Genomic DNA, 56,689 nt, shown 5'->3' with positions numbered 1-56,689 from the left:
GGCGGCCCGCAGGCAGCGCTCCTCGGCCTCGGTGGGCGCCTCGCCCCAGGTGCCGATCTCCCCGATCACACCGGGCAGCGAGTTGGTGCCGTCCATCCCGAAGCCGACCTCGGCCAGGATGCGCTCGGCGAGCTTGTCGACGTCGGCCTCGGCGACGAAGGCGGGGTGGAACGGCTCGGCGAAGAAGCCGGTGCCCGCCACCACCGCGACCCGCGAGCCCGCGCTGATCCGGGACAGGGCGGCCGCGCTGCGGCCCATCCCGCCGCAGGTGAGGTCGACGACCAGGCTCAGCTCGTGCTCGCCGCGCAGGGCCGACAGCTCGCCGCTGACCGCCTTCTCCTCGTCGAGCCAGCGGCGGGGGTCGGAGTCCACCTGCGCCGGATGCGCGGGCCACCGCAGGTCGAGCTGGAGGTGCTCGTGCGGCAACACCGCTCCGGTGATCGCGGACGCGGGAATCGTGCCGGTCACGGTACGGAGCCGCCGGTCCGGTGCGGCTGTGTCGTCACGGGGGGTCATGTCAGGCGAGGCTACGACATGTTTGACCTTTTCAGGGCCGGTTACTGCACAGTTTTTACCCGTGACCGTTATTCGGCGGCACGTTCCTCATTCGACCTGGCGGCCTTGGCCTCCGCTGCCTCCGCCGCTGACGCCGCCGACTCCGCCGACGCCGCCGCCGACTCGGCTGAGTCCGCCGCCGCGGCGCGCATGGCCCGCGCCCGCGCGGTGTCCGCGCTGGGCCACAGCCGGTCGATCTCGGCGTTCAGCGCGGCTCCGATGAGGACGGCCAGCGCAGCCACGTACAACCAGGCCAGGATGGCGATCGACGCGGCCAGCGAGCCGTACACCGACACCCCGGCCAGCGAGCCCGCCAGGTAGAGCCGGAGCGTGACGCTACCGATGATCCAGATGATCAGCGCCACCACCGCGCCGGGCACCTCGCGCCACCAGGCCGTCCGCACCGGGACGCTCATGTGGTAGAGCATCGCCAGGAACAGGATCGACAACGTCACCACGACCGGCCAGTAGAGGATCTGGACGAACCAGGCACTCTCCGGCAGCGCGTCCCGGACCAGTGTGGGCCCCGCCACCAGCAGCGGGATGAGGATCAGCATGACCAGCAGCCCGACCAGGTAGAGCACGAACGCGCGCACCCGGGTGCGGATCACCCCGCGGATGCCCGACAGCCCGTACGCGATGGTGATCGTGTCGACGTAGACGTTGGTGGCCCGCGATCCCGCCCAGAGCGAGATCAGGAAGCTGACCGACACGATGTCCGGGCTGCCTCCCCTGATCACATCGTCGATCAGCGGCACCACGACCGAGTCGACGGCCGGCCCCGTCAGCACGGTCTGAGCCTGCGTGATCAGCCAGGCGCGCACCTCCGCCACGGTGCCCGAGCCCATCATGCCGCGGAAGTGGCCCATCGTGCCGATGAGCCCGATGACCAGGGGCGGCAGGGACAGCAGGGCGAAGAAGGCCGCCTCGGCGGCCAGCCCCGTCACCCGGTAGCGGAACGCCGCGACCGCCGTGTCCCGGACGAGACCCCAGACCACGGTGCCCACACGCCGGTGCAGGGCGGGGCCCGGCCCGGCGTCGGAATCGTCCGCGGGGCTCCCCGAAGCGCCGGCGGCGTCCGAAACGGTGGTCACACCGACCCACCGTAAAGCGTTGCCCGCCCGGAACATGCCTGATCGCCCATTTCAGTGATCCGTTCCGCGCGTCGCACGGCCGGTTGTCGGCCTCATACCCACTCTGACGCCCGCGAGCCACCACCGGCCCAAGATCGCTCCGAGGGCCCACGCAGGTCAGGCGGCGAGGTGACACAGGACACGCGGCTTCGATGCCCATTTTCCGACCGGCCGCATGCATTCGCGTGGATCGGTGACAATGGGAGGAGTCAAGCGAAGCTTGTCCGTCGACAGGATGGTTGGGTGGGGGTGTAGCGGGAGGGTGATCTGCCAGCCGTGCCGTGACCACCACCACGATGACTGTCGTGGCGGTTCGTGGTGCGCCTGCCAGCACCGGCAAGGTCCCGCCACGCCGGAGCAGCGAGACCGGACGAAGACCGCGAAGAGCGGTCAGCCCGGCCAGGCCAGTGAGCCCGGGGTCAACTGGAAGCGTCAGGGATGATGACGGATCTCACCCGTCCGCATGCCGGACACAACTGGACAGCCCGCGAGACGGCGGGTCAGAATGCATGCATGACTGCTGCGGACCCCCTGCTGGTAATGCGCCGGCACGTGGACTTTCTGCGCGTCCGCAGCGCGATCTGTCTGTGACGCCCCGACCACGCACCGTTGATCATTACGGAAGCGTGGCGCATCGGCGTCACCTTTAACCGTTCCCGCTCACCGTCGAGCCGGCCGTTTGGGCTGTCCCGTTGCGCTGCGCGTCCCTCCGTACGACATGGAATGGACGCACGCCGTGCCACCAGCGACCAAGCGCAAGAGAGGCGAGGGCCAGTGGGCCCTCGGCTACCGCGAACCGCTCAACAAGAACGAAGAGAACAAGAAGAACGACGACGGGCTCAACGTCCGGCGCCGGATCGTCGACGTCTACTCCAAGGCGGGGTTCGACTCGATCGACCCGGCCGACCTCCGTGGCCGGTTCCGCTGGTTCGGGCTCTACACCCAGCGCAAGCCCGGCATCGACGGCGGCAAGACCGGCAGCCTGCCCGACGAGGAGCTCGACGACCGCTACTTCATGTTGCGGGTGCGCATCGACGGCGGCCAGCTGAGCGCCGAGCAGCTGCAGGTGATCGCCGACATCTCCACGAAGTACGCGCGCGGCACCGCCGACATCACCGACCGGCAGAACGTGCAGTACCACTGGATCGCGATCGAGGACGTCCCGGCGATCTGGGACGCGCTGGAGTCGGTCGGGCTGTCCACCATGGAGGCCTGCGGTGACACCCCGCGTGTGATCATCGGCTGTCCGCTGGCCGGGATCGCGGCCGACGAGGTCATCGACGCGACGCCGCAGATCCGGGAGGTGCACGAGCGCTACATCGGATCGCCGGAGTTCTCCAACCTGCCGCGCAAGTTCAAGTCGGCGATGTCGGGCTGCACGGCGCACTGCACCGTCCACGAGATCAACGACGTGGCGTTCGTGGGCGTGGTGAACGACGAGGGCGAGGTCGGCTACCAGGCGTTCGTCGGCGGCGGGCTGTCCACCAACCCGATGTTCGCCAAGAGCCTGGGCGTCTTCGTCAAGCCCGAGCAGGCGCACGAGGTGTGGAAGGGCATCATCTCGATCTTCCGGGACTACGGGTACCGGCGGCTGCGGCACCGTGCCCGGATCAAGTTCCTGATGAACGACTGGGGTGCGGAGAAGTTCCGCGAGGTGCTGGAGAAGGAGTACCTCGGCTACGCGCTCCCGGACGGCCCCGAGCCGGCCGCGCCGCTCCCTCGCCGTGACCACGTCGGGGTCCACCCGCAGAAGGACGGCAACTTCTACGTGGGCTTCGCGCCCCGCGTGGGCCGCGTCAACGGCGAGCTGCTGCGCGTCATCGGCGACCTCGCCCAGCGCTACGGCTCCGGCCGGGTGCGGACGACGGCCGAGCAGAAGATGGTCATCCTGGACGTGCCCGAGGCGAACACCGGGGAACTGGCCGCCGAGCTCGCCAAGCACGACCTGCAGGTGCACCCGTCCACGTTCCGGCGCCAGACCATGGCCTGCACCGGCATCGAGTACTGCAAGCTCGCGATCGTCGAGACCAAGCAGCGCGCGATGGATCTGATCGACGAGCTGGAGAAGCGGCTGCCCGACTTCGAGCAGCCGCTGACCATCAACGTCAACGGCTGCCCCAACGCGTGCGCCCGCATCCAGGTCGCCGACATCGGGCTCAAGGGCCAGCTGGTCGTCGACGAGAACGGCGACCAGGTGGAGGGCTTCCAGATCCACCTCGGCGGCCAGGTGGGCGCCTCGTTCGGCAAGAAGGTCCGCGGGCTGAAGACCACCTCGGCCGGGCTGACCGACTACGTCGAACGCCTCGTCCGCAACTTCGACGCGCAGCGCACGGAGGGTGAGACCTTCGCCGCCTGGGTGCAGCGCGCCGACGACGCCGATCTCAAATAACGGACGGCCGGAAATGAGTGAACGTGCCGCACCGTTCTACTGCCCGTACTGCGGAGAAGAGCACTTGGAGCCCTACGCGGAGGACGGCACCTGGTTCTGCCGGGACTGCGTCCGCGCCTTCAGGTTGAAATTCCTCGGTGTTGGAGCCCCCCAGACACACGGCGCCCCCCAGACACACAAGGAGATCCCCCAGTGACTCTGCTGGAGACCGACAGACCGACACTCGACCTGGAAGACATCGTCGAGTCCGCCGCCACCGCGTTGGAGGGTGCCCCGACCCTCGAGGTGATCCGGTGGGCCGCGGCGACCTTCGGAGACCGCATCTGTCTGACCTCCTCCATGTCCGACGCCGCGCTGATCCACCTGGTGTCGAAGGTGAAGCCCGGGATCGACGTGCTGTTCGTCGACACCGGCTACCACTTCGCCGAGACCATCGGCACCCGCGACGCGGTCGAGGCCGTCTATCCCGTCAACGTCATCAACGTGACGCCCTCCCGCACGGTCGCCGAGCAGGAGGCCGCGCTCGGCCCCCGGCTCAACGGCCGCAACCCGGACCTGTGCTGCCACCTGCGCAAGGTGGAGCCGCTGGGCAAGGCGCTGGAGGGCTACATGGCCTGGTTCAGCGGGATCCGCCGCGAGGAGACCGCCAGCCGCCGCGACCGCCGCGTGGTCGAGTGGGACCGCAAGCGCGGGATGGTCAAGGTCAATCCGATCCTCGACTGGACGCAGCAGCAGATGGACGACTACATCGAGGACAACGGGGTGCTGGTCAACCCGCTGCACTACGACGGCTACCCGTCGATCGGCTGCGAGCCCTGCACCCAGCCCGTCGCGCCCGGGGAGGACCCGCGCAGCGGCCGCTGGGCCGGGATGGGGAAGAGCGAATGCGGTATTCACCTGTGATGGTCGCGGTCGCGCACGGAAGCAAGGATCCGCGCGCAGCCGCGACGGTGGCGGAGCTCCTCGCCGCCGTCCGGGCCCGCCGCCCCGAGGTCCCGGTGCTGGCGTCCTTCCTGGACCACGCGCCGCCGAACCCGGTGCGCGTCCTGGACGGCCTCGCGCAGCGCGGCGTGGACGAGGCGATCGTGCTGCCGCTGCTGCTGACCGCCGCGTACCACAGCAAGTCCGACATCCCCGGGGTGCTGAACGAGGTCCGCACGCTGCGCCCGCGGCTGTCGTTGCGCACCGCCGGCACCCTCGGGCCGCACCCCCTGTTGATGGCGGCGCTGGAGCGGCGGCTCACCGAGGCGGGCGTGGAGATCGGCGACCCCGACACGGCCGTCGTGCTGGTGTCGGCGGGATCGAGCGACCCGGCGGCCAACGCGACGATCTGGGGCATGGCGCGCGAGTGGCGGAACCGGGGCTGGCGCGGCGTGGTCCCCGCGTTCGCCTCCGCGGCGCGGCCCACCCCCGCCGACGCGGTGTCCGGGCTGCTCGACGCGGGCGCGCCGCGTGTCGTGGTGGCGTCCTATTTTCTCGCGCCCGGCTACTTCGCCGACAAGGTCCGGCGCGAGTCACTGGCCGCCGGGGCCGCGGCCGTCTCGCCCGTGCTGGGCGCGGCGCCCGAGCTGGCCGAACTCGTCCTGCACCGCTATGACGAGGTCCGTGCCGAGGTGCGGACGGCCGCCGCGGTCTGACACCGCGCGGGGGTGTATCGGGTGAGGTGCATCGGGTGAGACGCACCGGGTGAGGTGCATCGGGCGTGGATTCCGCGTCAGCAGTCGCCCTCGCATTCGCCGCTGTAGATGGCGACGGTCCACGGGCTCGTGCCCGGTTTGTGGGTGGCGAGGTACTCCGACAGGGTGATCTGCTCGCCGTTGCCGTCCGTGCCGGTCACGCTGTCCGGGGCGCCTCCCGACTCGTCGTCGGTCATGTACTCGATCACGTTCTCCTTGACCGTCCCCTTGGGCAGCACGACCACGTCCAGAACGTGCCGCTCGCCCGCTGTGAGGGCGCCGGGTTCCAGCGCGGACGCGCTTACGGACTGGGGCGGTCCCACGTCGCTGGCGCAGTCGCCGAACGAGCCGTAACCGCCGTTCCCATCGGTCTGCTCGATCACCTCGTAGCCGGGCCGGCACCGGATGATGTACGCGGTGTCGGGTCCGACCGGGGTGAACTCCATGCGCATCATCTTGCCCGTGGCCGTGAAGCGCTTGAGCGCGATGCGCCTCATGCCCTGGTAGACGAGCGGCGGCGTCAGTGCCTCCTGCCCCTGCGGCAGGTATGTTCCGGGCGTGTCCAGCGCCTGCGCCGGGTCTTGCTCGGAACCCGGCAGGGCGTAGACACCGGTGACCGTCAGGGCCGCCGCCGTCACGCCGAGCGCGGCGCCCGCCGTCACCCGGCGCTTGCGCCGGCGGCGGATCCTCGTCTCCACCTGGGTGATCCGGTCGGCGTTGCGCGGCGCTCCGTCGCTCTCGACGTCGAGTATCTCGCGGAGGTCGTTGATGGAACGCGTCATGACAGTCCCTCCACGGGGATCGGCGAGACCGGCGCGACGATCTCGGGATCGACGCGCAACTTGGCCAGCGCCTTGCTGGTCTGGCTCTTCACGGTGCCGATCGAGCAGTTCATGATGTCGGCGACCGCGGCCTCCGAGAGGTCCTCGAAGAAGCGCAGGACCACGACGGAGCGCTGCCGCGGCGGCAACCGTCCCAGCGCCGCCCAGATGGCGGCGCGTTCGTCGGCGGCGCCCATCGGGTCCGTGGGATCGGCCGCGTCCGGCGGGTCCGCAGAGGGGATCTCGCCCCGCCAGCGGCGCTTCCACCAGGAGGCGTGCGTGTTGACCAGGACACGGTAGACGTACGGGTCGGGGTCGCCTCCGATCCGCCCCCAGGCACTCCACACCTTCGACAACGAGGTTTGCAACAGGTCCTCCGCGAGCGCCCAGTCACGGCAGAGCAGGTACGCAGTTCTCAGCAACCTCGGTGACCGCTCCGCGACGTACGCGGTGAAGTCCTCCCGATCTCGCATGGACCTCGCCTTCCCAGACTCCCCTGTCCCTCCTACCGCCTGGAGCCCCAGAACGGTTGCCCGCTTTCCGGTCCGATCGCGGTGACCGGACTCCGGCGGCGGAGAGAGATGATCAGGAGATTAGCGGTCGCGGCGCGGTCTGGCGGGCGGTCTGACGGGCGGCCGGCGATCGCCCTGGTCGCCGCGGTCGCCGCGCGGGGCGAGATCGAGGAGGAGCCGGATCATGTCGGTCAGCGCGTGCGGGGAGAGCGCGGGATCGACGGCGCGGCGGAGGCCCAGGCCGACGCCCAGGCTGAGCAGGGCGTCCGCGAGCTCCTCGGCCGGCAAGGGCAGGGTGAGATCGCGGCGGCGGGCCTCCTCCTCCAGCAGGAACCGCAGGGCGCCGACCCAGCCGCGGCCTCCTGTGGCCACCTTGCCGCGAAGTTCCGGATCCCGGCGCGCGGCGTGGATGGCGAACTCGGCCTCCAGCAGGGTCCAGCCGGGGTCGCCGATCGTGCGTTCCGCCCAGGACTCGAAGACGGCGAGGCGGTCCTCGTCGGAGCCGTCGCCGAGGAAGGCGTCCATGATCGCCTGGACCTGTTCGGCGCGGACGGCCTCGATGACCGTCTGGCAGAGCTCGTCCTTGGTGCCGAAATTGGAGTAGACGGCGCCTTTGGAGAAGCCCGCCGCCTCCGCGACCTTCTCGAGCGAGGTGGCGTGATAACCGTCACGCAGGAAGAGCTGCCGGGCTGTGGCGATCAGCAGCTCGCGCGTGCGCGCCTGGCTCTCCACCCTGGTAAGTCGTGCCATCCACCGCTCCAGACGACATCAGAATCTGGATACCAACAGTATCCGGCGCGCACGACCAGCGATGACAGGCTGTATTGACACTATGTCCAAAGCCCAAATACCTTCGGTATCTCGATCACCCTCGGGAGGAGAGCACATGAGACACCCCGCCGTGCCCCCGCCGGTGAAGCCGGATCACGAGGTGGCCGTCGTCGGCGCGGGGTTCTCCGGACTGTGCGTCGGCATCCGGCTGCGGCAGAAGGGTGTCCGTGACTTCGTGATCGTGGACGCGGCGCCGAGCGTCGGCGGGGTGTGGCGGCACAACACCTATCCCGGCGTGGCCGTGGACATCCCGTCCGCCACGTACTGCTACTCGTTCGAGCCGAACCCCTCCTGGTCGCGTTCCTTCGCGCCCGGCGCGGAGGTGCGCGCGTACGCCGAGCACTGCGCCGACAAGTACAGGCTGCGGCAGCACCTGCGGCTCGGCACCAAGGTCGAACGGGCCGTCTTCGACGAGGACACCGACCTGTGGCACGTGCACACCGACCAGGGCTCGTTCACCACGAGGTTCCTGGTCGCCGCCGTGGGACCGCTGGATCAGCCCAAGAACCCGGACATCCCCGGCATCGCCGCGTTCACCGGGAAGATCATCCACACCGCCCGCTGGGACCACGGCCACGACCTGCGCGGCGAGCGCGTCGCCGTCATCGGCACCGGCGCGTCCGGGCTCCAGGTGATCCCGGAGATCGCGGCGGTGGCCGACCGGCTCGACGTCTACCAGCGCACGCCGATCTGGGTGCTGCCCAAGGTCGACTTCGCCATCCCGCGGGCGGTGCGGGCGGTGTTCCGCGCGGCGCCGCCGGTGCAGCGGCTCGTCCGGCTGCTCACCACGGTCGCCTCCGAGATCATCATGGTGCTGGGCATCGTGCACTACAGCAAGGTGCCGTTCCTCGTCCGGGCGACCGAGGCCGTCTGCCGCGCCCACCTGCGCCGCCAGGTGCCGGACCGGCGGCTGCGGCGCAGGCTGACGCCGGACTACGGGTTCGGGTGCAAGCGGCCGTCGTTCTCCAACCGCTACTTCCCGACGTTCCTGCGCGGGAACGTCGAGCTGGTCACCGACGGGATCGAGCGCATCACCGAGAAGGGGATCGTCGCGGGCGGCACCGAACGGGAGATCGACACTCTCGTGCTGGCGACGGGCTTCAAGATCCTGGAGCTGGGGGCGATGCCGGCGTTCCCGGTGGTCGGATTGGGCGGCGTCGAACTGGGCGCGTACTGGGACGAGAACCGGTACCAGACCTACGAGGGCGTCGCCGCGCCGCAGGCGCCCAATTTCTGGCTGATGAACGGGCCGTACACGGTCACCGGGGCGTCGTGGTTCTCCATCATCGAGGCCGGCAGCACGCACATCGTCCGCTGCATCACCGAGGCGCGGCGGCGCAGGGCGGTGCGGATGGTCGTCAGGCACCGCCCGCACGACGCGTTCACCGCCGACATGCGCCGCCGGATGAAGGGCACGATTCTGGCGCAGCCGAGCTGTGCGCGCTCAAACTCCTACTACTTCGACCGGCACGGGGACTCCCCGTACGTCCGGCCGCAGTCCGGGTTGTACGTTTGGCGCCGGAGCCGGAGCTTCGACCTGGACGACTACGAATTCTCCATGGCTGACAACCGAAAGGAATGACCTCATGGCTCTTGTTCGTGCCGCCGGGATCGCCCTGGCCGTCACCGGTGCCGCCCACTTCGCCGCCCCGAAGGCGTTCGAGCCCGTTTCCAAGCTGGCGTTCCCGAACGACACCGACGCGTGGATCAAGCGCAACGGCGCCACGGAACTCGCGCTCGGCCTCGCCCTGACCACCCGGAAGACCCGCAAGGCCGGGCTGGTCGGCGCCGCCGTCTACACCGCCTGGCTCGGCGCGCGCACCGCGTACAACCGGAAGTCCCCCTCCTGAGCGGCGGGACACGCCTTACTTGTGCGGGCCCTTGCGATCTTCCCACCAGTTCGTGAGGGCCCGCCGCACGGGCGCGTGGTGCTCGTCGTCCACGATCTTCACATCGCCCATGATCGCCTGTGCCCGCACCCGGACCACCGGGACCCGTGGCCCCGGCGCCGCCTCGCGCACCTGCACCTTGCGGTCGCCCATGAACGCGTAGCCGCTCAGATCGACCGTCACCCCGTCCGGCACGATGACCTTCACATCGCCCATCACCGCGGTGGCGACGACGGTGACCTCACCCGTCGGCACCTGGGCGCCGCGCAGGTCGAGCACGACGTCGCCCATCACCGCGAGCGCGGTGAGCTCGGCGTCGATGCGCCCGGAGAGACGTTCCTTGCAGTCACCCATGATCGCGCTGAACCGGCGCTGAACCTGCAGCGGCGCGGGCGCGGCGCCCGGCGCCCCCATGCCCGGCAGGTCCGCAGTGATCGTCTCCAGATCGCCCCTGGTCACGGCCGAATAGGCCGCCCCCGTCCGCGTCGTCAGCTCCTCGAACGTCAGCCGTCCCTCCACCGAGGCCACCCGCAACCGCTCGACCACCGCCTCCCGTTCGGCGTCGGAGGCACGGACTGACTCGGGCGTGGCGCGCGGGCGCTCCATCGCCGGATCCGGCTCCTGCGGCGTGAGCCGGGACGACGGCTTACCCGGCTGCGGGCTGGGCTGACTCATGACTTCGAAGGTATGCCCCCAGCGTGGCCGGGCAATCCGACCCGCGGACGAGATCACCCCGGGTCTTCAGGAGGATGCTCCGTATACAGGTCGCACTACACTTTTCCTTCAGTTGATGAGATTCTGTAAGGTATGGCCATGACGCACGAGGTGTTCAACCAGGTCCCCCCGCTCGTCGACTACGACACCGCGGACGAACCGGCCCTCCTGGACGGGCTCCAGCGCGAGGGCGCGGGGTGGGCGGCCGCCGAGATCCACGAGCTGGGCCGCCTCTCCGGCACCCACGAGGCCCAGGAATGGGGCCGCCTGGCCAACGAGCACAAACCCGTCCTGCGGACCCACGACCGCTACGGACACCGCATCGACGAGGTCGAGTTCCACCCGGCCTGGCACGAGCTCATGAACGTTGCCGTCACCCACGGCCTGCACGGCGCCCCCTGGGCCTCATCCCGCCCCGGCGCCCACGTCGCCCGCACCGCCAAGTTCTACACCTGGCGGGCCGACGCCGGTCACGGCTGCCCGATCTCCATGACGTACGCCTCCGTCCCGGCACTCCGCCAGAACCCCGACCTGGCCGCCCAGTACGAGCCCCTCCTCACCGAGAGCACCTACGACTACGGTCTCCGCGCACCCCTCACCAAGACCGCCCTCCTCGCGGGCATGTCGATGACCGAGAAGCAGGGCGGCAGCGACGTCCGCGCCAACACCACCCGGGCGACGCCCACTTCCGACGGCACCTACCGCCTCGTCGGGCACAAGTGGTTCACGAGCGCCCCGATGTGCGACGTCTTCCTGACCCTCGCCCAGACCGACGCCGGCGTGACCTGCTTCCTGGTTCCCCGCGTCCTCCCCGACGGCTCGCTCAACTCCCTCCGGCTGATGCGCCTGAAGGACAAGCTCGGCAACCACTCCAACGCCTCGTCCGAGATCGAGTACGAGAACGCCGTCGCCCACCGCGTGGGCGACGAGGGCCGCGGCGTCCGCACCATCATCGAGATGGTCAACATGACCCGTCTGGACTGCGTGATCGGCGCCGCCTCCGGCATGCGCCATGGCCTGGTCACCGCGACGCATCATGCCGTCCACCGCCAGGCGTTCGGCAAGTACCTCGTCGACCAGCCCCTGATGCGCAACGTCCTGGCCGACCTCGCCGTCGAGTCCGAGGCCGCCACCACGGTCATGATGCGCCTGGCGGGCGCCACCGACCGTTCCGTACGCGGCGACGAGTCCGAGACCGCCTTCAAGCGCCTGGCCCTCGCGGTCACGAAGTACTGGGTCTGCAAGCGCGCACCGGCCCACGCCGCCGAGGCCCTCGAATGCCTCGGCGGCAACGGCTACGTAGAAGAGTCCGGCATGCCCCGCCTCTTCCGCGAATCCCCCCTGAACGGAATCTGGGAAGGCTCTGGGAACGTCGCCGCGCTGGACGTCCTGCGCGCCATGCTCAAAGAACCCCACGTCATCGACGTCTTCTTCGACGAGATCGCCTCAGCCTCCGGCGCCGACCACTGCCTGGACAGGGCCGTCCAGCAAGCCAAGGACTCCCTCACCGACCTGGAAACGATCGAGATCCGAGCCCGCCGAGTAGTCGAACACCTGGCCCTGACCCTCCAGGCATCCCTCCTGGTCAAACACGGCCACCCCGCAGTCGCCGACGCCTTCTGCGCCACCCGCCTGGCCGGCGACTGGGGCCACGCCTACGGCACCCTCCCACCCGGCCTCGACCTCTCCCCCATCATCGAACGAGCCACCCCCAAGGTCTAGCGGGAAGTTCCTGCGTACGCTTCTGGGCAAGCTCGAAGCAAGCGAAACGATCGCCCAGGCACAAAGCGTCGGCCAAACCATCACCCTCACCTCCCCACCAGCCGCAGACAGCTACCGCAACTGGCTTAGCCGGCCCCAAGCCTGAGCGGAATCGCTCGATGTGGGCGAGGCAACGGTAGTCGCGCTGCTGAGTCGATGCTGCTGGATCCTCGCCAATCTCGTTCGTGCGGTCTCGGCCAGCGCGACCCAGGCGGCTCCGGCATGAGCATCATCGATGTCGCCTATGCCGATGACGAGTCGTCACCGCGGCGATCATCTGGGGAACCTCAAGGAGCGTTCGGACAACCTCGATCGTCAGATCGTCGTCTGGCAGCTTGATCTTGACGCGTTCTTGACGCCGTCTTCCGCTGGTGGAGCCGCTGCTCTGAGCGCCAGAACCGTTGTTGATCATGGTGCCCGGGATGCTGCGCGTATGGACGGCGTGAAAAGCACGGGCGTGGCCGTATGGAAAGCGTCAAGACGCGTCAAATGCCGGAAACGAGGGTGTTTTCTTTCCTTCGGCGCCGCACGGGCGGCGGCTGAGGAAAGGGCTGTCATGTCGATCGAAGCACCGTGGTGGGGGGGATTGTCTGCTAGGCATCGTCCTGGCCATTGGTTTCGCGGCATCGGCCGGCGGCTGCGTGCTGGCCTCGGCCGTCACCCCGCCTCCCGGCGGCCAGCTGGCTGCCCTCGCAACCGTCCTCGGCGTGTTCGCCGCCGTTGTCCGCAACCTGCCCGCCGCCGTCCTGACGGCCGTGGTCGCCTGGTCCTTCTACCTGGGATTCCTCGGGGAAGAGGCCGGTGAGCCGTCCTGGCACGGAGCGATCGATCTGCTCCGGCTGGGAATGCTGATCTTGGCGGTGCCGGCGGGGTCGGCGCATTGGCTGATCAGGAACGTACTCACCCGCCCGGAATCCGGGCTGATCAAGGAAATCGAGTCATGGCTGACCTCGTTCTCATAGCGCTGACCATCGCGGTGTTCGCGGTGCTCGGCCTCGTCGTGAAGGCGGTCGGACGCCTGTGAGCCCCGACAACATCATCGGCCTGGTTCTGGCTGTCGGCCTGATCGTGTTCCTGGTGGTCGCCCTCCTGCTCCCGGAGAAGTTCTGATGAGCTCCACGACCGCGGGGATCGTGTTCATCGTCTCCCTGCTTGTTGCGCTCGCCCTGGTGCACGTGCCACTGGGCGACTACATGTACCGCGTCTTTTCCGCCAGGAAGCACAACAGGCTGGAACGCGGCATCTACAAGGTGATCGGGGTGGATCCCGAGGCCGAGCAGAAGTGGAGCGTGTACGCCAAGAGTGTGCTGGCGTTCTCGCTGATCTCGGTGCTGGTCCTGTACGGGTTCCAGCGGCTGCAGGACAAGCTGTTCTTGTCCCTGGGCTTCGCCCCGGTGCCCGACCATGTGGCCTGGAACACCGCCGTCAGCTTCGTGACGAACACGAACTGGCAGGCGTATTCGGGTGAGTCCACGATGGGCTACCTGGTGCAGATGAGCGGCCTGGCCGTGCAGAACTTCGTGTCTGCGGCCGTCGGCATGGCGGTCGCGATCGCGTTCGTGCGCGGCTTCGCCCGCAGGAAGACCGAGGACCTCGGCAACTTCTGGGTGGATCTGACCCGGGCCACGCTGCGGATCCTGCTGCCGATCGCCGTCCTCGGCGCAATCGTGCTGATCGCCGGCGGGGTCGTGCAGAACTTCACCGACCCGCACGCGGTCACCACGCTGACCGGCGGCCAGCAGACCATCACCGGCGGCGCCGTCGCCTCCCAAGAGGCGATCAAGGACCTGGGCACCAACGGCGGCGGCTACTACAACGCCAACTCCGCCCACCCGTTCGAGAACCCGACCGCCTGGACGAACTGGGTCGAGATCTTCCTGCTGCTGGTGATCTCCTTCTCGCTGCCGCGCACCTTCGGCCGGCTCGTCGGCCAGAAGCGGCAGGGGTATGCGATCGTCGCCGTGATGGCCGTCCTGGCCATCGTGTCGATCACCGCGACCACCGCGGCTCAGGTCGCCCACCACGGCACCGTGCCCGAGGCGGTCGCCGCGGCGAGCGAGGGCACCGAGCAGCGGTTCGGGATCGTGGACTCAGCGATGTTCGCCGCCTCCACCACGCTGACGTCGACCGGTTCGGTGAACTCCTTCCACGACTCCTACACCTCGCTGGGCGGGGCGGTACTGCTGCTGAACATGATGCTCGGCGAAGTCGCGCCCGGCGGAGTCGGCTCCGGCCTGTACGGCATGCTCATCCTCGCGGTCATCACGGTGTTCGTCGCCGGGCTGATGGTCGGCCGGACCCCGGAGTTTCTGGGGAAGAAGATCGGCCCGCGGGAGATCAAGCTGGCGTCGCTGTACTTCCTGGTCACCCCCGCTTTGGTGCTGATCGGTTCGGCGATCGCGATGGCGTTCGCCAAGACCCGCGCCTCGATGCTGAACAGCGGCCCGCACGGGTTCTCCGAAGTCCTGTACGCCTTCACCAGCGCGTCGAACAACAACGGGTCGGCGTTCGCCGGGATCACCGTGAACACGCCGTTCTACGACACCGCGCTCGGCTTGTGCATGGCGTTCGGCCGGTTCCTGCCGATCATTCTCGTCCTTGCCCTTGCGGGCTCGCTCGCGAAGCAGGCTCCGGTCCCGGAATCGGTGGGGACGCTGCCGACGCACCGGCCGCAGTTCATCGGCATGGTCGTCGGCCTCACCCTCGTCTTGGTGGCCCTGACGTTCTTCCCGGCGCTCGCCCTCGGCCCGCTGGCAGAAGGGATCCACTAATGTCCACCCCGACCCTTCAGCACGCCCCGGCCGCACCGCAGCCGCCGAAGCCGCGCCGCGCCACGGGCGGCCTGCTCGACCCCGGGATGCTGGCCGGCTCACTGCCGGCGGCGGTCCGCAAGCTCGACCCCAGGGTCATGTGGCGCAACCCCGTCATGCTGATCGTCGAGATCGGCGCCGTCTGGACCACCATCCTCGCCGCCCGTGACCTGTCCGCGTTCTCGGTCCTCATCGCCGTGTGGTTGTGGCTCACGGTCGTATTCGCCAACCTCGCCGAAGCGGTCGCGGAGGGGCGCGGCAAGGCTCAAGCCGACACGCTCCGCAACGCCAAGAAGGACACCACTGCCCGCCGCCTGCTCGGCTGGAAGCCCGGCGCCGACCTGAGCGAGGAAGACGTCCCGGCCGCCCAGCTGCAGCAGGGCGACATCGTGGTCGTCGAGGCCGGACAGATCATCCCCGGCGACGGCGACGTCATCGAGGGCATCGCCAGCGTGGACGAGTCGGCGATCACTGGCGAGTCCGCGCCCGTGATCCGCGAGTCCGGCGGCGACCGGTCCGCGGTCACCGGCGGCACCAAGGTGCTGTCTGACCGGATCGTCGTGCGCATCACCCAGAAGCCGGGCGAGTCGTTCATCGACGCAATGATCGCCCTGGTCGAGGGCGCGGCCCGGCAGAAGACCCCGAATGAGATCGCGCTCAACATCCTGCTGTCCGCGTTGACGATCATCTTCCTGGTCGCGACCGTCACCATGCAGCCATTCGCAATCTTCGCGAAGGCGAACAACCCCGGCGTGCTCGACACCACCGCCCTGGACGGCAACGGCGTGACCGGCATCGTCATGGTGTCGCTGCTCGTCTGCCTGATCCCGACCACGATCGGGGCGCTGCTGTCGGCGATCGGCATCGCGGGCATGGACCGCCTGGTCCAGCGCAACGTCCTGGCCATGTCGGGACGCGCGGTCGAGGCCGCCGGCGATGTCAACACCCTGCTGCTCGACAAGACCGGAACCATCACCCTGGGCAACCGGCAGGCCTCGGCGTTCCTCCCGGTCGGCACCACCACCCAAGACCAGCTCGCCGACGCGGCACAGTTGTCGTCGCTGGCCGACGAGACCCCCGAGGGCCGCTCCATCGTCGTCTACGCCAAGCAGGCCTACGGGCTGCGGGAACGGCACCCCGGCGAGCTCGCCCACGCGCAGTGGATCCCGTTCGCCGCGCAGACCCGCATGTCCGGGGTCGACCTCGACGGCCGTCAGCTCCGCAAGGGCGCCGCGTCCGCGGTCGCCGGCTGGGTCCGCGACCACGGCGGCGTCGTCTCCCCAGCGCTCGGAGACGCCGTCGACGGCATCTCGGCCTCCGGCGGCACCCCGCTGGTCGTCGGCGAGGTCAGCAACGGCCAAGCGCGTGTGCTGGGCGTCATCCATCTCAAGGACGTCGTCAAGGCCGGCATGCGTGAGCGGTTCGACCACATGCGCGCCATGGGCATCCGCACGATCATGGTGACCGGCGACAACCCGATGACCGCCAAGGCCATCGCCGCAGAAGCAGGCGTCGACGACTTCCTCGCCGAGGCCAAACCCGAAGACAAGATGGCCTTCATCAAGAAGGAGCAGGAAGGCGGGCGGCTCGTCGCCATGACCGGCGACGGCACCAACGACGCACCCGCGCTTGCCCAGGCCGACGTCGGCGTGGCCATGAACACCGGAACTTCCGCGGCCAAGGAGGCTGGGAACATGGTCGACCTCGACTCGGATCCGACCAAGCTGATCGAGATCGTTGAGATCGGCAAGCAGCTCCTGATCACACGCGGTGCGCTGACCACGTTCTCGATCGCCAACGACATCGCCAAGTACTTCGCGATCATCCCGGCGCTGTTCGTGACCCTCTATCCGGGGCTCGACGCGTTGAACATCATGCGGCTGTCCAGCCCGCAGTCGGCGATCCTGTCCGCCGTCATCTTCAACGCCCTGGTCATCATCGCGTTGATCCCGCTGGCGCTGCGCGGCGTCCAGTACAAACCCAGCTCGGCCTCAAAGCTGCTGAGCCGCAACCTCTACCTGTACGGGCTGGGCGGCGTGATCGCCCCCTTCATCGGGATCAAACTCATCGACCTCCTCATCCAGTTCACACCGGGACTCTGACCATGGGCACACTTCCTGGCTGGCTCCGCCAGCACGTCGCCGCGCTGCGGGCGCTGCTCGTCTTCACCGTGATCTGCGGCGCCCTCTACCCGCTGGTGATCACCGCGGTCGCCCAGCTGCCAGGCCTCAAGGACAAGGCCAACGGTTCCCTTGTCAGTGCGAACGGCAAGGGTGTCGGCAGCTCGCTGATCGGCCAGAACTTCACTGACAAGGACGGGAACCCGCTCAAGCAGTACTTCCAGTCGCGCCCCTCCAGCGCTGGCGACGGCTATGACCCGACCTCCACCTCGGCCAGCAACCTGGGCCCGGAGGACACCGTGGACACCCTGCCCGACCCGGCGCTGGTCAAGGCCGGGAAAGAGGATGAGAACGCCAAGACCAGCCTGCTGTCCACGGTGTGCACCCGCAGCAAGGCGATCGGGGAGCTGGAGGGCGTGAGCGGGGCCCGCCCCTACTGCACGCCGTCCGGCGTCGGCGCGGTCCTGTCGGTGCTCGGCCCGCGCGATGCGGCCGGTGTCGTATCCAAGCCGACCCGGGTGATCAGCCTCAACGAGGCCTGCCCGGCGACCCCGTTCCTGGCCACCTACAAGGGGGTCAAGGTCGAGTGCAACACCTACGGTGAGGACTACAGCACCGGTCAGGTCGTGCCGGTCCGCGGCCAGGCCCCCGCCAGGCCGGTCGTCCCGGCCGACGCGGTGACCGCCAGCGGCTCGGGTCTTGACCCGCACATCTCCGTCGAATACGCGAAACTGCAGGTCAACCGGATCGCGCAGACCCGGAGCATCCCGGTCGGCCAAGTCACCGCCCTGATCGACAAGCACACCACCGGCCGGGCTGCCGGGTTCATGGGCGAGCCGTCGGTGATCGTGCTGGAACTGAACATCGACCTGGACAAGACCGCCCCGTACAAGGGCTGAAAGGGAACTGATCATGCGTAGGGGGCAGCTTCGCATTTACCTGGGGGCTGCCCCCGGCGTGGGCAAGACCTACGCCATGCTCGGCGAAGGCCGCCGCCGTCTCGAACGCGGCACCGACGTGGTCGTCGGCTATGTGGAGACTCATGGCAGGCCGCGCACAGCGGAACTCCTGGACGGCATGGAGATCATCCCGCGCCGTCAGATGACCTATCGGGGCGCGCGGTTCACCGAACTCGACGCCGACGCGGTCCTGGCCCGCTCCCCGCAGGTCGCGTTGGTCGACGAGCTCGCGCACACCAACGTTCCTGGGAGCCTCAACGCCAAACGCTGGCAGGACGTCGAGCGGCTGCTGGACGCGGGCATCGACGTGATCTCCACGGTGAACATCCAGCACTTGGAGTCCCTCAACGACGTCGTCGAACGCATCACCGGGATCACCCAGCGCGAGACCATCCCCGACGAGGTCGTACGCCGCGCCGACCAGGTCGAACTGGTCGACATGGCACCCGAGGCGCTCCGCAGAAGGATGGCGCACGGCAACATCTACGCCCCCGAGAAGGTCGACGCCGCCCTGTCGAACTACTTCCGGGTCGGCAATCTGACCGCGCTGCGCGAGCTCGCGCTGCTGTGGCTGGCCGGGAAGGTCGACGAGCAGCTCGACCGGTACCGGACCGACCACGGCATCGGCGGCACCTGGGAAGCCCGCGAACGCATCGTCGTCGCCCTCACCGGCGGCCAAGAAGGCGAGACCCTGATCCGCCGCGCCACCCGGATCGCGGCCCGCACCAAAGGCGCCGACCTCCTCGCCGTCCACGTCGCCCGAGGGGACGGGCTGACCGGAGCCCGCCCCGCCGACCTGGCCAAGCAGCGGGAGATCATCGAGGGGCTCGGCGGCACCTACCACCAGGTCGTCGGCGACGACGTCCCCAAAGCCCTGCTCGAGTTCGCCCGTGCCGTCAACGCCACCCAGCTCGTCCTGGGCGTCTCCCGGCGCCGTCCCCTCGCTCAGTTGCTGCGGCCGGGCATCGGCGTCACCACCACCGCCCTGTCCGGCTCCATCGACGTGCACATGGTCACCCACGACCAGGCCCGCCAAGGCATCCGCCGCCCCACCCGCGACCGCGGTGTCACACTTGGCCGTCGGCTCGGCGCATTCGCGCTGTCCGCGGCCGGGCTGCCGCTGCTCACCTACGCCCTCACCCAGGTGCGTGAAGACTTCAGCCTGCCCAGCGACATCCTGTTCTTCCTCGCGGCCGTGGTCGGCATCGCACTACTCGGCGGGCTGTGGCCCGCCCTGTTCACCGCAGTCGCCGCCTTCCTGCTCCTCAACTGGTACTTCACCCCGCCCTACCACCAGTGGACCATCACCGAACAGGAGAACCTGGTCGCCCTGGCGGTGTTCGTCCTGGTCGGCATCGCGGTCAGCGCCGTCGTCGACCGGGCCGCCAGACGCTCCCGCGAGGCCGCCGAACTCGGTGCCGAAGCCGAAGTCCTGTCCACCCTCGCCGGGAACGTGCTGCGCGGCGAACGAGCCCTCGACACCCTCCTCGCACGGCTCCGCGAAACCTTCGCACTCACCTCCGTCACCCTGCTGGAGCACCCCGCTGACCAGCCTGTCACCCCCGACACCCAGCGGGACCCCGACGACTGGCGGATCGTCGCCACCACCGGCGGCAGACCCTGCACCACCCCCGAAGAGGGCGACACCACCATCCCCGTCGGCGACGACCTCGCGCTCGCGCTCCGTGGACGCACCCTCCCGGCCAGAGACCGCCGCATCCTGGAAGCCTTCGCCGTCCAAGCCGCCACCGCGCTGCGCCAGCAGCGCCTGGAAGCCGAAGCCGAACGGGCCCGCCCCCTGGAAGCCGTCGACAAGATGCGCACCGCCCTGCTCAGCGCCGTCAGCCACGACCTGCGCACTCCACTCGCCAGTGCCATGGCCGCCGTCGACAGCCTTCACAACACCGCGATCGATTGGACGGACGAGGAACGGGCCGAACTCGTCGACACCGCGCGGCAATCCCTCGAACGGCTCGACCGGCTCGTCGCCAACCTGCTCGACATGAGCCGGCTGCAGGCCGGCGCCCTCGGCATGATGGCGCAACCGCTCGCCCTCGATGAGATCGTTCCCCGCGCCGTGGACGACCTCGGCGACCAGGCACGCCAACACGTGACCGTGGACATCCCCGCCGATCTACCCGAAATCCACGCCGATCCCGCGCTGCTGGAGCGTGTTCTGGTCAATTTGATCTCCAATGCGCTGCGCTACAGCCCGACCGGCACAAACGTGCTCGTCACCGCCGGCGCCCACCAGGACCGGGTCGAGCTGCGGATCGCCGACCGAGGCCCCGGCATCCCCGCCGCCGACCGCGACCGCGTCTTCCAACCCTTCCAACGGCTCGACGACCGCGATAACCACACCGGCGTCGGTCTCGGACTCGCCCTCTCGCGCGGCCTCATCGAGGCCATGGGCGGCGAACTCATCCCCGAAGACACCCCCGGCGGCGGCCTCACCATGATCGTCGCCCTGTCCGTGCACGCACCGAACGGAGCCGCATCATGATCCGAGTGCTGGTCGTCGACGACGAACCCCAGCTGCTGCGCGCTCTGCGCATCAACCTGCGCGCCCGCGACTTCGACGTCGAGACCGCTCCGGACGGAACCACCGCCCTGCGTGCCGCGGGCGACTTCCACCCCGACCTCGTCGTCCTGGACCTCGGCCTGCCCGACATCGACGGCGTGGAGGTGATCCACGGGCTGCGCGGCTGGACCAAAGTCCCGATCATCGTGCTGTCCGGCCGAGCTGGCAGCCGCGACAAGGTCGAAGCCCTCGAAGCCGGCGCCGACGACTACGTCACCAAACCTTTCAACATCGACGAACTCGTCGCCCGTATCCGCGCCGTCACGCGCCGCGCCGGAAACGACGACACCACCCGCACCGTCACCATCGGCGGCTGCACCATCGACCTGGCCGACAAGACCGCCGCCGACGCGGACGGCGAAAGCGTCCGATTCACCCCCACCGAATGGCACCTGCTGGAAATGTTGCTCCGCAACCCCGGCAAACTCATCAGCCAACAGCAGCTCCTCACCACCGTCTGGGGACCCAGCTACATCAAAGAAACCCACTACCTACGCCAGTACATGGCCCAACTACGCCGAAAACTCGAACCCGACCCAGCCCACCCACGCCACCTGCTCACCGAACCCGGGATGGGATACCGGTTCCAGCAATGAACGTCGCACGAGCCTGCCGCCGTCATGATTCCCAGCGATGACCAGCAGCGGCATGCCGCACTGGCTCTGCGGCATTGAACGCGCGACCTGCTGGAGATCACCGACCGCCTCGGCGCCGACGACCTTCCCGACGAAGAGCGGGCGGCGCTGCTGGAGCGGCTACGCGGCTACCAGCAGGCCGTCGCCCGGCAGGTGGACAAGCTGCGCGTGCAACTGGAACGCGCCGAAGACTTCGCCGCCCTGCACAACCGCCTGCAGCACGCCGCCCCGGCCACGTCCCGCCCCGCCGCTCAGGACTGACCGGCCACAGCACCAGGTGGCCTCAACCGCAGGTGAGGTTCCATCATGGTGATCGCCGGACGGCACCGCGCGTGAGGAGGTCGCCTGGTGAACGCCGAGGCGCATCGCCAGACCCCGCCGGCGTCGCGTTCGCGATGTTCGGCACCTGGAAGGTCGGCACCCCCGACCGGCAGCACGCACCGCCGCCGCGATCCAGACCGCGTGGCAAGCCCGGCCCTGGCCCGGACCCGCCCTGCGCTGCTACGGCATCCTGGCCGCCGACGACGGCACCACCCTGCTGCACCTGTCGACCGCCGACGCCGTCGCCAAGACCTGTCCTGGAAACGCCAGGTCGACGCGGCAGTCCCCGCAATCGAGCGGACCGGAGTGCTGACCTGCCGCCGCTACCGCAGCACATTCGCCCACCGCGGCGTGCACGCGACCAGAACCGATCGCCGCGCACTTCTACCTCAGCCTGGGCGGCACCCAGGTACTCACCTACGCGCTGTGGGCCAGCGCCGACGCCCACCAGGCCGCCATCACCCACCGGCCCGCCGCAGCTGGCCGACGACCCCGACTGGCAACGCGCCCACACCTGGCCCGGGTTGCGCTCCCCCACCGTCCAGCGATTCGAGCCGCTACTACTCCTGCATCCCTGACCCCGGCGATCGAGCCGGGCCGGCGAACCGGGGCCTAGCGGTACCGGTGTCGTCACGGCGCGGCGGCAGCGCGAAGGCCAGTGCGCCGACCACCATCAGCACGCCTGCGGTCAGCGCGAACGCCTGGCCATACTGGGCGGCCAGTGCCGCCTCGACCGAGGCGGCACCTGAAGCGGGTGCGGTGGTGAGGGCGACCAGGGCTGCCAGGCCGACTGCGCCGCCGACCTGCTTGGCGGTGTTCATCAGACCCGAGGCGACGCCCGCATCGGCCGCATGCACGCCGGAGGTCACAATGCTGGTGAGCGGGGTGTTGAACAGCGCGCCGCCCACCGACATCAGCACCGCCGGCCCCAGCACCCCGCTCCAGTAGGTGTCGTCGGCGGTGATCTGGCTCTGCCAGGCGAACCCGGCGGCGGCGATCCACACCCCGGCCACGATCAGCACGCGGGTGTCCACGTGCCGCATCAGCCGGGGGGTGACCCGCAGCCCGATCAGCAGGGTCAGCACGGTGTGCGGCAGGAACCCTAGCCCGGTCTGCAGCGCGTCCAAGTTCAGCACGTTCTGCATGTACAGGGTGAGGAAGTACCACATCGGCACCTGGAACGCCGCCCCGGCCAGCAACATCACCCCGTTGCCCAGCCAGACCGCCCGTCTGCGCAGCAGCCGCGGCGGCAGCAGCGGCCAGGCCGCCAGCCGCGCCTCCACCACCGCGAAGGCGGCCACCGCCAACGTCCCGGCCGCCCACAACGCCGCCGTCACCGCACCCGGGCGACTCTCACTCGGCGACAGGGCGTAGGTGATGGCGACCAGGCCCAGGGTGGCCAGCACCGCGCCCGGCACGTCCAGCCGGCCAGCCCGCCCAGGTACCGTGCCGCCGGGTAGCAGCCGCGCCGCCGCCAGCGCCGTCACCCCGATCGGCACGTTCACCAGCAGGATGGATCGCCAGCTCAGATACTCCGTCAGTGCGCCGCCGACCAGGTTCCCGGCCGCGCCGCCGGCCAGGCTGACCGCCGTCCAGATCGCCAGCGCCCGCGTGCGCGCCGCGCCCTCGGGGAACGTCACCGTCAGCACCGTCAAGGTGACCGGCGCCAGCACCGCCGCACCCAGCCCCTGCACCGCCCGCGCACCGATCAGCAGGCCCGCCGTCGTGGCCAGCCCTCCGGCCAGACTCGCCGCGGTGAACACCGCCAGCCCCGCAACGAACACCCGCCGATGCCCGTATAGATCCGCCAGCCGCCCGCCCAGCAACAGAAAGCCGCCGAACGCCAGCGCGTAAGACGTTGCGACCCACGGCAGAGCCGCCGCAGAGAAGTCCAACGAGCGCTTGATGGACGGCAGCGCCACGTTCACCACCGACACATCCAGGACCACCATGAACTGCGCCGCGCACACCAACGCCAAGATCCCCGCCGCACACGCCGAGCGCCTACCGTCCGCCGCCGCGAGGCTACGCTGCTGGTCGATCTCGCGTCCGGTCATGACCACCACCTACCCAGCAAATCAATGTGATCACATTGATTTGCTAGGATCGATGGTAAGCGACCACGAACACCCAGGTCAATCAGTGCCGTGCCGACGCAGCAGCCCGCCCACGTCGTATGGGGCGCAGCCGGGAACCGAAACGGAAAAAGGGAGAGCGATGAGCCGACGCACCCGCGGCCCGGGCGCCGACCACGACCAGCGCGCCACCCACATCGCCGACGCCGTCCTTGCCGTCGTCGCCGAGCACGGCCTGACCGGTGTCTCCCAGACCCGCGTCGCCGACGCCGCCGGCGCTTCCGCCGGACGCGTTCAGCACTACTTCCCCACCAAACAGCAGCTGATGGAAGCGGCCTTCGACCGCGCCAACGCCCTGTCAGCCGCCCGGATCGCCGCCAAGACCGGCCAGGACGCCGCCCCGCGCCAGGTGCTGACCGTGGTGCTCACCGAGCTGATCCCCTACGACGCCCCCACCGAGACGCACATGCGGATCCGCCAGTCCTTCACCGCCCTGGCACTCACCGACCCCGCCATCGCCACCCGGCTGCACGCCGACTACACCCGCTTCCACCAGCAGATCACCGAGCTCCTCCACCGCGACGGCGTCGCCGATCCCTACCCCGCCGCCCTCAGCCTGACCGCCCTGGCCGAAGGACTCGCCTACTACGTCCTCACCGGCCTATGCACAGCCGACACCGCCCGCGACCGCATCCACACCGCCATCGCCGACACCTGCCCCAAAGGGCCATGACCGCGGTCAATCCCTGCACCCAGCCTCCGCGTAAGGCCTATCCGCCCGATCGTTCCCGAGTACTACGGCAACCCCCTCTTGCAGACTCGCCCAGACTCGCGTCCGAGCCGAGCACATCACAGGCTGAGCGGACAATAGGCCGTCGTGCGGGCCGAGGTAACGCGACGCACATGGCCATCTCCTACATCACCATGCTGACCGCCTTCTACGTCGACAACGGCCCCCGCCTCCCGCTCTAGAAACTGCTCCCGGACATCACCTCCTGGTTCCTGCCCGCCGCGATCGGCCTGCCGCTACTGATCCGCGCGCTGCGCCGCCACCCCGACCCACCCGCACGCCGCCCCGTCCCGGCCCAATGCACCGGCACCGAGGAAGCCCTGCATGACTGACCAACCGCCGAACCGGTGTCACCTCCGCGATGGCCAACATCAGGTCCCTTGCCGAGGCAAGGGATAGTGCATGGTCGGAATAAGTACCTTCCGTCAGTAATCTGGCCTGCGCCGCCGCCCTGGTGGAGGACAGCGGCGGCGACCGCGCCGGTCGCCACCGCTGTCCCGGCCGACGACATCAGGCCCGCCAGCCAGTACCGCCGAAACGCGGGATTGCCCCGCAGGGGCGCCGACACTCGCGCCGCGTGGGCGACCAGACGCGACGTTGTCATGGGGTCCTCGGGTCCCGGGCGGAACGGGCTGCCAGGTGTGGGAGAACCCCGTCGCCGTCTGACAGCTCTTGGGGGAGCAGCGACCCGACCCAGGCGTCCATCCGTTCTCCTTGGTGGATCAGCCGTTTGCGGAGGGTCGCTTCCACCAGGAACCCTGCTCGTTCGGCCACCGTGCGGGAGGCGGTGTTGCCGGCCTCGGCGTGCCAGGTGATCAGGTCGATGTCCAGGACGTCGAATCCCCAGCGGCACACCGTGCGCACGGCTCGGGTGGCGATGCCCCGGCGGCGATGCTGCGCGGGGACCCAGTAGCCGATCTCGGCGGTGTGAACTTCCGGGCGCAGACCCAGCGCGACCCGGCCGACCCGCTGCCCGGTGTGCTCGACGACGAACTCGGCGCGCTGACGGGACTCCCAGCCGGTGATGGCGCGTCGCACAAAGTGCTCCGCGTGGCCCATCTGGTAGGGGGCTGGCAGGTTCACGAACCGGTGCATCACCGGGTCGTGGGCCGACACCTGGAACACCCAGGCGACGTCAGCGCCGGTGAAGGGCCGCAACGTCAGCTCGCCTGCGGTGAACGGCCCCCATCCACCTGCAGAACGGTCAAGCGCGGTCATCAACGGGCGCCTCCTGCCTCATGTCCCGGCTCCCAGTCGAAGTCGGCGCGTCTGCTCCGCTGGCCGGCCACCAGTCCTCCCAGCTGTCGCCGGGCTGGCGAGCAGCTTCGCAGGCGGCGCGCGACCCGCTCGATCCGTCGCGGCCGCCGCCTGGAGTTCCTGAGCCAGCGCCCGCTGGTCGGCGTTGGTCAGCTGATGTCGAAGGCCGTGGGCAGGTAGATGGTGCGGCCGTTCTTGCGCGATGCGGGCGGCGGCGATCCGAGCTCGTGTGCCGGCGGGCAAGTTGGCCGCGGCGGCATCCCAGGAGAAGGACTGGGCGTCGTCGAGTTCGTCGGTCTGCAGGGTGATCTGGGTGGGGTCGTGGAGGGTTCGATCGTCAGGGGGAGGTTGGGACGGTGGCGTAGAGGAGGTCGCGGAGCCCGGGCAGAGCTTCGCGGTCACCTCGCCAGACCAGCCGCAGACTCAGCGTCGGCACGGACAGGTCGAGCCTGGTGAGGGCGCCGGAACGCAGCGCGGTCGATGCCGCGAACTCTGGTAGCAGCGCGATGCCCAGGCCCTGCTCGGCCCAGGCCCGCATCACCTGGACGCCGCCGACGGGCACGCGTTCCAGCTCGCGACCGAGGGCCTTGTCGGCGGCCATGTAGAACGAGCAGCTGGGGACGTTGACCAGCAGCCGTTCACCGGACAGTTCGTTGGGAGACAGGCTGGTGCGCTCACGCAGCCGGTGGTCGGGGGCGGCGACCAGGGCGAGCGGGACGGTGTCGATGTCCAGGAAGGTCAGCGGGGCGGGCGGGGCCGGGAAACCGAGGTCTCCCAGAGCGTCGCCGGTGTCCAGCAGCAGTACCGCCTCCAGCCGCCCGGCGGCCACGTCGGTGAGCAGGTCATCGCGCCGGGCGGCGGGCAGGACCTGGGCCTGGATGCCGGGCCGGCGCTGGTTGAGTCGGGCGAGGACCTGCGGGACGTAGGTGGCGGCGAGGGTCTCCAGCGCGCCTAGCCGCAGCCGCTGCGCTTGGCCGGTGATCTCGCGGCGTGCCTGCTCGGCTTGGTCCAGTAGGCGGCGGGACCAGCTGAGCGTCCGTTCGCCGTGCCCGGTCAGGTGCATGCCCTTGGCCGTCCGCTCGAACAGCGCCACGCCCAGCGACCGCTCCAGGGCGCGGATCTGCGCCGAGACGCTGGAGGGTGCCATGTCCAGGGCCACGGCGGCGCCGGTCACCGTCCGATGCCGGACCACGGCCTCGAAGATCCGCAACTGGCGCAGTTCCATGTACGCTCCAACCGGCCGAGGGCGTTCGGGAATTCCGAACGCAGTGTGCGGAAGCGCCGGTGGAGCAGGCCGGACCGCCTCGCAGACAGTGATGCGCATGACACTCGCACAATCTCCGTCCGTTGTGGGACAACCCACGGTGCGTTCCGGTCCTCGGCTGCTGGCACTGGTGGGCATCTCGCTGGGCTACTTCATGGTGCTGCTGGACATGACCGTGCTGTCGGTGGCCGAACCGGACCTTGCGACCTCGCTGCACACATCCGTCGCCGGGCTGCAGTGGGCGACCACCGGCTACACGGTGGTGTTCGGCGCACTGCTGCTGTCGGCCGGGGCCATCGCCGACCGGTACGGCGCCCGCCGGGTTTTCCGCGCCGGTGTGCTGGTCTTCGGGGTCGGGTCGCTGCTGTCTGCCCTGGCCCCGACGCTGGCTCTGCTGATCGCGCTGCGGGCGGTGCTCGGGGCCGCCGGGGCGGCCTGCGTTCCGTCGTCGATGGCAATGATCACGCGGCTCTACCCGGAACCGTCCGAGCGCGGCCGCGCCGTGGCGGCCTGGGCGGCCATCAGCGGCGCCGCGGTGGCGGCCGGCCCGCTGGCCGGCGGCGCGCTGGTCGATGCGGCCGGATGGCGCGCCATTTTCCTGATCAACGTGCCGATCGCGATGCTGGTGCTGGCCCTGTCCGCGGGACGGTGGGTGAGGTGCCCGCGTGGCGACCGGCGGATCGACTGGGCCGCGCAGGTGGCTGCGATGCTGGTGCTGGCCCTGCTGACCGACGCCCTGGTCGCGGTCGGCGCGCGGGCCTGGGGGCACGCGGCCGGATCAGGCGCGGCCATGGTGCTCGCAGCGGTGGTGTTCGCGGTCCTGGAACGGCGCAGCGCGGCCCCAGCGCTCGACCCGGACCTGCTACGCAGCCGCGGCGTGCGGGCTGGGCTCGCCGCCGGCGCAGCTGTGAACTTCGCGCTCAACGGAAGCCTGTTCGTCCTGCCGCTGCTGCTGCAGACCGACCGCCATCTCAGCGCCGCCGCAACCGGGCTGGCGTTCCTGCCGCTGACCTTGCCGTTCGTGCTCAACCCGCCGCTGGTCGGCCGCATCGCGGCCCGGGTCGGTCCCAGGCCGCCCATCCTGACCGGGATGACGCTGCTGGCACTGGGCGGCGCCATGCTCGGCTGGATGATCTGGGCCCGAGCCGGGTACGTCTGGCTGGCCTGTGGGCTTCTGCTGGCAGGTCTCGGAGTGTCGTTCGTGCTGCCCGTGCTGGTCTCGGCCATCATCAGCGCCGCCCCGGCCGGGACCGCCGGCGCGGCCTCAGGGCTGCTCAACGCCGTCCGCCAGGCCGGCGCCACACTCGGCGTCGCCACCATGGGCGCCGTCGTAGGACTGGGCACGGTGACCGGACCGGCGACCGCGCTGCTGCTGGCGGCGCTCGTATGCGCTGCGGCCGGGTCATGGTTCGCACTCGCCGCGCCTCGCCAGCCCTGACGGCGTGCGTTCTGCTGACCGGTGCGGGACGGTCCTTGCGCTCGGAGTGTCCGCCTGGGCCCGTGGACGTCCGCGCCCGTGGCCGCCAGAGGGCATGTCCCCGGAGGAGGAAGCGAGACTGCGGGCGACCCTGGCGGACGATCAGCCGGTGGACTTCACCACCTGGCCACGAGGCTACGCCCTGATTCAGCACCGCCAACCCCTGATCCAGCACCGCCAACCACAGACACCGCACAAGCACGGGTCGATCGCGCTGAACGCGCCTGCCGCTGAGGGTTGGGGTCAGCCTGCGACACGTTGTTCGGTTCGGGCCCGGGTTTGGGCGAGCCGATAGGAGTCGGTGCCGGTTTCGATGATGTTGCCGCCGAAGGTGAGCCGGTCGACGATGGCCGCGCACAGCCGGGGGTCGGTGAAGGTCAGGCCATCGCCCGCTCACTCGCCCTCAACAACGCGGAGAACCCCTCGCTCATGGTGAGCCGTCCGGTGTCGACCGCGGCCTCGATCCACCCGGCCGCTCCCGCACCCGGTCCAGGTTGGTATGGATAGTGGCGCCGAGGACCCCGGCGGCAGCGACGATGTGAGCATCGACAGCGGAAGGCCCGCCCGGTGGTTGCGGACGGGGCAGGCAATCTGAGGCGCCAGCATCACGGGGGCGATGCAGTTCAGGCACAGCCAGACCGGCGGGACGGTTCGTCGTCGCAGATACGGCCGCATCCGCCGTGGTCGGGGCAACCGTTGAGATCAACTGAACGTCCTACCTGTGTTCGATGATCACTGAATAGGGGTAGTCGATGGGGTTCTTCAACAGCGTGCCCGAGGACGAGGACGAGGTTGCACGTCCGAGCTGGCGTGGGCCGGACGACACGGTGATGGGCGCGATCCTCCCGCTCAACCTGGTGCTCGGTGCCAACGAGGGGGCGGCGGTGGCCTTGCGCGAGATCATTGTGCACCCCGAGGGGGGAATGCTGGACATCTACGCGGTGGCCAGGCGTGCCGACGCGAGCGCGCGTCAATGGAAGGCGATCCGCAGCTCCATGAACAGCGGCTGCGAGCGGGCCGAGTATACGAACGCCGCGAAGCGGAGCCTCCGGCTGGGAGTGCTATTTCGCGACGGGAGCCGCGCGACCACCGTCGACTGTCCGGTGGACCTGCGGTTCTCCGATGATGACGAGGAGCCCAGGCCGCCGATCCTCGGCCTGTGGAGGCACGCCGAAGATCTCTCGACCGATGAGCACGAGTACGTGAGCATGCGTTACTGGCTGTGGCTTTGGCCGCTGCCCCCCTCCGAGCCGTTCAAGCTCATCGTTGAATGGCCTGCCGCCGGCCTGGAAGAAAGCGCAGTCGAGATCGATGGTGCGGCCGTCAGCGAGCTGACGGCGTACACCCGCAACTACTGGAGGTGACTCGGTGCGGCGATAGCATCCCGGTGACCTGAAGCACGACCGCGGGGCGGTGACGTGTCCGTGGGCGCCGGTGCCCAGGCACCGGTAGACCGGCCGGTACGGCACGCTGGCGGTGGTGTTGGAGCGCGTCTTGCCGCCCGGGCAACGGTAGATGCCCGACCCCAGCCACGCCCGTCATGGCCCACAACCCTCGCCGAGGCTGTCAGGCCGGAAGGTAGGCGGCCAGCGCGGCTTCGAGTTCCCGGTCTAAGTTGCTCCCGTTCGGACTCGGCGCGGCCCAGCAGGTGCGCCGCCCGCGCCAAAGCGCCACGCAACGCAACGCAACAGCCACCGAACCACCAGTGCGCGCCAAGTCTTCCCCGACGGCCGGCAAGCCATACCGCCAGCGTTTTGCTGCCACCTCGCTGATCTCAGACTGCCCGGAGAGCAAGATCGGGCGGCGGCTGCGCGACGACCTCCAACAGGCCTACGACCTGATCCAGAGCGGCCTGGCCCGCGCCACCGCCGCCGCATCGAGTGTCCACGGCACCCTGCGGCTGGGCGTGATGGGCGCGCTGGGACACGAGTCGCGGCCCGTCATCGAGGCGTTTCGCGCCCGCCACCCGGACTGCGAGGTGGAGATCACCGAGTTCCACTTCAGCGAGCCGTTCGCCCGCCTGCGCTCCGGTGAGGTCGATGTGCAGCTGATGTGGCTGCCGGTCCGGGAACCGGATCTGACCGCCGGACCGGTCGTGCTGACCGAAGGCCGCGTGCTGGGGGTCGCCGAGGGCTCCGACCTCGCGTCACGCGAGTCGGTCTCGATGGAGGATCTCGGCGGCCGTACGCTCCTCAATCCCGGAACCCGGACACCGGACTACTGGATCGAGGCCATGCTGCCCAAGCACACGCCCGGCGGTCGTCTCATCCCGCGCGGCTCGACGGCGCGGACCTTCCACGAGGTGCTCGCGCTCATCGCGGCCGGACAGATCGTCAGTCCCCTCAACGCCCACGTCGGCCGCTACTACACCCACCCCGGGGTCGCGTACGTGCCCATCCGAGACGCCCCGCTCACCGAATGGGCTCTGGTCTGGCCCACCACGAACCAGTCCCCACCACTACGCGCCTTCGTCCAAACCGCACGCGACCTCGGCCCCCGCCCCATCAACAACGACACCACCTGACCGGCACCGACGGGCGCCGGCCGGGTGAGCATTCGAGGTCGCCCGAGCAGCAGCGGCGCCTCCTCCTCCTCCGCGGTCGATCAGGACGGCCAGCAGGCCAGGCTGTCGGCTGCGGAGCTCGCACGCCGTCTGGATGAGGCCCTGACCCCGCGCCTACCAGGAACCCGCCGAAGCACTCAACACGCCATCGTGAGCCACACGCGGACGGGGTGTGGATGGCACCTGTCAGCTGCGGCACGCGCAACCGTTGTCGGCCTGGCCGGGACGTCGAGCCGGTCGAGGCGCCGGCGGCCTTGATCAGGCCGCTGGCCGACCAGTACCGGCGAACCGACCCGCCTTCTGGTTGGGCTCCTGCGACGTACCTCGGCGATCGAGATCATGCAGCGGCTCGGCGTCGACGCGCCGCTGGGACCCCGCACCCTGGACGCGTTGCTGCCCGACAAGTCGATCGAGCAGCGATCGCGATCGGCGCGGACGGCGCGCATACGGACATCATGGTCAGCGCCAGGGGCCCGGTGACGAACGGCTTCTGTCTGCAGCGCTGTGCACCCAGCGACATCGGCCGGCGGCGTCGGCGCCAACACCGACTAAAGTCTGCCCACCCCCCGACCCCGGGCGGGGTTGTGGCGACCACGCGGCCGATGCGGCATCTGTGCCGCGACGGCGATGCTGCGTGGCATGACGTTCAACCGCGATCACCCCCCCACCGAAGCCACTGAACCGTCCGTTCCCGGACCGACCAGCGTCGGCGTTCCCGCAGCCGGCGACTACCGCATCGACCCCGAATCCTCCGCGGTCGCCTTCACCACCCGGCACTTGTTCGGCCTGGCCGCCGTGCAGGGCAGCTTCCACCTCCACGACGGCCATATCCACGTCGCCGACCCGACGCAGGAATCGTGGACCCGAGCGGCGATCTCCGCCGCGAGCGTCCAGACCGGCAACCCCAACCGGGACGCCTCGATCCGATCTCCCCGACTACTGGCCACCGCCGACCATCCCGACATCACTTTCACCTCAAGCCGGCTTGGCCAGACCGACGGCCACTGGGTGCTTCACGGTGACCTGTCGGTACGCGGCATGAGCCGCCCGATCCAAGTGCACATCGACGACGTCCACGCCGGCGAGACCCGAATTCGCCTGCACGCCACAGCGCGGGTCGACCGCCACGCGTTCGGGATCACCAGGTACCGAGGACTGGCCGCCCGGCACCTCACGCTGCGGCTGGACGTCATCGCCGACCGCACCTGAACCGACCAGCCAAACACATGGCGACAAAGAAGGGACAGGCGCCGATGCCCGTCATCGAGGTCGACCAGTTGCACAAACGGTACGGCGCGAAGGTCGCGGTCGAGGAGGTGTCCTTCACCGTGGACGACGGCGAGATCTTCGGCATCGTCGGCCCTAACGGCGCCGGCAAGACCACCACCGTGGAGTGCATCGAAGGCCTCCGCCGACCCGACCGCGGCCGCATCCGAGTCCTCGGCCTGAACCCCGAGCGTGACCGCGCCCAGCTACGCCAGCGGCTCGGCGTCCAACTGCAAGAAGCCGAGCTGCCCGACAAGCTCACCGTCGCTGAGGCCATCGACCTGTACCGCTCCTTCTACCGCCACCCGGCAGACCACACGGCGCTGCTGGAGGCCCTCGGCCTGGCCGACCAGCGCAAAACCCGCTACCGCAAGCTGTCCGGCGGGCAAAAGCAGCGGCTGTCGATCGCGCTGGCGCTCATCGGACGCCCCGAAGTCGCAGTGCTGGACGAACTCACCACTGGGCTTGACCCGCACGCGCGACGCGACACCTGGGCATTGATCCGCACCATCCGCGACCAGGGCGTGACGATCCTGCTGGTCACCCACTTCATGGACGAAGCCGAACGGCTGTGCGACCGCCTGGCCCTGATCCATTCCGGCCGGGTCGCCGCCCTCGACAGCCCAACCGGGCTCACCGACCGCGTCAACACCGAACAACGGCTGCGATTCCGGCCCTCCGCGCCGCTGGCCGACCAGTTGCTGACCACGCTGCCCGAAGTCACCCGCCTCACCCGCACCGCCGACGAGGTCATCGTCACAGGCACCACCAACCTGCTCGGCGCCGTGACCGCCGCTCTGGCCCGCGACAACATCGTCGCCGAACGACTACGGGTGGAACGCACCAGCCTTGAGGACGCCTTCGTCGCGCTCACCGGCCAGCAGCCGTGACCACAACGCTCCAGCAGCCCTCAACACCAGGAGAGTCCAGCCGTGCCGCCAGTCCTGTCCCCAGCCGTGCCCACCGCCGCCCATCCCGATCCCGCCCGGCCCAGGTCGGCGCTCGGCAAGCTCATGATCACCGAAGCCAAACTCCTGCTGCGTGAACCGATCACCCTGTTCTGGAGCGCCGCATTCCCGGTCATTCTCCTGATTGTCATGGGGCTGGCCTCATCCGCCACGCAGGCCGACCTCGGCGGCCTGCGCCTGATCGACACCTACCAGCCGATCCTGATCGCCTTCGCCGCCACGGCCTTCGCCGTCCAAGGCATGCCCACCGCGCTGGCCACCTACCGCGAGCGGAGAATCCTGCGGCGCCTTGCCACCACCCCCGTCGGGCCGGCCCGCGTGCTCGCCGCCCAACTAACCGCCAACCTTGCCCTCATCCTCACCGCGACGGCCGCAATCATCACCACCGGCCACCTGGCCTTCCACGTGCCCCTGCCCGGCAACGGCCTCGCCTTCCTGCTCGCACTCATGCTGACCGCCACCGCGATGCTCTCCCTCGGCCTGCTGGTCGCCGCGCTGGCCCCCAGCGGCCGCGCGGCAGGCGCGATCGGAGCCGTCCTTTTCTTCCCCATGATGTTCTTCGCCGGCCTTTGGATCCCCAAAGCAACCATGCCTCACGTGCTGCGGCAGATCAGCGACTTCACCCCCCTGGGCGCCGCCGTCCAGGCACTGCAAGACAGTACGACCGGCCAGTGGCCAGCCCCCGTCGCGCTAGCGATGCTGACCGCATACGCCATCATCTTCGCCGCAGCCGCAGCCAAATTCTTCCGCTGGCAATAAACACCACCACAAACCTCAACTTCACCGGCGCAATCGCGCAGCAACTGGACCTGCACCGAGCCGACCCGGTCTTGGCCGACGTGCCGTCGCGGTGGTTGCCAGCAGGCACAGCCGGACCTTCGCCCTTGCCATACAAGGTTTTCCCGGCGGTGCGCGGCGACCATGGCATCTCGTTCAGCTGGCGGATGAGCGCGGCACCCGGCGTCGCTGAGTCTGCCGCACTCGAAGGCGGGCATGCCGGCCTGCCTCATCGTTGCCGGGTCGCCGCGGTCGGCTGCGAAGTGCCACTCCTCAGTGGCGGCGATCGCCCGCCAACACCAGGCGATGCCACGGCGGCGTTGGTGATCGCACTGTCCAGGCTGGAGCGTTTGAGATCGAGCGTGCTCAGGTCGCATCCGCGTAGGTTCAGATCGGCACCGGTCAGGTCGGCACCGGAGAAGACAGCGCCGCGTGCGGAGGCTCGCGACAGATCCGCGCCGGCGAGGTCGGCGCCGGCAAAGACCATCTTGTCGAGGTCCAATCCGCGCAAATCGGCGCCGGAAAGATCGAGTTCCTCGTCCGCGTTGTCGGCGCGCCACTGGTTGAAGACGAACGGCCCCTGTCTCAGGATCCCGATGACCTTCGCCGTCCCCCTGCCACGCCAGCCTCCCCGTCGAGCCGCCCCACCTGCTCAGGATCATCGGCGGTGGAGGTGACGCGCGCGTCGAGGGCGGCGGCAGCCGCGGGTGGTGCGCGGGCAAGAAGGTGGCAGGCCGCAAGCGGCACCTGATGGTCGACTGCCTGGGTTGTCGCTGGTGGTGCTGGTCACCGCCGCGAGCGTGCAGGACCGTCACGCCGCCGTAGCCGCAGCTCCAGGAACTGGAAGTACACCGTCACCGCGGCCGCTCGGGCCGGTGCGGGTGGAGGGCTTGGCTTCTCGCAGCACCTTGCCGAAGTAGGAATCGGCGTCGGCGGGTTGCATCTCCCGCAGCGGGCCGCCCGAAGGAAGAGCCCGTCTGACGACGGCGGGCGCTTCCTAGAGATCTGAGGGGATGTCCCGCTCCATGCCGTCATGCGCACAGCACGCGGCGGGAAGCCCTTAGCGGGAACGAGGGGCAGGGGCGCAGCAATGCGGTCCCGCTAGCTGTGTGATTTGGCGGCTTCAGCTGGAGGCTGAGCGCCTCAGTTGGCGGCGCAGGTATCCGCGTTGATGCCCGCTGGTGAGCCGAGGCGCCTTAGTTCGCACATAGTCATGCTTTCTGTCACCGGCCGATGGAGGACTTACTGCTCTGGCCCGGCCGGAGTGTCTGATGTGGGTGCGGTCAGCCGGTGGAAGGTGGGTGAGGGATTGGGGAGTTGCCCGGTGTGGGGTGTGCATTGATGGGCGATGCGGCTCGCGGCGTCGGGTAGGAAGGGCTCCAGGTGGTCTGCGGCCTGCTGGCAGGTTCGCAGGAGTGTGGCCAGTACGGCGTCCAGCTGGCCGCTGGCGTCTTCGTCGCCTGCGCGTTCGGCCTTGGCCAGTTCCCAGGGGCGAACGAAATTGATATGGCGGTTGGCCGCATCGACGATGTTCCAGACTGCCGTGGTGGCGCGGCGGAAGTCGAAGGCGGTCAGCGAGGCGTCGATGAGCCCGGGTGCCTGGCGGATCGCCTCTTCCAGCTCGTTACTTCCGTGGGCCTGTTGGGTCCCGGTGGGGACCTGTCCGTTGCGGTAGCGATGGATCATGGTGATGACGCGGTTGACGAGGTTGCCCAGGCCGTTGGCGAGTTCGTCGTTGGCGCGGTGGACGAGGCGGTCGAGGGTGAAGTCGGCGTCTCCGACGCGGGGCACTTCGCGTAGCAGCCACCAGCGGACGGCGTCGGTGCCGTACTGCTCGGCGAGCGCGACCGGGTCGACGGTGACGCCGCTGGATTTACTGATCTTGCGGCCGTCGGCGGTGAGGTAGCCGTGCACCAGGATGTCGGTCGGCAGTGGCTGTCCGGCCGAGAGCAGCATGGCGGGCCAGTAGACGGCATGGAAACGGAGGACGCCCTTGCCCAGCAGGTGGACGCGGCGTTGGGCTCCGGTCCACCAGCGCTGGTGGTCCTGGCTTGCGGTGCCGTAGCCCAGGGCGGTGAGGTAGTTGCCCAGCGCATCCCACCAGACATAGATCACTTGGCTCGGGTCGTCGGGCACGGGGATGCCCCAGCCGTGGGCCCGCGCGGCGGATCGGGAGATGGAGAAGTCCTCCAGCCCGCCGGCGATGAACGCCAGGACTTCGTTGCGGCGTTCGGCGGGTTCGATGCGCAGCTCACCGGTGGCGATGAGGTGGTGGAGCCGGTCGGCGTAGCGGGAGAGGCGGAAGAACCAGTTCTCCTCCGACACCTGCTGGGGGACGGTGCCGTGCTCGAGGCAGCGACCGTCGCGGAGTTCGGCGGGGCTGTAGAACTGCTCACAGCCCACGCAGTACAGACCTTCATAGTGTCTGCGGTAGAGGTCGCCGGAGGCCGCGCAGGCCCGCCAGAACCGCTCGACCCCGGTTCGGTGCCGGGGGTCCCGGCTGGTGCGGATCACATCGTCGACCGACAACGACAGCGGTCCGGCCAGGGCGACGAACGCGGCCGCGTTGTCGTCGACGAACGTGGAGACCTCGACGCCCGCGGCTTCGGCGGCCAGCACGTTCTTGAGCGAGTTGTCGTCGGTGCCGGTCTGGAGACGGACGCGCTCACCGCGGCGGCGATGGTGACGAGCCAGCACGTCCGCCTGGACGAGTTCCAGCGCGAACCCCAGGTGGGGCCGTGCGTTGACGTAGGGGATCGTGGTGGTGATGTAGGTGTGCGGTGTGGCCATGGGAACCTCCCGGTGGACCGGGGCTCCGACCGCAGACACCAATCGAGGCCCCGTGAACAGGGCCTCGGAAACGATCGTCCGTGCAGCGTCAGCGGCCCCGTGAGCGGGGCATCCTCACCTGGCATCCGGACGTGTTCATATGACGGATTCTAACGGAATCGCCCAGCCGTAGGCGGGCCAGGGCGCGCAGCGCAGCCCGTACGCGGTCTCGATGGCGATCGGCACCTGCTAGAGTAGGGACCAGTTGCGGTTCCCATAGACATTTTGTGCGCGCCTGACGGTTCAACCTCAGGCGCCTTTTTGTTGCTCTGGATCTTCCGGATGGGCCCATCGCGGCACCCGGCCGTGCACGGTGTACGGCCGGGATCGACCAGAAGGAGATCATCATGGCCACCGGTACCGTCAAGTGGTTCAACGGCGAAAAGGGCTTCGGCTTCATCGAGCAGGACGGCGGCGGCGCCGACGTCTTCGCCCACTACTCCAACATCGCCGCCTCGGGCTTCCGCGAGCTCCAGGAAGGCCAGAAGGTGACGTTCGACATCACCCAGGGCCAGAAGGGCCTCCAGGCGGAGAACATCGTTCCCGCCTGAGCTCCGAACTGACGGCGTCGCGGCGGGCCTGGTCTGAGCCGGCCCGCCGCGTACGTCGCCTGATCCACCGGCACCGTCACCACGATCGCTGCCGTGTTCACCCGGCCGGGCCGCATTCCTGTCGCCCGCCGTCTTCCGGTTCGTTCTTGCGAAATCCTCCGCTCGCCTCTGCGAGCCCTGGAGCACTCCTCGAAACGCGCCGTTTCGAGGAAGGTTCCACTGCCATGTCCCGCAGCACCCGGCGGCCCGCACACGGTCGCTCACCCCGAGGTAACGATCAACGCACGTCTCCGAGCGGCGATTTCGCGCTTCCGAGATCCTCAACGCCGTCTCTTCCCCCGGTCTCGGCGTTCTCCGACCTGGACATGCCGTCGGCCCTGCTGACGACGCTGGCCCGGCATGGGGTGACCACCCCGTTCCCCATCCAGGCCGCGACCCTGCCGAACACGCTGAACGGCCGTGACGTCCTCGGCCGCGGCCGCACCGGCTCGGGCAAGACCCTCGCCTTCGGTCTTCCGCTGCTCGCCCGCACCGCGGGCAGCCGCGCTGAACCTCGACGGCCTCTCGCCCTGGTCCTCGTTCCGACCCGGGAGCTCGCCCAGCAGGTCACCGAGGCCCTCACCCCTTACGCCGACGCCGTCAGGTTGCGGCTGACCACGGTGGTCGGGGGCATGTCACTGCCCCGCCAGGCGAACGCGCTCAAACGCGGCACCGAGATCCTGGTCGCCACCCCCGGCCGCCTCGTGGACCTGATCGACCGCGGTCACTGCCGGCTGGACAAGGTGGCGATCACCGTGCTGGACGAAGCCGACCAGATGGCCGACATGGGCTTCCTCCCCCAGGTCACCGGCCTCCTCGAGCAGGTCGCGCCCGGCGGTCAGCAGATGATGTTCTCCGCGACGCTCGACCGCAACATCGATCGGCTGGTACGCCGCTTCCTCAACGACCCGGTGACCCACTCGGTCGACCCCTCGGCCGGAGCGGTCACCACCATGGAGCACCACCTGCTCCACGTCGCGGACGCCGACAAGCACGACACCACCGCGCACATCGCCGCCCGCGACGGCAGGGTCATCATGTTCGTCGCCATGAAGCACGGCGCCGACCGGCTCGTCCGCAAGCTGGCTTCCCAGGGCCTCCGCGCCGGCGCGCTGCACGGCGGCAAGTCCCAGTCCCAGCGCAACCGCGTCCTGAACGGTTTCCGCTCGGGTGAGGTCGACGTCCTGGTCGCCACCGACGTCGCGGCCCGCGGCATCCACATCGACGACCTGGACCTCGTCGTCAACGTCGACCCGCCCGCCGACCACAAGGACTACCTGCACCGCGGCGGCCGCACCGCCCGCGCCGGACGGCCCGGCACCGTGGTCACCCTCGTCCTGCCCTCCCAGCGCGGCGACATGAACCGCCTGATGACCACCGCCGGCATCGTTCCGCACACCACCAGCGTGCGCCCGGGCGACACCGAGCTGGCCCGCATCACCGGCGCCCGTACCCCTGCCCACACCGCCGCCGGAACGTCCCTGGCGACGACAGACCGCACGCGGGCACATCGCAGTACCCCTGCCGGGGCCGCCCCGCGCAGCAGGAACGCCCAACGGCACCGTCCCACCTCCCCGGGACGCCCCGCACGACGCAAGACGTCCTCACAGAACACCTGACGGACACCCCGTTCGGCCTCTGCAGGCATCTCTTCATCGGTTGATCAGGCAGCTGGCTTCACCTGGTGGCAACCGGACTTTCGAGGAGTTCGCCGCCTAAGTGAATCATTAGGCCACGGAGGCGTGCCGCGTCAGCTGACGCACCAAAGCACGAGCTGACACATCGTCGGCGTCGTGGTGCTGGCTCACATGGGTCAGCGCCAGTGGTTCACCGTTCGTCGGCCCGGCCGGCCCGCCGTGGTGACGTGCGACCGCGGCATCGTGCACGGGGATTCCGGCTACTTCCACGCCTGCGGGCGCAGGAGCTCGTCCAGTTCGATGCGGCCGGCGAGGTTGTCGACGAGGCCGACCAGGGTCGCGAAGGCGCACTCGGTGACCAGTTGCAGCAGGTCGGCCGGCTGCAACCCGGCATCGAAGGCTCGCCGTACCACCTCCTGCGGCACCGCGCCGCGCTCGACCACCAGCGCCCTGGCGAAGGCGTAGACGGCCGCCTGGACTTCCCCGCGGGGCTCGGTCCCATCCCGCATCGCCTTGATGTCCTCCTGGTCCACGCCCAGACCGCTGAGAACCGTGGAGTGGAAGGCGACGCCGTAGGCGTTGTCGACAGCGACCCCGACGGCGACTCCCGCGATCTCCCGGTGCACCGGGTCGAAGGAGTCACCGCCGACGGCGCGGCGCAGCCCGTCGAAGCCCGCCAGGAGCGTCGGGCTGGCCGCGATCGCGGCCGCGAAGTTCGGGACGAAACCGAGGTCGGCCGCGATCCCGTCGAGGATCGGCCGGGACGCGGCCGGCACGGAATCGGAGGTGAGGATCGGGAGGTGCATCGGAGCTCCTTGGTAACGAGTGGTGATGCACAGACCCTCTCCCGCCCCGCGCTCGGCCACGATTCCCCCGGAGGGAAGCGCCGCGGCTCACGCGCGGCCGTAGGGTCGGCTCATGTCCGCGACGATGACCGAGGTCTCTTTCGGCACCCTGGTTCGCTACTGGCGCCGCGTACGGGCGATGAGCCAGCTCGATCTCGCGTCGGCCGCGATGACCACCCCGCGCCACATGAGCTTCCTGGAGACCGGCCGGTCGAACCCGAGCCGGGAGATGGTGCTCCGCCTGGCCGGCGCGCTCGACGTCCCGCTGCGCGACCGCAACGGCCTGCTCCTGGCGGCCGGCTTCGCTCCGCTGTTCCCGCATCGCAGCCTCGACGATCCAGCCCTCGACCGGGTCACCATGGCCGTCGGGCGGATGCTGCAACAGCACGACCCGTTTCCCGCCATCGTGCTGGACCGCGGCTGGGACCTGCTGCGCGCCAACCGCGGCGCGGCGCGTCTGTTCGGTGAGCTGATGGCTCCCGACCCGATCCCCGACGGCGTCAACGTGCTGCGCCTGATCCTGGAACCGGGCCCGGTCCGCGACGGCATCGCCAACTGGGACCAGGTCGCGCCCGCGCTGCTGGAGCGCGCCCGGCGCGAAGCGGTGGGCGGGGTGCTCGACCTGGCGACCGCCGAGCTCGTCCAGGAGCTGCGGGCGCGGCCCGAGGTCGAGGCGCTCACCGCGGCGGCACCGGCGCTCGCGCCGCTGGTCCCGGTCATCGACGTGCACTTCCGCCTCGGCGACGATCGCCTGCGGTTCTTCTCGGTCGTGTCCAGCATCGGCACACCCGTGGACGTCACCGCCCAGGAATTGCGCGTCGAAGCGTTCTTCCCCTCCGACGACGAGACCGCCGAGCGCTGGCGGATTCTGACCTGACCTGTACGAGAACGGAACGGATAAAGCCACGCCGCTGCCGCGTGCGCCAATTCGGGGGCCTGGGCGATCATGGGCGCGGGGCTCTGGAGGATGAGCTGGCGCAGGTCGGCGACGCGTCCGGAGGTTCCAGGGATGCCCAGGCGCCTGACCTGGTCGGCCAGGGTGCGTGATTGAAGCGGCCGACCAGTGCGGTCAGGGGCTGGAGCGTGGTCAGAGGTCGCGGACGAAGAAAGCGTTCCGCCTGCTCGGTGTAGATCCCTGCCGGGACGCTGACCATCTCGGCAACTCTGACACCGGTCCCGAGGCGATCCCGTCACATGATTTCGGCCTCATGACGGGTCGGACGGGTCGGTGCGCAGAATGGTACGCGGTTGCCTCAGCAGCGGGGCGAAGGCTCTTTCGGCTGCGCCCAGCAGAGTGGCATGTCGAAGGTCGCACTGTGACGATGTCGATCTGGCCGGCGCGAGCGACGGCGGAGGACGCCATCAGCCCGGACCGAGCGGCGCGACTCCAGTCAGGACGGTGATGGGCGTGGCCCTGCTGGTTCAACTGGGGAGCCAGTCGTTCCAGCTGGTCGACCGTTGATTTCAGGTCGGGTGCCAGGGGATGGAGGAGCACGTGGTCGGCGCCGGCCTCCAGGTGTTCGTGGAGGCGCGTGGCGATGGCCTTCTCGTCTCCCCATGCCAGGGTGGCGTCGATGAGGCGATCGCTGCGGTCGTCTGCCAGGTCGTCGTCTCCGTACCCGAGCCGGCGGTAATTCCTGGTGTACGGGGTCTCGATATTTCTCATCCCCTGGGCTAGGAGGGCGCGCATCTGTCCTCGGGACGAGGTCGCGTTGGTGCCCAGGACGAGAGTCTGGTGCGGGATCAGTAGTCCTTCAGGTCCCAGTGCTTTGCGGGCAACCTCGGTGTGCTCGACCGGCTGCATGAAGGGATGCACTCCCTCTGCGCGCTCGCGGGCGAGCCGGTGTGCCCTGGGCCCCAGTGCGGCGAGCACCCGGGGGTAGCGCACGTCGGGCAGGATCCGGCTGGCGGCCTTGTCCATTTCGTCCAGATAGTCCTGCAGCCGGGTCAGGGGACGGTCGCCGCCGGCCCCGCCGAGCCCGAGGATCACCCTGCCCGGATACGCCTCGGCGAGGGTGACCGCGCCGCCGTGCATCGCCGTGAGCATGCCCTGAGCCCGGTGGACTGGACTCCCCGCCGTAGAGCGTGGTGACCGGCATCAGATCGATCTCCATTCAGTTCACCACTCCGAAGTCGCCCTGGCCGCCGCTCAGAGCCGAGAACGGGTCCGGCTCGGAGTCCTGGATGCGTGCCGCAGGCTGCCAGCCTTCGTAAGTGAGTCTGAGCCTGGTTCTGGCTCAAAGTCGGTGGAGTAGTAACGGGGAGTGTTTGCCGTTGGTTGCTGTCGGCGGACGGTGGCCAAGGCTGCATCCCTGCTCCGGCCCGGTCGTGGGCCAAACGCCGTCCAGTGGCTCAGCCGGGCGCAGTTGATCCGCTGAGGCCGTGGCGAAGGATCTCCAGTAGGCGGCGCACCCGGTTGGCATCGGTTTGTGAGACCGCGACCGCGTTCGCGAGGGCCAGCACCTCGGCAACGGTGAGGTCCGTGCGGACGGCGCCCGCCTCTTGGGCTTTGGCGAGCAGCTTCTCCGCGGTCGAGGTCAGCGAGGCGTGCCAGCGGTCGAACAGCTCGGTGCGCCGTTCGCCGTCGCCCTGCGTGCCGGCGAAGGCCAGCGTCCGCCTGGTCGCTACGTGGACGGCGAAGGTTTCCAGCCAGGTGAAGAACGCCTCACCGGAAGCCGGTTCACACATCAGAGCAGCGCCTTGGTCGCAGAGCGCGGCGACCTCGTCGGCGTAGACCGCCATGAGCAGGTCACTGCGGGTCGGGTAGTGCCGGTAGAGGGTCGCGTTGCCGACGCCCGCCCTCCGGGCGATCTCGTCCAAGGCGACGTCCGGGCCGCGCTCGTCGAAGAGCGCCCTGGCCGCCGCTTTCAGCAGCCGGGCGTTCCGCTCGGCGTCCGCGCGGCGTGCCCGTCCGGAGGGGGCCGTCATCCCTGCCTCCCTGGGTTGCCAAGCGGGGATTTCCCCGTTTAGCTTACCGGGAGGCAATAACCGGGGAGTTCCCCGTTTCTTTCCCGGCGAGGGCGAGCACCTGCCGGGCCGTCCCAGGAGGAGCGATGGCGTTCACCGCCGACGACCGCACCGCGATCACCGAACTGATCTCCATGCACGGCCACCTATGCGACAGCGGGGAGCTGGATCGGCTGGACGAACTGTTCACTTCCGACGTCGTCTACGACGTGTCCGAGTTCGGACAGGAGCCCTTGCTGGGCGTCGCGGCCTGCGCCGCCACAGGACGTGCCTTGGGCGAGCTCAATCCGGTCGGCCACCACGTCACCAACGTCGTCCTCACCGAGGCCGCCGAGGGCCGGGTGCACGCGCTGTCCAAGGGGATCGGCGTCAACGCCGACGGCACCACCGGGAGCGTGACATACGAGGACACCGTCCTGCGCACCCCGCAAGGCTGGCGGATCAGCCACCGGAAGGTCCGCGTGCACCACACGCCCCTGGGCGGACGAGGCTGAATCTGCTCATCCAGGAACTGATCATCAATCAGCGGCCGCGAGGTCGTCGTGCTGCATGCCTGCAGGGGCAGGAACCCTGTGGTGTCGATCTGCTGTTCCCTCACCTGAAGGGCATCCAGGTCGATGACGTCGCCACGACGGAAGAAGGTGTGGTGGGCGGATTCCAGGAACTGACGCAACACGCGGTCATTCGACTGTTGCGACGAGCTCAGCGGGGTTTGCCAGTGGAGGACCTTGCGGGGGCGGTTGTTGGGCTCGGCCGCGACGGCGAGGTCTTCGGCGGTGTGGACTGACGGGTCGGTGCCCTTCGGGCGGTATTGGCGGAGCAATCCGTGCGTGTTCTCGTTCGAGCCGCGTTGCCAGGGGTTGGCCGATCGCAGAAGTAGACCGGGATGCCCGTGGTGCGAGTGGACTCGTCGTGTCGGTGCCCTGATCCGAGGTCAGCGAGCGGGCGAGGTCGGCGGGCAAGTCGGCGAAGGCGTGCAGGAGCGCGCGTGCTCGGCTGTGCGTCCGTGGGGCAGATGGAGGAACGTGACGTACCGGGTGGTGCGCTCGACCAGGGTGCCGATGGCCGACCGGCTGCCCTGGCCAACGATGAGATCCCCCTCCCAGTGTCCGGGCACCTGGCGGTCATCGACGCCAGCGGGCCGCTGGCGAGTTGGGCTGTCGCTCCAGGCCGCCGCGGTGCGGTAGGTAGATCGCCTGGTAGATGGTTTCGTGTGCCAGGTGCCGGGTCCGGCTCGTCGGAAAGCGATGCGTAGCGCCTGGCTGATCTGCTCCGGGCTTCAGCGCCGGTTGAGGCCTTGCTGGATGAACGTCTGCAGCTCCGGGTCACGCCGGATCTTTCCGTCCTTGGACCGCGCTCGTCGTACAGCCGCGCGACGCTGAGCGTGGAACGGGCTGTACTTGCCGGTGCGTGGGTCGCGGTTCCGGCGCACTTCCCGGCTGATCGTGGAGGGGGCGCGGCCGAGCTTCTTGGCGATCGCGCGTAGCGAGTTGTTGGCGTGAAGCATCTCGGCGATGACGATCCGCTCGTCCTCTGACAGGAACCGCGCGGAGATCCGAGAAGTGGCCCCATCTTCCGTGCTCGACGCGCCTCGGTCATGGCAACACCCCCACGGGTCAGGTTTGCGATCACCCTGAGAACCCAAGTTGGTAGGGGGGCCAAGACCTGCGCGTAGAGCCAGCGTCCAGGTGCGGACGCCGCCCGCGGCCTTGACCTAGAAGCCTGCGATCCAAAGGACGTGGTTCGGCGATCACTAACATTGCACGTCATGGAGCTGACAGAGCGTTTCGAGTGGTGTGGAAGGCAGATCGCCTGGGGGCGCACAGGTGCTGGTCCAGCCGTGGTGTTCTGCCATGGCACGCCGTTCTCATCGCTGCTGTGGCAGCCGTTCGCCAGGGCCTGAGCCGCGACTTCACCGTCCACCTTTGGGACATGCCCGGATACGGACGCTCCTCCAAGCTGGAAGGGCATCCCGTCGATTTCGGCTCGCAGGCCGATGCGTTCGCGGCGCTGCTTGCGCACTGGGGCCTGGACCGGCCGCACGTGATCGCCCACGACTTCGGCGGCGCTGTGTCCCTGCGCACGCATCTGAGCCTGGGCGTCGATTACGCCTCGCTCATGCTCGTCGACGTCGTCGCCATCCCGCCCAGCGGCTCTCCGTTCTTCAGGTTCGTGCAGGACCATCCTGACGTCCTGGGGCAGCTGCCGGGCTATATCCATACCGCCATCGTGCGGGCCTATATTCAGGGCGCGAGCCACCGCCGGCTGCGCGATGAAGATCTCGACGCCCTGGTGCAGCCGTGGACCGGAGAGGGCGGCCAGCTGGCCTTCTATCGGCAGATCGCCGACTATGACGAGCGTTTCCTCGAAGAGAACGAGCAACAGCTGGGCCGCATCGACATCCCGGTACGGATTCTGTGGGGCGCCCGCGACACTTGGATCCCCCTCGACGTCGCCCGGCGATTGCAGAGCTTGATCCCCGCCGCCGAGCTCTCGTTGATCGACGACGCCGGTCACCTGGTCCACCATGATGCGCCCGTCCCCCTCATGGACGAGATCCGTAGCTGGCTCACCTCGCGTTGAGGTGCCCGAATATCGCGCGAACCAGTACACGACCGCCCAGCCGCCCTCAACTCACGACATCCCCCACCAGCCGTTACCGACGTCCCCGCTCCGCAGTCCACCGTTCACCAACCCGAACCCCATCGGTTCCATGGCTGGGGTGAGCGCCGGCAGCACCGCCAACGCCGCCGTCTCCGCCCACAACTCTTCGGCGTCGGGCAGTGTGATCTCGTCCGTCATGAATCCGTGCCGGTGCGCAGGCTGGGTCGGTACCGTACGTTGACGACCGACGTGGGGTCGTCTTCGCCGACGCGGTGGAGGCGGATCGGCTCACTGCCGGGGTTGTCATACAGCCGTACGCCCTGGCCGAGCAGGACCGGTGCGATGTGCAGGTCGATCTCGTCGATCAGTCCCAGTTCGAGAAGCTGACGGCCGATGGTGGGCGAGAACACCTCGAGGTTCTTGCCGCCGGCCGCCTCCAGCCCGATCCGCACCGCCTCGGCCGGCCCGCAGTTCAGGAACGTGACGTCGTCGGCGGGCGTGGCGTCCTCGGGGTGGTGGGTGAGCACGAACACCGGTCCTTTCCAGTCGCCGCCGTAGGGGCGAGCGCCAGGCATGGCGTCCCATCCGTCCCGCCCTCCCAGGACAGCACCCGTGGTCTGGACGTATTCATCCGCCAGGCCCGGCCTGGCCGTCCCGGTCATCCAGTCCATCTCGTGGTTCGGCCCTGCCACGAAGCCGTCCAGTGACATCGTGAAGTGCCAGAGCACCTTCCCGCCCGCGGTCTGCGGCTCGGTGTCGTTCATTGGTCTCCTCCTGCGATCATTGGTCGCCTTCTGCGATCTGGTTTGCGGTTCATGGTGTTCACCGACGCCGACCGCCGCGGACTTTCCGCCCTGTTCTGGTCCCCACCTGAACCTGTACGGGAAGTTCGAGGTGAACATGAGTCAACAGCTCGCCCCCGGGCCCATGCCGGGGCTCGACCTCGACCACGCCAGCTGACCATCCTGGACGGCCACCGGCGCGTCCGCGGGCCCTGGCCGCCGCCGCGGGCCCTGGCCGCGACCGTGGACCCTGGCCGCCGTCGAGGCCCCTCGGTCGCATCAGCGGCGATCAGCTTGTGAAGCCGACTTGCGTGGTTTTCAGGGGCGACCGTAGTGCAGCGTGACCGCACCCGTTGTGGGGATGGTGGTGGTTCCGGCGAGTCGCCATGCGGATGCGTGATCGTTGGGGAGCAGACGCAGGCCACCGCCGAGGGTCACGGGCACCACCGTCAGGTAGAGCTCGTCGACCAGGTCTGCCTTGAGGAGCGCTTGGATGATGCTGGCGCTGTTCAGGACGAGAATGTCCCGGCCCGGGGCGGCCTTGAGTGACCGCACCTCTGCTTCGGGGTCCCGGGCCACCTGGGCGTTGGTCCATTCCGTCTTCTCCAGATCGGCTTGCTGCAGCGTCGTGGAGAACACCACCTTCTCGACGGTGGCGAGCCAGTTGCCCAGATCACGGGTTCGGGCCGAACTGCTCGGGGTCCTTGGTCAGCCCAGGCCATACGGAGGTGAAGCCCTCCCAATTGGTCCGGCCCACGATCGCTGTGCTCGCGCCGCGCCAGATCCCCTCATAGAAGACCTCACTCTGTGAGCTCATGAGTGCTCCATGGCCCAGCTCATGTCGTCATCAGGTCCGGTGCTGCTGTACCCATCGATCGACACGACAGCGTCGGCGATGACAGTGCGCTGCGATCCAGTGTCCTCGGTCATGGCGGGCTCCGTTTCATTGGTGGCGTCCTCGGTAAAACAGTGTCCGCTGGACGCTGTGTATATTAGACACAGTTTGCGAACGGCGACAAGCCCGACGTTCTGGAGGCGCGATTTGGACCGCACAGGTGAGTTGCTGTGGGGGCTACGGCGACCACCGAGCCGCGGACCCAAGCCTGTGCTCAGCGTTGACCGCATCGCCCAGGCCGCGATGGACATCGCCGACGCCGAAGGACTCGCCGGGATCTCCATGAGCGGGTGGCCGCCGAACTCGACTTCACCAAAATGGCGCTCTACCGCCATGTCAAGGGGAAGGACGAGCTGCTCGCCATCATGATCGAGTTGGCCGTGGGCGACCTGAGACCGCCACCCGTGGCTGCCGGGCGCCACCGTCGGCGACAGGATCATGGGCCCAAGAGAGGTCGGCTGGACCGAGGCCGCGGTCGCCGCGCTGGCCGGGACCGGGCTGAGCGGTGCCGAACAACTGGACGCCGTTCTCCTGCTCAGCGGCCACGTCCGCAACACCCGGTCGAGCACAGCAGCCGGCACCCAGCCATGGACAGCCGAGCGGCGGCTCGACCCCGCCATCAACGCCCTGCTCGATGACCCGGCCGGCCGCTTTCCCGCGCTGACCGCCGCGATCACAGCCGCCGGGACCCCGTCCCCGGGCAGCAGCCGCGAGTTCGGCCTCCAACGCATCCTCGACAGCCTGGAACTCCTCATCACCCAACGCTCCCGCTGAACCCGCAACCCCCTCGTTCAAGGTGACGAGCGCATACAGCCGAAACCCACCCAGGCGATCCAACCGCTCGGGCAGTCAATCTGCGGTGCCGGGTGCTGAGCTCGGAACGATCGGAAGGCGGCTCAATCTGCTCATCCGACAGGAACCGAGTCGCCATCCCGCCACCTGACTTGCGGATCGGTCATCGTGACGTCATGTCGGCGAGATAGAGAGCCACCGACCTCGTCCAGCCACTGTCGAGAGCCGGTGCTGCTTTACCGGCTCTGCAGATCATGGAGCGACGCACCGCTACCGGGCATGCGGTGCGGCTGCGACACTCCCTGTGTGATGCGCATGGCCGCGGCCGTCCTTGTCCTAGCCACCGCCCTGGGTTGCTCGGCTCCGGAGACGGCAGGACCCCACGTGACCCCTCCGGGTCAGACCTCCCCAGGGAGCAGCAGGCCAACCCCGTCCCCAAGCCTGGTCGAGAACAACGGCACTCTGGAGTCCCCACTCAGTGACTTCAAGGCCTCGGTCCTCGGCGTGTCGTGGGCCACCACGCTCACCGATCCGCAGAACGGCACGACCAAGCCCAAGGGCCGATACCTACTGGTCCGGCTGGCGCTGCGCAACATCACCAAGCATCCGACGCATCCGCCAGCGCATCTGTCGCTGCACACCGCCGACGCCTCAGAGTACGCACCCGAATGGGACCAGACGTTCGGTCAGACCGTCCTGGTCGGCCGCGGCAAGGTCAACGACCTCAACCCCGGCGCGAGAACGACCCTCGTCCTCGTCTACGACATCCCCGCGGGCACCAAACCCAAAGCCGTCGCCGAACTCAAGCTCTAGTGCACTCGACCATGCCACACCACACCGATGTGACATGGGTCCCGGAAACACGTCCACCAAACGTGGATACCGCCCGACTGGTTCTTACGGACATGTTCTGGCCGACTTATATAAGAGCAGCGGCCCCACTCCGGTGAAGCACATCCATGTTCGCGTGGGATTAGGCCCCACGCACCTGGAGCTGAGCGTTCTGACCCTTTTGCGCGATCGGAAGCATTCGGTGATCCTTACAGCCAGGCCAACACGGTCGGGGTGAAGCGCGAAAGGAGCCGTATCGGCGCCATGGCCAATACAGGAGTTCACGGTTCCAGCCGGGTGCGGGTGCGGTGGCGGTTCGGCGAGAACACCAGGCTCACCCTGGGGCCGGTGCTGGCGGGCGACACGGTGCTGGTCACCGATGCCGAGGGCGTGCTGCACGCGCTGGACGCCGCGTCCGGCTGCGAGCGCTGGCGGCACCGGCATGACGCGGCGGCGGCCGGAGTCGCCGCCGGAGGCCGCTGGGTGTTCGTCGAGAGCGACGGTGACCTCTGGTCGCACGATCGGCAGACCGGAGAGATCGCGGACGGCGCGTTCTCCGAGCTGAACGGCAGGCCGGTGCAGGTTCACGGCGACGTCCTGTTGCTCCAGCGGAGCGGGAGGCTCGGCGCTGCGGACATACCGTCCATGGCAGAGATCTTCACAACCGGCGAGCACGTGCTCAACGCGCCGGTGGCGGTCGCCGAAGGAGTGGTGGTCGCCGCAGACAGGTACGAGGGCAATGTGTCCACCGGCGGGCTGCGCGCCTTCGACGCCGCCACCGGACGGTCACTGTGGTCGGTGGAGTCCGACGACTTCGAAGACGCGGAAAGCGAGCCGGTAGCCATCCCCCCGTTCCATCCGGTCGCCGCACACGGACGTGTCTGGGTCGCGGCCGTCCGTGGCTCGACATGGGATGACGAGGAGGAATGGTCCCGGTGCGAGTTGGCCGGGTATGACCTGCGCACGGGCGAGCTTTCGTTCCGCCGGGCCGTGGGGCCGGCGATGGGCGGGCCGTGCTGTGCCGTCGCCGTGGCGGGAGACCTGGTGTTCGTCGTCACGGCCGAGACGGACGCGCCCGCGGACTACCTCACCGCGTTCGACACCGGCGCATCTTCCCTGGCCGTCGAACTGACCGCCGTGGACGTCGCGCGATCGGCCGTCGCCTGGAGCCAGCCGCTACCGGATCTGCCGGTGGGCGCGCCGGTGGTGGCGGACGATGTGGTCCACACCTTCACTCGTGACGGGACCGTGCTCGGCCACGACGTCGCGAGCGGCGCCACCCGCTGGTCACATGTGGTGGACGAGCCGCCCGGTGCGTCGGTCGAACGCGAATGGGGTGAGGGCGTCACCGAAGAGCCGCCCCGCCTCGTGTCCGGCGCGGGACTTCTGTTCGTTCAGACCGCGACCGGATTGCTCGCCCTGGAGCCTCCGCAGACATCGTAGGTCCGCCTGCACCGCCTCAAGTGATCGCTAGGTTCGAAGACGCCCTGCCGGTGGCCTCGTCAGGCATCTCCCGTCCAACGGGGTGAGGCCAATTTACGCTGGTGACCATGGAGCGCCGAAGATCGGCAATGGGGCCAGAACTCGCTGAAGGGGGCCACTTCTCGCACATGAAATCGCCCGACCTTCATACAGCCCCACGCTACGTCCACGTCCATCACCTCGGGCAAGGCGGCAGGTTAAGACGACAAGCCAAGCGTTGACGGTCGGGCTCTTGTGTGGATCGCCTGACTGGCCGCGCTCCGCTGACCTTGGTGACGTCAGGCCAGAGCCGCGCGGAAGACACTGTCCGGGAGTTGTCTACGTCTTCGTCTACGTGCACGTCACCCCAATGCGCGCAGACGCGTGAGGTGGACGTAGACAAACCGTCAACAGATGCCGCGCCGCCAATGTGGCATTGGCCGATCCGCCCAACAGTGCAGGCAGGCGGCGCCGTCCAACGACGCGAAGGTGGTTCGAGCCAACCTGCGGACGCCGGGGCCGGGGATTGGTTTGGTCGCGGCGGCGACGGAATGGGCAGCGGTTTTCGTCGCCATGGCATGGTGTGGCTTGCATTGCTCCGTGTCGTAATTCCTGCATCGTTTGGTGTCGTCAGGGGCCAGGTTTCGGCGGCGGACCACTGCCCGGTGAGTGAGGCGGAATCGGCGTGGACGTCGCGTCTTCGATGTCCCCGCGGCGTTCCCGAGAGCGGATAAGAAGCGGCGCCAGCCGCGTCCGCGCGGTTCGGCTCTTGACCGTCCCCGCCGGCACCCCCATGGCCTGCGCGGCGTCGTCGACCGAGTAGCCCATAGCGCGATGAACCTGAACTCGGCCGCGGACGCGCAGCCATGTGGTGATGACGCCAGCGGCCGTTGCCACCACCGCTGCCGTGATCAAAGCCGGGTCGACTGCTTCCTTCGCCCGGCCACCCGCGAGGAACCCCGCAGCTTGCCGTCTGTCACCCGTTGAGTGCCAAAACAGCGAGCCGGCGTGACTCTGATTGGGGAATTGGCCTGACTTCGCGCGCCGGTTTCAGCTGTGGACGGCCGCGCGGCGCGTGGGACCGGAACGACCTCGGGAGAGTTGACCTGGGGTGATGCGGTTCCGTAGACCGGACAGAGCTGACGTTCCGTCCCATCATTCCCGCGTTGCGCTCGCTGCTGGCATGACAAGAAGCGACGCAGATCAGACGACACGAAACACTGCAAGTCACAGGCATGGCGGTGCCGGCGAGCGAGGGGGTCGCGGGTGCTCGGCCAGCGCCTGGTGGATGGTTGACGGCGAGCTATGTGAGGCGTGGTTGGCCGTCCGGGTCTGGGTGGGCCGGACTGTCCCGGCCGGGTGACCGGCTTCCCGGCCAGGTCGGCAAGGCACTGCACTGGCGGGACCGCCGTTCGTGACAAGCGCGACGGCATGGTCCGAAAGGAATCTCGATGAGCACAGCCAAGCTGATCGGCGCGGCCGTGGCGGCCGGGTTGCTCGTGCCGCTGGCGCCGGGCGCCGGGCACGCCGCCGCGTCCGCTCCCGCGCAGCCGACCGCGCAGTCGGCTGCGTCGCCGGCGGTGGCGGCGCATCCGCCGCTGCCCCGGTGCGTCAAGGTGTGGAAGGACGCCGGACACATCACCCGGACCGGGTACGCCAAGAACACCTGCCGCAAGTCCTACCGGATCAAGTTCGTGTGGCGTAAGGCGCCCGACAGTTCGTGCCAGCGCATCAAGCCCGGCCAGACACTCAAGAGCAAGCGTTCCAAGATCCGCTACCCCGGCGACACGCTCCGCGTCGTCCGCTGCTAGCCGCCCCGGCACGGGGTGGCGTGCGTTGAGGTGACGCCCGCAGGCAGCAACCCCGTGAGTTGACCAGGACGCGGAGCCAGAACCGGACCGCGAGGGTGGCGATGGCTCCGCGTCCTGGGTCCTCGACAAGCCGCGGGACCGAACGACGGAAACCCGCGAGCGTGAGTTAGTTAACAGCCCCTCACGTCGCCCCGCAGGTCACTGCGGGATTGCGGCCGGTGGGTTGAGGTCATGGGCCCGGGCGACCCCGCGGCCCATAACCCTTGCGAACGGGTACGACCCTCGGCGCGAAAGCCTGGTGACGAACCTGTCAGTGACCATCGGCCGGTGGGATGCTGCGAGCATGGAGTGGGTTCCGTGGGCAGAGGGCAATCTGCATTGGCTGTTCCCGGACTTGCCCGATGAAGACCAGGTCTTGAGTGCTCTGCAGGAAGCCGACGAGACGATGCGCCAGCTGGCCGTTCACTTCGGCCGCGACCCGAACGCGCCCTTTCGTGGACTGACGATGATGTTCGAGGGGTCGACCTCTCCGGGGTTGATCGCCTATGTCGAACCACAAGAGGTCAGCTTCGTGATCGAGTTGGAGCACCGACCTCGACCAGGCCTGCCACCACCAATGAGCCGGATTGTCGACTCGTTGACCGAAGGCGGGGGAGCTGGAGATAACGCGACTCCTTGACCGACCATGCCCCGACGCAGCAACCGTGACGATCTCCCGAGCGCGGCAGATGGGCGCCGAACTCGCCGCCCGATTCCGTGACCTCAGGACGAGCGAGTACCACGATTTCCTGAACGAGCCGGGCATGGACCGGTTCGACGCCGACTATGCCGCCGCATTCTTCGCAAGGCCGTCAGGGGCTGCCATGGCCTGGATTCAGGATCACCCAATGCTCCAGCGGATGGCTGGTCGCCTGGTCGAAGAGCCATCGAGCCGCTTGGGCCAGCGCGCGGGCCGCCTCCAAAGGCACGTGGTACGCCTCCTCGATGTCCGGCCACATGGCGACCTGGTCCTGCCCATGGCGGGAGCCTGGATGATCGCGGTCGACATAGATGCGTGCTTCGGCCTCCCAGGACGGCCCGATCTCACCACGCACGACCGTCAGCATTCGGCGCCACGGAGGACCTCGGTGACCGCGTCTTAGGCGTTCTACTTCGGCGAGACGATCCAGGGCCTCAGGTATCTCGGCGTTGGTCAGATCGGCCGGATCGTCCAGCCGCGCAGAGTAGCGAGGATTGTGGATTCGAACGCGGTCTCGGCCGTGGCGGTGTCGAACGCCCCGGCGAGTTCGAGGGTCACGAGTCCGTGCAGGGTGACCCAAATCGAGAGGGCGATGGATGTCGTGTCTCCGAAGAGCACGGACGCCGACAAACCGCGTTCGATCGCCTCGATGAGCGGCCGGACGGGGTCGCTGGTCCCCACCTCGCCCGACGGGTCGAAGCGCTGCACGCCACCGAACAACACCGTGTAGAGGTGGCTGTGCTCGCGCCCCCAGCGCCGGTACGCGACGGCGAGCGCGTAGAGGTCGGCGAGGGGGTCGTCGGAGGCCGGCACTCCCGACACCTCCTGGAACAACCCGGCGACCGCTCTGTTGCGGACTTCGCCGATCAGTGCGTCCTTACCGCCGAACAGTGAGTACACCGCCGCGGTCGCGGTCCCGGCGGCAGTGGCCAGGGCGCGGATGGTGATCGACTCGGCCGGACGGGTGGCGCACATCTGGGTCGCGGTCTCTATGAGGCGTTCCTTCACGGTGTCGTCGTTCGTTCTCGGCCTACCCATGATCACAAGCCTAGTCCAGTCTGATAACGTTGTTTTGAAACAACGTTTGGAAACTAGCGCAGGGACCGTGATGCCGAAACCTCTCAGCCATCTACTCCGCATCACAGGCCGCCTGATCCTGACCACGGCTGCAGTCGTGGGGTTGGTCGGCCTGTTTCTCGTTCTGATCGTCCTGACGGACGGAGCGGGCTCGGGGCTCGCCGCATGGCTCATCACCCTCGCGGTCGGAACCGCAGCCGCCTTGTGGCGCGGACGCCGCCGTACCTGGCGGAGCCGCCTCAGACCGTTCCTGTCGGTGGTCGCCGCCGCAGCGATGACGGCATCGGTCTGTATCCCCTCCGTGCCCACGCAGCGGCGCCCCCCGCCGGCCCTGTCGTTCGTGGCGACGCAACATTGGAGTCTGGCCACCGGAAGCCGGGTCGCGGTGTACCACTACCCGCCCGCCCCCGGCGTCACCCGGCACCCCACACCCCTGGTGTACCTCCCTGGCGGACCTGTCCGTGGCATCTCCGTGCTCGACCACCGATTCCTGCAACTGCTGTCACGACAGGGCCACGACGTCTACGCCTACGAGCACGCCGGCGGCGGACGAAGCGACCTGCTTCCGCTGAACCAGTACGCCATCTCCAGATCCGTCAGCGACCTGGCCGCCTTCGTCGACCGCCTGGGCAAGGGCCGGGCCGACGTTCTCGGGTTCTCCTCGGGCGCGATCGTGCTCACCCGGACTCTGGCCGCCCCGCACACCGCAGCCCGCGTTCACCGGGCGATCATCGCCGAGCCCGGACCGATGGACGGGCCCACCACGCGGACCAGAGGGCACAAGGGACGACCCTCCGCACGTGGCCTCGCACCGGCCATGACCGGACCACGAGCAACGCGCGTCCCCCGATACGCCGTCGCGCTCGGACTCATGCAACTCGGCGTCCTCAAACCCGACACCGGCCTGATCGAACAGGCCGAAGGCGCCAACGCCTTCAGGGCCGCCGATCTAAGCAGCGACACCGCATCCGCCTACTGCGCGCAGGACGCGCACCGCATCCCCACCGAGGACACGGCACAGAACTTCTCCTTCAACCCCGCCGCAAGCCTCCACATCCAGCAGACCGTCAAGGACTCACCCTCGATCGCCCCACACCTGAGCCGCTCCCGCACCCCGGCCATGCTGATGATCGCCGAATGCTCCTCACAGGTCCGTCAATGGGCGACCGCCATCCTCGCCGGCGACCCCGCCATCCAGCGCACCCAGTACATGCCCGGCGTCGGACACCGCATGTGGAACGGCCTCGACGGCAACAACGAACGGGCCGCCGCCGTCATCACCGCGTTCCTCCGAAACAAGCCCGCACCACTTCCGAACTACCCGACCCGCGCCGACATCCCCACATTCCTTGGAGACCACAGATGACGCGGAGTCCCTGGTCATTGGTGGTGGCGGCCTATGGGGACTGGATCGGGCACCGTGCCCCCAGATCGAACGGCTTACGCGGCCGCCGCCTGACGCCGACGCCGCGCCCTGGTCTTGCACCGCCGCGAACAAGAGATCGCTCCCCGCTTGTGGTCGACCCCCACCACCCACACCGTCCCGCATTCGGGGCAGACCGCCCGGCTCTCCCGCGAAGGATCCACCACCCGCAGCACCGCCCGCTGCCTCCACACCGCCCAGCCCAATGCCTCGCCCGGCACGCCGAACTGCAAAACACCGCACCCTTGCAAGCCCGCACAGACAGCGGCTGCCCATCCCGGACACAAGCGCCGCGCGACCTTCCCTCTCACCCTTCCAGGCAGCGTGCCGACTCACCCAGATCACCAGTCCGCTTTATCAGCTTTCTCAGACAGGCGCTTTAGACCGGAGCAGGCGCCCGACGGCCGCCTCACCCCGGCCCGTGCGACCGCTCAGGCGGGCGGGACGGCCAACTCACCTAACTTCCCCAGTTCAGCCCACAGTTAGGGACGATGAGGTGGCGGGTTAGAAACTAATTCGCGCCACAGACCTAAGCCCCCACCAGCGGGTGTAGGTGTTGGCCGGGGTCATGGCACCGAGCGGCCCGGGTGGCGGCCGGGGCTCGTCGCGGCGGCCCCGGCCGGTCAGTTGGTCGGGAGCGTGCTTCCCTTCCGGATCGTCGGTCCCTCGCCACCCGCGGCGCCGAGGCAGCGCCCAAGCTCGCCAGGAAGATCGCCTTTGCCGACATCGGGTTCGATGGGCCGCACGAGATCTTCCGGCGTGTGCGCGGCGACGACGAAGGCCCAGCCAGCCGGGGGCATTCACCGCAGGGTGAGTCGGACCACCGGGTATTCCCGGTCGGTTTTGCTCTGGTACTTCGCGATGCGAGGCTGGGCGGCGGCGATGCGCTGCCACGCCTGCTCACGGTCGGCGCCCTCAAGCCGGTGCACCGTTACAGGCACGGCGGCACGGCCGGGCAACTCAATCGACGCCCGATCAGGATTCGCCATCAAATTGACGTACCAGTCCGGGTGCCGGCTCTCACCGCCCGATCCGACGATCAGCCGGGCGTCCTGGCCGTCGGCGAACCACGCCACAGGCGTTTCCCGCGGCTGCCCGCTTCGGCGCCCCACCGTGTTCAGGATCAGTACGTCCATGCCCATGAACGTGCCGCGACCACGACGGATCTTGCGGTTCACACGGGCGTTCATCCGGTGCTGCATCCACCGTGAAAACGCCCCCGGCGTCCCGGACTTGCGCCCTCCGCGACTGCCGGCCTGCTG

General features: G+C 69.0%; 53 protein-coding genes and 3 pseudogenes (1 of these 56 running past the window's edge). 32 read left to right on the top strand and 24 right to left on the bottom strand.

The features are described 5' to 3' along the window. Both F8566_RS13545 and F8566_RS13540 read right to left on the bottom strand, forming a co-directional pair. Positions 1–516: the 5' portion of a phosphotriesterase family protein gene (locus F8566_RS13545; RefSeq protein ID WP_151560525.1), read on the bottom strand. The gene continues 447 nt to the left of window position 1, outside the view; 516 of the gene's 963 nt are visible here — the first part of the coding sequence; the start codon lies at positions 514–516; the stop codon falls past the left edge of the window. 68 nt (positions 517–584) lie between these two features. Continuing rightward, positions 585–1,649, bottom strand: a complete 1,065-nt coding sequence (locus tag F8566_RS13540) for a YihY/virulence factor BrkB family protein (protein ID WP_225993134.1) — start codon at positions 1,647–1,649, stop codon at positions 585–587. A gap of 757 nt (positions 1,650–2,406) precedes the next feature. Here F8566_RS13540 and F8566_RS13535 point away from each other — a divergent pair. The 3 genes from F8566_RS13535 (at position 2,407) to F8566_RS13520 (ending at position 5,714) form a co-directional block, all read left to right on the top strand. Continuing rightward, positions 2,407–4,077 carry a nitrite/sulfite reductase gene (locus F8566_RS13535; protein ID WP_192809668.1) on the top strand — a complete coding sequence of 557 codons (1,671 nt, stop codon included), beginning with the start codon at positions 2,407–2,409 and terminating at the stop codon, positions 4,075–4,077. Between the two features lie 192 nt (positions 4,078–4,269). Beyond that, positions 4,270–4,980 carry a phosphoadenylyl-sulfate reductase gene (locus tag F8566_RS13525; RefSeq protein ID WP_151560521.1) on the top strand — a complete coding sequence of 237 codons (711 nt, stop codon included), beginning with the start codon at positions 4,270–4,272 and terminating at the stop codon, positions 4,978–4,980. Continuing rightward, positions 4,962–5,714, top strand: coding sequence for a sirohydrochlorin chelatase (locus F8566_RS13520; RefSeq protein ID WP_151560520.1), 753 nt, complete (start codon positions 4,962–4,964; stop codon positions 5,712–5,714). The genes F8566_RS13525 and F8566_RS13520 overlap by 19 nt, the downstream gene beginning before the upstream one ends. 77 nt (positions 5,715–5,791) lie before the next feature. Here F8566_RS13520 and F8566_RS13515 read toward each other — a convergent pair whose 3' ends face one another. The 3 genes from F8566_RS13515 to F8566_RS13505 form a co-directional block, all read right to left on the bottom strand. After that, positions 5,792–6,535, bottom strand: a complete 744-nt coding sequence (locus F8566_RS13515) for a Rieske (2Fe-2S) protein (RefSeq protein WP_151560519.1) — start codon at positions 6,533–6,535, stop codon at positions 5,792–5,794. After that, complete coding sequence (locus F8566_RS13510) at positions 6,532–7,047, bottom strand: SigE family RNA polymerase sigma factor (protein WP_151560518.1); 516 nt, start codon at positions 7,045–7,047, stop codon at positions 6,532–6,534. Before F8566_RS13510 ends, F8566_RS13515 begins: the two co-directional genes overlap by 4 nt. Before the next feature lie 120 nt (positions 7,048–7,167). After that, the gene (locus F8566_RS13505; protein WP_151560517.1) at positions 7,168–7,836 is read right to left on the bottom strand and encodes a TetR/AcrR family transcriptional regulator; all 669 of its coding nucleotides are present in this window, start codon (positions 7,834–7,836) and stop codon (positions 7,168–7,170) included. Between the two features lie 136 nt (positions 7,837–7,972). Between F8566_RS13505 and F8566_RS13500 the strand changes: the two genes are divergently transcribed. Beyond that, positions 7,973–9,499 carry a flavin-containing monooxygenase gene (locus tag F8566_RS13500; protein ID WP_192809662.1) on the top strand — a complete coding sequence of 509 codons (1,527 nt, stop codon included), beginning with the start codon at positions 7,973–7,975 and terminating at the stop codon, positions 9,497–9,499. A 4-nt stretch (positions 9,500–9,503) separates the two neighbouring features. After that, a complete protein-coding gene (locus F8566_RS13495; protein WP_151560516.1) occupies positions 9,504–9,767 on the top strand; it encodes a hypothetical protein in 264 nt (87 codons plus the stop codon). A gap of 15 nt (positions 9,768–9,782) precedes the next feature. On the opposite strand, the gene F8566_RS13490 is transcribed toward F8566_RS13495, so the two are convergent. Beyond that, a complete protein-coding gene (locus F8566_RS13490; protein WP_225993133.1) occupies positions 9,783–10,481 on the bottom strand; it encodes a DUF1707 SHOCT-like domain-containing protein in 699 nt (232 codons plus the stop codon). 132 nt (positions 10,482–10,613) lie between these two features. Between F8566_RS13490 and F8566_RS13485 the strand changes: the two genes are divergently transcribed. The 8 genes from F8566_RS13485 (at position 10,614) to F8566_RS13450 (ending at position 21,347) form a co-directional block, all read left to right on the top strand. Beyond that, positions 10,614–12,242, top strand: a complete 1,629-nt coding sequence (locus tag F8566_RS13485; protein WP_151560515.1) for an acyl-CoA dehydrogenase family protein — start codon at positions 10,614–10,616, stop codon at positions 12,240–12,242. Between the two features lie 680 nt (positions 12,243–12,922). Further along, a complete protein-coding gene (locus F8566_RS13480; RefSeq protein ID WP_151560514.1) occupies positions 12,923–13,243 on the top strand; it encodes a hypothetical protein in 321 nt (106 codons plus the stop codon). 58 nt (positions 13,244–13,301) lie between these two features. After that, positions 13,302–13,391 carry a K(+)-transporting ATPase subunit F gene (gene kdpF / locus F8566_RS13475; RefSeq protein WP_151560513.1) on the top strand — a complete coding sequence of 30 codons (90 nt, stop codon included), beginning with the start codon at positions 13,302–13,304 and terminating at the stop codon, positions 13,389–13,391. Then, positions 13,391–15,052, top strand: a complete 1,662-nt coding sequence (gene kdpA, locus F8566_RS13470; RefSeq protein WP_151560512.1) for a potassium-transporting ATPase subunit KdpA — start codon at positions 13,391–13,393, stop codon at positions 15,050–15,052. The genes kdpF and kdpA overlap by 1 nt, the downstream gene beginning before the upstream one ends. Further along, complete coding sequence (kdpB, locus tag F8566_RS13465; RefSeq protein WP_151560511.1) at positions 15,052–17,193, top strand: potassium-transporting ATPase subunit KdpB; 2,142 nt, start codon at positions 15,052–15,054, stop codon at positions 17,191–17,193. Before kdpA ends, kdpB begins: the two co-directional genes overlap by 1 nt. A gap of 2 nt (positions 17,194–17,195) precedes the next feature. Beyond that, on the top strand, positions 17,196–18,110 hold the full coding sequence (locus F8566_RS13460; RefSeq protein WP_151560510.1) for a potassium-transporting ATPase subunit C: 915 nt from the start codon (positions 17,196–17,198) through the stop codon (positions 18,108–18,110). Between the two features lie 13 nt (positions 18,111–18,123). After that, complete coding sequence (locus tag F8566_RS13455) at positions 18,124–20,673, top strand: sensor histidine kinase (protein ID WP_151560509.1); 2,550 nt, start codon at positions 18,124–18,126, stop codon at positions 20,671–20,673. Continuing rightward, on the top strand, positions 20,670–21,347 hold the full coding sequence (locus F8566_RS13450) for a response regulator (RefSeq protein ID WP_151560508.1): 678 nt from the start codon (positions 20,670–20,672) through the stop codon (positions 21,345–21,347). The genes F8566_RS13455 and F8566_RS13450 overlap by 4 nt, the downstream gene beginning before the upstream one ends. A gap of 920 nt (positions 21,348–22,267) precedes the next feature. Here F8566_RS13450 and F8566_RS13440 read toward each other — a convergent pair. After that, entirely contained in the window at positions 22,268–23,764 is a 1,497-nt protein-coding gene (locus F8566_RS13440) for an MFS transporter (RefSeq protein WP_151560507.1), read from the bottom strand. Between the two features lie 160 nt (positions 23,765–23,924). Here F8566_RS13440 and F8566_RS13435 point away from each other — a divergent pair, with 160 nt between their 5' ends. Beyond that, positions 23,925–24,515 carry a TetR/AcrR family transcriptional regulator gene (locus F8566_RS13435; protein WP_151560506.1) on the top strand — a complete coding sequence of 197 codons (591 nt, stop codon included), beginning with the start codon at positions 23,925–23,927 and terminating at the stop codon, positions 24,513–24,515. A gap of 657 nt (positions 24,516–25,172) precedes the next feature. On the opposite strand, the gene F8566_RS13425 is transcribed toward F8566_RS13435, so the two are convergent. Then, complete coding sequence (locus tag F8566_RS13425; protein WP_151560505.1) at positions 25,173–25,790, bottom strand: GNAT family N-acetyltransferase; 618 nt, start codon at positions 25,788–25,790, stop codon at positions 25,173–25,175. A gap of 376 nt (positions 25,791–26,166) precedes the next feature. Next, entirely contained in the window at positions 26,167–27,054 is an 888-nt protein-coding gene (locus F8566_RS13420; RefSeq protein ID WP_151560504.1) for a LysR family transcriptional regulator, read from the bottom strand. A 139-nt stretch (positions 27,055–27,193) separates the two neighbouring features. Here F8566_RS13420 and F8566_RS13415 point away from each other — a divergent pair, with 139 nt between their 5' ends. Continuing rightward, a complete protein-coding gene (locus F8566_RS13415; protein ID WP_225993132.1) occupies positions 27,194–28,531 on the top strand; it encodes an MFS transporter in 1,338 nt (445 codons plus the stop codon). A gap of 282 nt (positions 28,532–28,813) precedes the next feature. On the opposite strand, the pseudogene F8566_RS51120 reads toward F8566_RS13415, so the two are convergent. After that, positions 28,814–28,948, bottom strand: a pseudogene (locus F8566_RS51120) (ATP-binding protein); the annotation flags it as partial. Positions 28,949–29,322: 374 nt separating this feature from the next. Between F8566_RS51120 and F8566_RS13405 the strand changes: the two are divergent. The 5 genes from F8566_RS13405 to F8566_RS13385 all read left to right on the top strand — a co-directional run bounded on the left by F8566_RS13405 (position 29,323) and on the right by F8566_RS13385 (position 34,126). Next, positions 29,323–29,934, top strand: coding sequence for a hypothetical protein (locus F8566_RS13405; protein WP_151560502.1), 612 nt, complete (start codon positions 29,323–29,325; stop codon positions 29,932–29,934). 341 nt (positions 29,935–30,275) lie between these two features. Then, positions 30,276–31,094 (top strand): LysR family substrate-binding domain-containing protein, encoded by an 819-nt coding sequence (locus tag F8566_RS13400; RefSeq protein WP_225993131.1) that lies wholly within the window; start codon positions 30,276–30,278, stop codon positions 31,092–31,094. 678 nt (positions 31,095–31,772) lie between these two features. Continuing rightward, the gene (locus F8566_RS13395) at positions 31,773–32,342 is read left to right on the top strand and encodes a YceI family protein (RefSeq protein WP_192809660.1); all 570 of its coding nucleotides are present in this window, start codon (positions 31,773–31,775) and stop codon (positions 32,340–32,342) included. Between the two features lie 44 nt (positions 32,343–32,386). Further along, complete coding sequence (locus F8566_RS13390) at positions 32,387–33,289, top strand: ABC transporter ATP-binding protein (protein ID WP_151560500.1); 903 nt, start codon at positions 32,387–32,389, stop codon at positions 33,287–33,289. A gap of 123 nt (positions 33,290–33,412) precedes the next feature. After that, positions 33,413–34,126: an ABC transporter permease gene (locus F8566_RS13385; RefSeq protein ID WP_151560499.1), complete on the top strand. Its 714-nt coding sequence runs from the start codon at positions 33,413–33,415 to the stop codon at positions 34,124–34,126. Between the two features lie 247 nt (positions 34,127–34,373). Here the strand turns inward: F8566_RS13385 and F8566_RS13380 are convergent, their stop codons facing one another. Further along, positions 34,374–34,733 carry a pentapeptide repeat-containing protein gene (locus F8566_RS13380; protein WP_225993144.1) on the bottom strand — a complete coding sequence of 120 codons (360 nt, stop codon included), beginning with the start codon at positions 34,731–34,733 and terminating at the stop codon, positions 34,374–34,376. A gap of 104 nt (positions 34,734–34,837) precedes the next feature. Here F8566_RS13380 and F8566_RS51115 point away from each other — a divergent pair. Further along, positions 34,838–34,992, top strand: a pseudogene (locus F8566_RS51115) (transposase); the annotation flags it as partial. A gap of 394 nt (positions 34,993–35,386) precedes the next feature. Here the strand turns inward: F8566_RS51115 and metG are convergent. After that, positions 35,387–36,934 (bottom strand): methionine--tRNA ligase, encoded by a 1,548-nt coding sequence (metG, locus tag F8566_RS13370; RefSeq protein WP_151560498.1) that lies wholly within the window; start codon positions 36,932–36,934, stop codon positions 35,387–35,389. 386 nt (positions 36,935–37,320) lie between these two features. Between metG and F8566_RS13365 the strand changes: the two genes are divergently transcribed. Both F8566_RS13365 and F8566_RS13360 read left to right on the top strand, forming a co-directional pair. Then, positions 37,321–37,524 (top strand): cold-shock protein, encoded by a 204-nt coding sequence (locus F8566_RS13365; protein ID WP_151560497.1) that lies wholly within the window; start codon positions 37,321–37,323, stop codon positions 37,522–37,524. Between the two features lie 365 nt (positions 37,525–37,889). After that, positions 37,890–39,182, top strand: a complete 1,293-nt coding sequence (locus F8566_RS13360) for a DEAD/DEAH box helicase (protein WP_404800296.1) — start codon at positions 37,890–37,892, stop codon at positions 39,180–39,182. Between the two features lie 278 nt (positions 39,183–39,460). On the opposite strand, the gene F8566_RS13355 is transcribed toward F8566_RS13360, so the two are convergent. Further along, on the bottom strand, positions 39,461–40,006 hold the full coding sequence (locus tag F8566_RS13355; RefSeq protein ID WP_151560495.1) for a carboxymuconolactone decarboxylase family protein: 546 nt from the start codon (positions 40,004–40,006) through the stop codon (positions 39,461–39,463). 112 nt (positions 40,007–40,118) lie between these two features. On the opposite strand from F8566_RS13355, the gene F8566_RS13350 reads away from it, so the two are divergent. Continuing rightward, positions 40,119–40,922: a helix-turn-helix domain-containing protein gene (locus tag F8566_RS13350; RefSeq protein WP_225993130.1), complete on the top strand. Its 804-nt coding sequence runs from the start codon at positions 40,119–40,121 to the stop codon at positions 40,920–40,922. Positions 40,923–41,132: 210 nt separating this feature from the next. On the opposite strand, the gene F8566_RS13345 is transcribed toward F8566_RS13350, so the two are convergent. Then, a complete protein-coding gene (locus F8566_RS13345; RefSeq protein WP_151560494.1) occupies positions 41,133–42,092 on the bottom strand; it encodes an LLM class oxidoreductase in 960 nt (319 codons plus the stop codon). Positions 42,093–42,397: 305 nt separating this feature from the next. Further along, positions 42,398–42,973, bottom strand: a complete 576-nt coding sequence (locus tag F8566_RS13340) for a TetR/AcrR family transcriptional regulator (RefSeq protein WP_151560493.1) — start codon at positions 42,971–42,973, stop codon at positions 42,398–42,400. Positions 42,974–43,098: 125 nt separating this feature from the next. Here F8566_RS13340 and F8566_RS13335 point away from each other — a divergent pair, with 125 nt between their 5' ends. After that, the gene (locus tag F8566_RS13335) at positions 43,099–43,506 is read left to right on the top strand and encodes a nuclear transport factor 2 family protein (RefSeq protein WP_151560492.1); all 408 of its coding nucleotides are present in this window, start codon (positions 43,099–43,101) and stop codon (positions 43,504–43,506) included. Between the two features lie 212 nt (positions 43,507–43,718). On the opposite strand, the pseudogene F8566_RS52930 reads toward F8566_RS13335, so the two are convergent. Further along, positions 43,719–44,558 (bottom strand): annotated as a pseudogene (locus tag F8566_RS52930) (IS30 family transposase); the annotation flags it as partial. A gap of 332 nt (positions 44,559–44,890) precedes the next feature. On the opposite strand from F8566_RS52930, the gene F8566_RS13325 reads away from it, so the two are divergent. Continuing rightward, positions 44,891–45,595: an alpha/beta fold hydrolase gene (locus F8566_RS13325; RefSeq protein WP_264159310.1), complete on the top strand. Its 705-nt coding sequence runs from the start codon at positions 44,891–44,893 to the stop codon at positions 45,593–45,595. A 51-nt stretch (positions 45,596–45,646) separates the two neighbouring features. On the opposite strand, the gene F8566_RS49830 is transcribed toward F8566_RS13325, so the two are convergent. From F8566_RS49830 to F8566_RS51090, 5 genes are all read right to left on the bottom strand, one after another. After that, a complete protein-coding gene (locus tag F8566_RS49830) occupies positions 45,647–45,814 on the bottom strand; it encodes a hypothetical protein (RefSeq protein WP_192809659.1) in 168 nt (55 codons plus the stop codon). After that, positions 45,811–46,380 carry a dihydrofolate reductase family protein gene (locus F8566_RS13320; protein WP_151560491.1) on the bottom strand — a complete coding sequence of 190 codons (570 nt, stop codon included), beginning with the start codon at positions 46,378–46,380 and terminating at the stop codon, positions 45,811–45,813. Before F8566_RS13320 ends, F8566_RS49830 begins: the two co-directional genes overlap by 4 nt. Before the next feature lie 336 nt (positions 46,381–46,716). After that, complete coding sequence (locus tag F8566_RS51100; RefSeq protein WP_264159309.1) at positions 46,717–47,040, bottom strand: dihydrofolate reductase family protein; 324 nt, start codon at positions 47,038–47,040, stop codon at positions 46,717–46,719. Between the two features lie 31 nt (positions 47,041–47,071). Further along, positions 47,072–47,215 carry a hypothetical protein gene (locus tag F8566_RS51095; protein ID WP_225993127.1) on the bottom strand — a complete coding sequence of 48 codons (144 nt, stop codon included), beginning with the start codon at positions 47,213–47,215 and terminating at the stop codon, positions 47,072–47,074. Next, the gene (locus F8566_RS51090; protein WP_225993126.1) at positions 47,212–47,733 is read right to left on the bottom strand and encodes a hypothetical protein; all 522 of its coding nucleotides are present in this window, start codon (positions 47,731–47,733) and stop codon (positions 47,212–47,214) included. The genes F8566_RS51095 and F8566_RS51090 overlap by 4 nt, the downstream gene beginning before the upstream one ends. Between F8566_RS51090 and F8566_RS51085 the strand changes: the two genes are divergently transcribed. The 5 genes from F8566_RS51085 (at position 47,732) to F8566_RS13285 (ending at position 52,867) form a co-directional block, all read left to right on the top strand. Then, positions 47,732–48,067, top strand: coding sequence for a hypothetical protein (locus tag F8566_RS51085; RefSeq protein WP_264159308.1), 336 nt, complete (start codon positions 47,732–47,734; stop codon positions 48,065–48,067). The genes F8566_RS51090 and F8566_RS51085 overlap by 2 nt on opposite strands. Before the next feature lie 402 nt (positions 48,068–48,469). Continuing rightward, on the top strand, positions 48,470–48,898 hold the full coding sequence (locus tag F8566_RS13305) for a DUF4352 domain-containing protein (RefSeq protein ID WP_192809658.1): 429 nt from the start codon (positions 48,470–48,472) through the stop codon (positions 48,896–48,898). 282 nt (positions 48,899–49,180) lie between these two features. Continuing rightward, positions 49,181–50,359, top strand: coding sequence for an outer membrane protein assembly factor BamB family protein (locus F8566_RS13300; protein WP_151560489.1), 1,179 nt, complete (start codon positions 49,181–49,183; stop codon positions 50,357–50,359). Between the two features lie 1,469 nt (positions 50,360–51,828). Then, positions 51,829–52,188 carry a hypothetical protein gene (locus F8566_RS13290; RefSeq protein ID WP_151560488.1) on the top strand — a complete coding sequence of 120 codons (360 nt, stop codon included), beginning with the start codon at positions 51,829–51,831 and terminating at the stop codon, positions 52,186–52,188. Positions 52,189–52,531: 343 nt separating this feature from the next. Next, positions 52,532–52,867: a hypothetical protein gene (locus tag F8566_RS13285; protein ID WP_151560487.1), complete on the top strand. Its 336-nt coding sequence runs from the start codon at positions 52,532–52,534 to the stop codon at positions 52,865–52,867. Positions 52,868–53,039: 172 nt separating this feature from the next. On the opposite strand, the gene F8566_RS13280 is transcribed toward F8566_RS13285, so the two are convergent. Both F8566_RS13280 and F8566_RS13275 read right to left on the bottom strand, forming a co-directional pair. After that, positions 53,040–53,282 carry a hypothetical protein gene (locus tag F8566_RS13280; RefSeq protein WP_151560486.1) on the bottom strand — a complete coding sequence of 81 codons (243 nt, stop codon included), beginning with the start codon at positions 53,280–53,282 and terminating at the stop codon, positions 53,040–53,042. 98 nt (positions 53,283–53,380) lie between these two features. Next, entirely contained in the window at positions 53,381–53,965 is a 585-nt protein-coding gene (locus F8566_RS13275; RefSeq protein WP_151560485.1) for a TetR-like C-terminal domain-containing protein, read from the bottom strand. 70 nt (positions 53,966–54,035) lie between these two features. On the opposite strand from F8566_RS13275, the gene F8566_RS13270 reads away from it, so the two are divergent. Then, complete coding sequence (locus tag F8566_RS13270) at positions 54,036–55,370, top strand: alpha/beta fold hydrolase (protein ID WP_151560484.1); 1,335 nt, start codon at positions 54,036–54,038, stop codon at positions 55,368–55,370. A gap of 857 nt (positions 55,371–56,227) precedes the next feature. Here the strand turns inward: F8566_RS13270 and F8566_RS13265 are convergent. Then, complete coding sequence (locus F8566_RS13265) at positions 56,228–56,617, bottom strand: nitroreductase family deazaflavin-dependent oxidoreductase (RefSeq protein ID WP_225993125.1); 390 nt, start codon at positions 56,615–56,617, stop codon at positions 56,228–56,230. Between the last annotated feature and the right edge of the window lie 72 nt (positions 56,618–56,689).

Origin of the sequence: Actinomadura rudentiformis (genome assembly GCF_008923185.1) — a bacterium.
GTDB lineage: Bacteria > Actinomycetota > Actinomycetes > Streptosporangiales > Streptosporangiaceae > Spirillospora > Spirillospora rudentiformis.
The sequence above is the reverse complement of the archived record's forward strand: the minus strand, read 5'-3'. Positions and strand labels throughout refer to the sequence as shown.

Coding starts and splice junctions, on each gene's coding strand:
- F8566_RS13535 (WP_192809668.1), top strand. CDS start 2,407: ATGGAATGGACGCACGCCGTGCCACCAGCGACCAAGCGCAAGAGAGGC.
- F8566_RS13520 (WP_151560520.1), top strand. CDS start 4,962: ATGCGGTATTCACCTGTGATGGTCGCGGTCGCGCACGGAAGCAAGGAT.
- F8566_RS13515 (WP_151560519.1), bottom strand. CDS start 6,535: ATGACGCGTTCCATCAACGACCTCCGCGAGATACTCGACGTCGAGAGC.
- F8566_RS13510 (WP_151560518.1), bottom strand. CDS start 7,047: ATGCGAGATCGGGAGGACTTCACCGCGTACGTCGCGGAGCGGTCACCG.
- F8566_RS13505 (WP_151560517.1), bottom strand. CDS start 7,836: ATGGCACGACTTACCAGGGTGGAGAGCCAGGCGCGCACGCGCGAGCTG.
- F8566_RS13500 (WP_192809662.1), top strand. CDS start 7,973: ATGAGACACCCCGCCGTGCCCCCGCCGGTGAAGCCGGATCACGAGGTG.
- F8566_RS13495 (WP_151560516.1), top strand. CDS start 9,504: ATGGCTCTTGTTCGTGCCGCCGGGATCGCCCTGGCCGTCACCGGTGCC.
- F8566_RS13490 (WP_225993133.1), bottom strand. CDS start 10,481: ATGAGTCAGCCCAGCCCGCAGCCGGGTAAGCCGTCGTCCCGGCTCACG.
- F8566_RS13485 (WP_151560515.1), top strand. CDS start 10,614: ATGGCCATGACGCACGAGGTGTTCAACCAGGTCCCCCCGCTCGTCGAC.
- kdpA (WP_151560512.1), top strand. CDS start 13,391: ATGAGCTCCACGACCGCGGGGATCGTGTTCATCGTCTCCCTGCTTGTT.
- kdpB (WP_151560511.1), top strand. CDS start 15,052: ATGTCCACCCCGACCCTTCAGCACGCCCCGGCCGCACCGCAGCCGCCG.
- F8566_RS13460 (WP_151560510.1), top strand. CDS start 17,196: ATGGGCACACTTCCTGGCTGGCTCCGCCAGCACGTCGCCGCGCTGCGG.
- F8566_RS13455 (WP_151560509.1), top strand. CDS start 18,124: ATGCGTAGGGGGCAGCTTCGCATTTACCTGGGGGCTGCCCCCGGCGTG.
- F8566_RS13450 (WP_151560508.1), top strand. CDS start 20,670: ATGATCCGAGTGCTGGTCGTCGACGACGAACCCCAGCTGCTGCGCGCT.
- F8566_RS13440 (WP_151560507.1), bottom strand. CDS start 23,764: ATGACCGGACGCGAGATCGACCAGCAGCGTAGCCTCGCGGCGGCGGAC.
- F8566_RS13435 (WP_151560506.1), top strand. CDS start 23,925: ATGAGCCGACGCACCCGCGGCCCGGGCGCCGACCACGACCAGCGCGCC.
- F8566_RS13425 (WP_151560505.1), bottom strand. CDS start 25,790: ATGACCGCGCTTGACCGTTCTGCAGGTGGATGGGGGCCGTTCACCGCA.
- F8566_RS13420 (WP_151560504.1), bottom strand. CDS start 27,054: ATGGAACTGCGCCAGTTGCGGATCTTCGAGGCCGTGGTCCGGCATCGG.
- F8566_RS13405 (WP_151560502.1), top strand. CDS start 29,323: ATGGGGTTCTTCAACAGCGTGCCCGAGGACGAGGACGAGGTTGCACGT.
- F8566_RS13395 (WP_192809660.1), top strand. CDS start 31,773: ATGACGTTCAACCGCGATCACCCCCCCACCGAAGCCACTGAACCGTCC.
- F8566_RS13390 (WP_151560500.1), top strand. CDS start 32,387: ATGCCCGTCATCGAGGTCGACCAGTTGCACAAACGGTACGGCGCGAAG.
- F8566_RS13385 (WP_151560499.1), top strand. CDS start 33,413: ATGATCACCGAAGCCAAACTCCTGCTGCGTGAACCGATCACCCTGTTC.
- metG (WP_151560498.1), bottom strand. CDS start 36,934: ATGGCCACACCGCACACCTACATCACCACCACGATCCCCTACGTCAAC.
- F8566_RS13365 (WP_151560497.1), top strand. CDS start 37,321: ATGGCCACCGGTACCGTCAAGTGGTTCAACGGCGAAAAGGGCTTCGGC.
- F8566_RS13360 (WP_404800296.1), top strand. CDS start 37,890: ATGCCGTCGGCCCTGCTGACGACGCTGGCCCGGCATGGGGTGACCACC.
- F8566_RS13355 (WP_151560495.1), bottom strand. CDS start 40,006: ATGCACCTCCCGATCCTCACCTCCGATTCCGTGCCGGCCGCGTCCCGG.
- F8566_RS13350 (WP_225993130.1), top strand. CDS start 40,119: ATGTCCGCGACGATGACCGAGGTCTCTTTCGGCACCCTGGTTCGCTAC.
- F8566_RS13345 (WP_151560494.1), bottom strand. CDS start 42,092: ATGCTCACGGCGATGCACGGCGGCGCGGTCACCCTCGCCGAGGCGTAT.
- F8566_RS13340 (WP_151560493.1), bottom strand. CDS start 42,973: ATGACGGCCCCCTCCGGACGGGCACGCCGCGCGGACGCCGAGCGGAAC.
- F8566_RS13335 (WP_151560492.1), top strand. CDS start 43,099: ATGGCGTTCACCGCCGACGACCGCACCGCGATCACCGAACTGATCTCC.
- F8566_RS49830 (WP_192809659.1), bottom strand. CDS start 45,814: ATGACGGACGAGATCACACTGCCCGACGCCGAAGAGTTGTGGGCGGAG.
- F8566_RS13320 (WP_151560491.1), bottom strand. CDS start 46,380: ATGAACGACACCGAGCCGCAGACCGCGGGCGGGAAGGTGCTCTGGCAC.
- F8566_RS51095 (WP_225993127.1), bottom strand. CDS start 47,215: ATGAGCTCACAGAGTGAGGTCTTCTATGAGGGGATCTGGCGCGGCGCG.
- F8566_RS51085 (WP_264159308.1), top strand. CDS start 47,732: ATGGGCCCAAGAGAGGTCGGCTGGACCGAGGCCGCGGTCGCCGCGCTG.
- F8566_RS51090 (WP_225993126.1), bottom strand. CDS start 47,733: ATGATCCTGTCGCCGACGGTGGCGCCCGGCAGCCACGGGTGGCGGTCT.
- F8566_RS13300 (WP_151560489.1), top strand. CDS start 49,181: ATGGCCAATACAGGAGTTCACGGTTCCAGCCGGGTGCGGGTGCGGTGG.
- F8566_RS13290 (WP_151560488.1), top strand. CDS start 51,829: ATGAGCACAGCCAAGCTGATCGGCGCGGCCGTGGCGGCCGGGTTGCTC.
- F8566_RS13285 (WP_151560487.1), top strand. CDS start 52,532: ATGGAGTGGGTTCCGTGGGCAGAGGGCAATCTGCATTGGCTGTTCCCG.
- F8566_RS13275 (WP_151560485.1), bottom strand. CDS start 53,965: ATGGGTAGGCCGAGAACGAACGACGACACCGTGAAGGAACGCCTCATA.
- F8566_RS13270 (WP_151560484.1), top strand. CDS start 54,036: ATGCCGAAACCTCTCAGCCATCTACTCCGCATCACAGGCCGCCTGATC.
- F8566_RS13265 (WP_225993125.1), bottom strand. CDS start 56,617: ATGAACGCCCGTGTGAACCGCAAGATCCGTCGTGGTCGCGGCACGTTC.